We start from the raw sequence: 45530 nt of genomic DNA, 5'->3' as shown, positions 1-45530 counted from the left end.
CTCGTCGAAGCCATGAAGGTCGACAAGAAGTCCCGCGGCGACCTGCTCCGCTTCATCGTCCTGGACGGCCTCGCCCGGCCCACCGTCCTGGAGGGTCCGGACCCCGCCGTCCTCCTCGCCGCCTACGGCGAAGTGGGCCAGTAGATCCCGACACCACCCGCTCTGCCCGATTCCCTTGACGGGCTGGGCACTTGCTCCCGCCCCCGGCCGTTTCACCAAACGACGGCCGGGGGCGGTACGGTTCGCTACAGTGCGGGCTTCGTACCCGCCTTCCGGCGCTGAACGCGTGTACGAGATGGAGTGGCAACGGATGCAACACGCAGTGGGATCTCCGCTGCCGCCGCCCCACCCAGCGGGGCAGGGACCACAGACCAACTGGGCACCGGCCGCGCACCATCCGGGTCCGCCCCCGGCGGCACCCCAGGGTCCCCCGCCCGGTTATCCCACGGCGGGCGCCCCCATGCCACCGGGCGCCATGCCGCCCGTACCCCCGGCGCCGCCGGCCGCGCCACCCGTCACCGGTACGTACGGACCGCACGGCTCCGAGGTCACCGGCCATGTGCCGCTGCCGCCCGGCGCCCCCGTCGGCGCGCCGCCCGCCGCCGCGCCCGACCCCTCCGCCACCACCCTCGCCGTGCTGCTCATCGGCCCGGCGGGCGCGGGCAAGACCAGCGTGGCCAAGTACTGGGCGGACCACCGCCGGGTGCCCACCGCCCACATCAGCCTCGACGACGTGCGCGAGTGGGTGCGCTCGGGCTTCGCCGACCCGCAGACCGGGTGGAACGACAACTCCGAGGCGCAGTACCGCCTGGCCCGCCGCACCTGCGGCTTCGCCGCGCGCAACTTCCTCGCCAACGGGATCTCCTGCATCCTCGACGACGCGGTCTTCCCGGACCGGCCGGTGGTCGGTCTCGGCGGCTGGAAGCGCCACGTCGGGCCCGGGCTGCTCCCCGTCGTCCTGCTCCCGGGGCTGGACATCGTCCTGGAGCGCAACGCCGAGCGCAGCGGCAACCGCCGCCTCAGCGACGAGGAGGTCGCCCGCATCCACGGCCGCATGGCCGGCTGGTACGGCTCCGGCCTGCCGATCATCGACAACTCCCAACTGGACGTCCCCGGCACCGCCCGCGTCCTGGACGAGGTCCTCACCCGAGCGATCGCGAGCCCGCCGAGCTGGTAACGGGGGGCTGCGCCGCTCGACGGGTGGGCGGAGACAGTTCGGCAGCCCCGGCCATCACCCCCCGGTCGCGAGGGCGGCCCCTGCCACGCCAGGCTGCCCCCCGACCATCGGTCCGGTCGGCACAGGCGGCTCCCGCACCCCGTCCGGACGTCCGCCGGAGGCGCTCCGCACCCCTGCCTGCGGGGCCGGGCGCTCACCGGGGAGCCGCCGGAGGTTCCCCGCACCCTGGCCGGACGTCCGCCGGAGGCGCTCCGCACCCCTGCCTGCGGGGCTGGACGCTCACCGGGGAGCCGCGCCGGAGGCTCCCCGAATCCTGGCCGCGCCTCTGCTGGAGGCTCCTGCCCCTGCGGCGGCCGGGGACGCCCACCGCGACCGCCGAGGCTCCCCGCACCCTGTCCTGGCGGCTGGGCGGCTGGGCGGCTGGATGGCTGGACGGCTGGGCGGCCGGGCAGCCGGGTGTCCGCCGCGGGCGCTCCGCACCCGGGGCCGGAGGCCGGTATCCACCGCAGATCCGCCGGAGACGCTTCGCACCCCTGACTGGGGGCGGGTGTTGGCCACGGGACGGTCGGAGGCTCCCCGCACTGCTGGCTGGAGGGGGGCGGTGTTCGCCACGGGACCGTCGTGGACTCCCCGCACCTCTGGCTGGAGGGGGCCGGGCGCTCGTCTCGGGACCGCCGGAGGTTCCCCGCGCCCCTGGCCGAGAGGCTGGGTGTCGCCCGCGTGTTCGCCGGAGGTCCCTGCCCCTGCGGCGGCCCGGGGCGCCCGTCGCAACCGCAGAGGCTCCCCACTCCGCCCGGCCGACCGGCCGTTCGCCACCGCAGCCCTCGGAGGGGGGAGAGGTCGCATCCGACGGAGGCGTTCCGCACGACTGGCTGCGAGGCCCGCGTGTCTGCCGCCCGGACGTCGGGGCGCCCTGGTGCCGAAGCCGGGGCGCGGCCGTCCCGACCGCCGGAGGCGTGCCGTACCCCGGCCGGGCGGCCAGGCGACAGCCGCCGTGGCCGCCGAAGGCCCTCGCACCGGCCGGGCACCGGGTGACGTCCGTCGAACTGCCGGGGGCGTACCCGCACCGGGTGTTCTCCGTCGAACCGCTGGGGGCGTACCCGCACCGGGTGTTCTCCGTCGAACCGCTGGGGGCGTACCCGCACCGGGTGTTCTCCGCCGAACCGCTGGGGGCGTACCCGCACCGGGTGTTCTCCGCCGAACCGCTGGGGGCGTACCCGCACCGGGTGTTCCCCGTAGAACCGCTGGGGGCGCACCCGCACAGGGTGTTCCCCGCAGAACCGCCGGAGGCACACCCCACTCGGACCCCGCCGAACGGCGAGAGGCGGGGAGAACTCCTACGCTCGTCTCATGTCAGAGGTGTACGCGACCCGCCGATCCCGGCTGAGGGATCGCTGCAACGCGGCCGGTACCGCGGCAGCGCTCATCTCCCGCCCCGCCAACGTGCGCTACCTGGCGGGAACCGCGCCCCAGGGGGCGGTCCTGCTGCTCGGCAGGCGCGAGGACCAGCTCGTCTGTCCCGTCCCGCCGGAGGACCGGCCGGGGGAGGGGCGCCCCGACGACTCCCTGTCCCTGCACGTGCTGCCCTCGGCCGGGGGCGACCCCGCCGTGGCCGCCGCCGGGCTCGCGGGCGGCGAGGGCACCGACGCCCTGGCCGTGGAGGAGCACCACCTCACCGTCGCCCGGTACCGCGCCCTCGGCTCCGTCGCGCCCGGACTGCGCCTCGCGGACCTCGGCACCGCCGTCGAACAGCTCAGGGTCGTCAAGGACGAGGAGGAGATCTCCTGTCTGCGCATCGGCGCGGAGATCGCCGACCAGGCACTGGGCGAGCTGCTCGAATCCATCCTGGTCGGACGCACCGAACGGCATCTCGCCCTGGAGCTGGAGCGGCGCCTGGTCGACCACGGCGCCGAGGGTCCCGCCTTCCCGACCTCCGTGGCGACCGGTCCCAACTCCGGCCGCTGCGGCCACCGGCCCACCGACCGGCGGGTGGAGGAGGGCGACTTCCTCTCCGTCTGCCTCGGCGCGACCTACCGCGGCTACCGCTGCGAGATCGGCCGTACCTTCGTCATCGGCACCTCGCCCGCCGACTGGCAGGTCGAGCTGTACGACCTCGTGTTCGCCGCCCAACGGGCCGGGCGCGAGGCACTGGTGCCCGGCGCCGCCTACCGCGATGTGGACCGCGCGGCGCGTCAGGTGCTGGACTCCGCGGGGTACGCGGACGCCCTTCCGCCGGTCACCGGGCACGGGGTCGGACTCGAAATCGACGAGGACCCGCAGCTCGCCCCTTCAGCCATGGGTAAACTGGACGCTTGCGTGCCGGTCACCGTCGAACCCGGGGTTCACCTCCCGGGCCGGGGCGGCGTCCGGATCGATGACACGCTCGTCGTGCGCCCAGAGGCGGACGGCGGACCCGAGCTACTCACCATCACGACCAAGGAGCTGCTCGCGCTTTAACGGTGCGTGCCCCGGGGTCGTCCACGTCAGTCCAGGAGATTCCGCAACCGTGGCTTCCACGAACGACCTCAAGAACGGCATGGTGCTCAAGCTCGATGGCGGCCAGCTTTGGTCCGTCGTCGAGTTCCAGCACGTCAAGCCCGGCAAGGGCCCGGCCTTCGTGCGCACCAAGCTGAAGAACGTGCTCTCCGGCAAGGTGGTCGACAAGACCTTCAACGCCGGCGTCAAGGTCGAGACCGCCACTGTCGACAAGAGCGACATGCAGTTCTCGTACATGGACGGCGACTACTTCGTCTTCATGGACATGGAGACCTACGACCAGCTCCACATCGACCGGAAGACCGTCGGCGACGCCGCCAACTTCCTGATCGAGGGCTTCGAGGCCACCGTGGCCCGCCACGAGGGCGAGGTGCTCTTCGTCGAGCTGCCGGCCGCCGTCGAGCTGGTCATCAAGGAGACCGAGCCCGGCGTCCAGGGCGACCGCTCCACCGGCGGCACCAAGCCCGCCATCCTGGAGACCGGCCACCAGATCCAGGTCCCGCTGTTCATCACGACCGGCGAGAAGATCAAGGTCGACACCCGCACGAGCGACTACCTCGGCCGGGTGAACAGCTAACCGTGGCTGCCCGCAACACGGCCCGCAAGCGCGCGTTCCAGATCCTCTTCGAGGGCGACCAGCGCGGCGCCGACGTCCTCACGGTCCTCGCGGACTGGGTCAGGCTCTCCCGGTCCGACACCCGGCAGCCTCCGGTCAGCGAGTACACGATGCAGCTCGTCGAGGGCTACGCGGACCACGCGTCGCGCATCGACGAGCTGATCTCCCAGTACGCGGTGGGCTGGACGCTGGACCGGATGCCGGTCGTCGACCGCAACCTGCTCCGGCTCGGCGCGTACGAGCTGATCTGGGTGGACGAGACGCCCGACGCGGTGGTCCTGGACGAGATGGTGCAGCTTGCCAAGGAGTTCTCGACGGACGAGTCGCCGGCGTTCGTGAACGGTCTGCTGGGCCGCTTCAAGGAGCTGAAGTCGAGCCTGCGGCGCGATTAGTTTTTTACGAGCGAGCGCCGTCGGGGCGCGGGTGGTCTGTTGTGTGCCGGTCCGTTTCGGCCCGGTCGCGCGGTTCCCCGCGCCCCTTCGGGTTTCTCCGCTCGCGCACGTCACAAAGCCGCCGGGGTGGCAGGGAAAACTCTCCCTGCCACCCCGGCGGCACGTTTCTGCGCAATGCGCGTAAAGCGGTCAGCTCTCCTCGTGGGCGACCGCGCGGCGCGCGTCCGCGTCCAGGACGCCCCAACTGATGAGCTGCTCGGTGAGGACCGAGGGGGACTGGTCGTAGATGACGGCGAGGGTGCGCAGGTCGTCCTGGCGGATCGAGAGCACCTTGCCGTTGTAGTCGCCGCGCTGGGACTGGATCGTCGCCGCGTAGCGCTGGAGGGGTCCCGCCTTCTCGGCCGGCACCGTGGCCAGCCGCTCCAGGTCCAGGACGAGCTTCGGCGGCGGCTCGGCGGCCCCGCCCGGAGTGGTGCCCGGCAGCAGCTCCTGCACCGGAACGCCATAGAAATCGGCCAGCTCGGCAAGGCGCTGCACGGTCACGGCACGGTCGCCGCGCTCGTACGAACCGACCACCACGGCCTTCCAGCGCCCCTGGGACTTCTCCTCGACACCGTGGAGGGAAAGGCCCTGCTGGGTGCGGATGGCCCGGAGCTTGGCCCCGAGCTGTTTGGCGTATTCGCTGGACATATAGCTCCCCGGACACTGTGTCGACGCGGCCGGCGGGGTGCCCGCCGCGCGGCTGGTAACTCACTGTGAGGTTACGCAGCGTGATTCTTCTGCGTCAAGCCGAATGGTCCACACCGACTCTTCCGTGGTAGTGACCGCCCGCTGCTCCGAACGGGTGAAACAGGTGCTCCTGGCGACCTGCTAGGGTGGATGGCGCAAATCCGACGTCCTTTAAAGTCCGTCCTGTGAGGCGGAGAAGGGGGTCCGTTTCGTATGGACACGCACGCGCACCACCCCGCGTCCGATGCCCGGCCCGTTCTCGAGGGTCCCGACATCGCACGCGTCCTGACCCGCATCGCCCACGAGATCGTCGAACGCGCCAAGGGCGCCGACGACGTGGTGCTCCTCGGCATCCCGACCCGGGGCGTCTTCCTCGCCCAGCGGCTCGCCGTCAAGCTGGAGCAGATCACCGACCGCAAGGTCCCGGTCGGCTCGCTCGACATCACCATGTACCGCGACGACCTGCGCATGCACCCGCCGCGCGCCCTCGCCCGCACCGAGATCCCCGGTGACGGTGTCGACGGCCGCCTGGTCGTGCTCGTGGACGACGTGCTCTTCTCCGGCCGCACCATCCGCGCCGCCCTCGACGCCCTGAACGACATCGGGCGCCCCCGCGCGGTCCAGCTCGCGGTCCTCGTCGACCGCGGTCACCGCGAACTGCCCATCCGCGCCGACTATGTCGGCAAGAACCTCCCCACGTCGTTGCGGGAGACGGTCAAGGTCCAGCTCGCCGAGGAGGACGGTCGCGACACCGTGCTGCTCGGTGCCAAGCCCGGCCAGTAGCGAACCGCGGCGCACGGGCTGCTTCGGCATGCCCTCGACGCGCCCGGCTCCGCCCGAATCCTCCCGTTTGAACTGCCTTACGGAGCCTGACAGATGCAGCGTCATCTCATCTCGGCCGCCGACCTCACCCGCGACGACGCCGTCCTGATCCTCGACACCGCCGAGGAGATGGCCCGGGTCGCGGACCGGCCGATCAAGAAACTGCCGACCCTGCGCGGCCGTACGATCTGCAACCTCTTCTTCGAGGACTCGACCCGGACCCGGATCTCCTTCGAGGCCGCCGAGAAGCGCCTCTCCGCCGACGTCATCAACTTCGCGGCCAAGGGTTCCAGCGTCTCCAAGGGCGAGTCCCTCAAGGACACCGCCCAGACGCTGGAGGCGATGGGCGTGGACGCCGTCGTCATCCGGCACAGCGCCTCCGGCGCCCCCTACCGCCTGGCCAACTCCGGCTGGATCGACGCCCCCGTCATCAACGCGGGCGACGGCACCCACCAGCACCCCACCCAGGCGCTCCTCGACGCCTTCACCATGCGCCGCCGCCTGATCGGTCCCGACGCCGGGCTCGGCCAGGACCTCTCCGGCAAGCGCGTCACCCTCGTCGGCGACGTCCTGCACAGCCGGGTCGCCCGCTCCAACGTGGACCTGCTGCACACCCTCGGCGCCGACGTCACCCTCGTCGCCCCGCCCACCCTGCTCCCCGTGGGCGTGGAGACCTGGCCCTGCGAGGTGTCGTACGACCTCGACTCCACACTGCCCAAGTCCGACGCGGTGATGATGCTCCGCGTCCAGCGCGAGCGCATGAACGCCGCCTTCTTCCCCACCGAGCGCGAGTACTCCCGCCGCTACGGGCTCGACGGCGACCGCATGGCGCGGATGCCCGAGCACGCCATCGTGATGCACCCCGGTCCGATGGTCCGGGGCATGGAGATCACCGCCGAGGTCGCCGACTCCGACCGCTGCACGGTCGTCGAGCAGGTCGCCAACGGTGTCTCCATCCGCATGGCCGTCCTCTACCTGCTGCTCGGCGGCAACGAGCCCGCCACCACCCAGAGCGCCACCACCCAGCTTCGTACCGAGGAGAAGTAAGAACCATGAGCAAGATCCTGATCCGTGGTGCGAAGGTGCTCGGGGGCGAGCCGCAGGACGTGCTGATCGACGGCGAGACCGTCGAGGCGGTCGGCACCGGTCTGTCCGCCGAGGGCGCCGAGGTCGTCGAGGCAGAGGGCAAGGTGCTGCTGCCGGGCCTGGTCGACCTGCACACGCATCTGCGCGAGCCGGGCCGCGAGGACTCCGAGACCGTGCTGACCGGCACCCGCGCCGCCGCCTCCGGCGGCTTCACCGCCGTGTTCGCCATGGCCAACACCTTCCCCGTCGCCGACACCGCCGGTGTGGTCGAGCAGGTCTGGCGGCTCGGCCGGGAGTACGGCTACTGCGACGTGCAGCCCATCGGCGCCGTCACCGTCGGTCTGGAGGGCAGGAAGCTCGCCGAGCTGGGCGCCATGCACGACTCCGCCGCCGGGGTCACCGTCTTCTCCGACGACGGCAAGTGCGTGGACGACGCGGTGATCATGCGCCGCGCCCTGGAGTACGTGAAGGCGTTCGGCGGCGTCGTCGCCCAGCACGCCCAGGAGCCCCGGCTCACCGAGGGCGCCCAGATGAACGAGGGCGTCGTCTCCGCCGAACTGGGTCTCGGGGGCTGGCCCGCGGTCGCCGAGGAGTCGATCATCGCGCGGGACGTGCTGCTCGCCGAGCACGTCGGCTCCCGGCTGCACATCTGCCACGTCTCCACCGCCGGCTCGGTCGAGATCATCCGCTGGGCCAAGTCCCGCGGCATCCAGGTCACCGCCGAGGTCTGCCCCCACCACCTCCTCCTCACGGAGGAGATGGTGCGCACCTACAACCCCGCCTACAAGGTCAACCCGCCGCTGCGCACCGAGCGCGACGTACGCGCCCTGCGCGAGGGTCTCGCCGACGGCACGATCGACATCGTCGCCACCGACCACGCCCCGCACCCGCACGAGGACAAGGACTGCGAGTGGGGCGCCGCCGCCATGGGCATGGTCGGTCTGGAGACCGCCCTGTCCGTGGTGCAGGAGACCATGGTCGAGACCGGTCTGCTCGACTGGGCCCAGGTCGCGGACCGCATGTCCGCCGCGCCCGCCCGCATCGGCCGCGCCACCGGTCACGGCCGCCCGGTCGCCCCGGGCGAGCCCGCCAACCTCACCCTCGTGGACACCGCCTACCGTGGACAGGTGGACCCCGCGGGCTTCGCCTCGCGCAGCCGCAACACCCCCTACGAGGGTCGCGAGCTGCCGGGCCGTGTCACCCACACCTGGCTGCGGGGCAAGGCCACGCTCATGGACGGGAAGCTCACGTGACATCTGCACCCCTGCTCGCCGCCACGCTCGCCACGGGGCTCGCGGACGAGAAGAAATCCGCCGCGGTGACCGACTGGGGCGCCCGCGTCGGCTGGCTCGTCGGACTCGCCCTCTTCATCGCGCTCGTCTACTGGCTGATGCGCGAGGGCTGGAAGTGGCGCGGCACCCTCCAGAGCGATGTGCCCGAGCTGCCCGGCGTGCCGGAGGACCCCGGTCCGGCGAGACTGAGCATGAGCGGCCGCTACCACGGCTCCACCACCGCCGGTCAGTGGCTGGACCGCATCGTGGCGCACGGCCTGGGCACCCGCAGCCGGGTGGAGCTGACCCTCACCGACGCGGGCCTGGTGGTCGAGCGCCCCGGCGCGACCGACTTCTTCGTGCCCGTGAGCGCCCTGCGCGGCGCCCGGCTCGACAAGGGCATCGCGGGCAAGGTCCTCACCGAGGGCGGACTGCTGATCGTCACCTGGGCCCACGGCGACAAGCTGATCGACTCCGGCTTCCGCTCCGACCGCGCGGCCGAGCACACCGAGTGGGTCGACACCCTGAACCACCTGATCAACGACACGGAAGGCGCACGATGACGACCTCCACCAGGGGAGCCGCCAAGACTCCCGCCGTACTCGTCCTGGAGGACGGCCGCATCTTCCGCGGCCGCGCCTACGGGGCCGTGGGGGAGACCTTCGGCGAAGCCGTGTTCTCCACCGGCATGACCGGCTACCAGGAGACCCTGACCGACCCCTCGTACGACCGCCAGATCGTCGTCGCGACCGCTCCCCAGATCGGCAACACCGGCTGGAACGACGAGGACGACGAGTCGAGGCGCATCTGGGTCTCCGGCTATGTGGTCCGCGACCCCGCGCGCGTGCCGTCCAACTGGCGCTCCCGGCGCTCCCTGGACGACGAGCTGACCGCGCAGGGCATCGTCGGCATCAGCGGTATCGACACCCGCGCCCTCACCCGCCACCTGCGCGAGCGCGGCTCGATGCGCGCCGGGGTCTTCTCCGGCGAGGCGCTCGCCCCCGACGCCGAGCTGATCGAGCGCGTCCAGGCGCAGCCGCACATGAAGGGCGCGAGCCTCTACGAGGAGGTCGCCACCAAGGAGGCGTACGTCGTCCCCGCGGTCGGCGAGAAGAAGTTCACCGTCGCCGCGATCGACCTCGGCATCAAGGGCATGACCCCGCAGCGCATGGCCGAGCGCGGCATAGAGGTGCACGTGCTGCCCGCGACCGCCACCGCCGAGGACGTCTACGCCGTGAACCCCGACGGCGTGTTCTTCTCCAACGGACCCGGCGACCCCGCCACCGCCGACGGTCCCGTCGCCCTCATGACCGCCGTCCTGGAGCGCAGGACCCCGCTGTTCGGCATCTGCTTCGGCAACCAGATCCTCGGCCGCGCGCTCGGCTTCGGCACCTACAAGCTGAAGTACGGCCACCGGGGCATCAACCAGCCCGTCCAGGACCGCACCACCGGCAAGGTCGAGGTCACCGCGCACAACCACGGCTTCGCCGTCGACGCGCCGCTCGACAAGGTGAGCGACACCAAGTTCGGCCGCGCCGAGGTCTCCCACGTGTGCCTCAACGACAACGTCGTGGAGGGGCTGCAGTTGCTCGACCAGCCCGCCTTCTCCGTCCAGTACCACCCCGAAGCGGCAGCGGGACCGCACGACGCCGCCTACCTGTTCGACCGCTTCACGACTTTGATGAGCACCGCTTTGATGGAGGGCCAGCGTGCCTAAGCGCACCGATATCCAGTCCGTCCTGGTCATCGGCTCCGGCCCGATCGTCATCGGCCAGGCCGCCGAGTTCGACTACTCCGGCACCCAGGCGTGCCGCGTGCTCAAGGCCGAGGGCCTGCGCGTCGTCCTGGTGAACTCCAACCCGGCCACGATCATGACCGACCCGGAGATCGCCGACGCCACCTACGTCGAGCCGATCACCCCCGAGTTCGTCGAGAAGATCATCGCCAAGGAGCGCCCCGACGCCCTCCTGCCCACCCTCGGTGGCCAGACCGCCCTGAACACCGCCATCTCCCTGCACGACAGCGGTGTCCTGGAGAAGTACGGCGTCGAGCTGATCGGCGCCAAGCCCGAGGCGATCCACAAGGGCGAGGACCGCGACCTCTTCAAGGACGTCGTCGAGGAGGTCCGCAAGAAGACCGGCCACGGCGAGTCCGCCCGCTCGGTCATCTGCCACACCATGGACGACGTCCTGAAGGGCGTCGAGACGCTCGGCGGCTACCCCGTCGTCGTGCGCCCCTCCTTCACCATGGGCGGCGCCGGCTCCGGCTTCGCCCACGACGAGGAGGAGCTGCGCCGCATCGCAGGGCAGGGACTCACGCTCTCCCCGACCACCGAGGTGCTCCTGGAGGAGTCCATCCTCGGCTGGAAGGAGTACGAGCTGGAGCTGATGCGCGACAAGAACGACAACGTCGTGGTCGTCTGCTCCATCGAGAACTTCGATCCCATGGGCGTGCACACCGGCGACTCGATCACCGTCGCGCCGTCCATGACGCTGACCGACCGCGAGTACCAGCTCCTGCGCGACGTCGGCATCGCGATCATCCGCGAGGTCGGCGTGGACACCGGCGGCTGCAACATCCAGTTCGCGGTGAACCCCGAGGACGGCCGGGTCATCGTCATCGAGATGAACCCGCGCGTCTCGCGGTCCTCGGCGCTCGCCTCCAAGGCGACCGGCTTCCCGATCGCCAAGATCGCCGCCAAGCTGGCCGTCGGCTACACCCTGGACGAGATCCCCAACGACATCACCCAGGAGACCCCGGCGTCCTTCGAGCCCACGCTCGACTACGTCGTCGTCAAGGCGCCCCGGTTCGCCTTCGAGAAGTTCCCGCAGGCCGACTCCACGCTGACCACCACCATGAAGTCGGTCGGCGAGGCCATGGCCATCGGCCGCAACTTCACCGAGGCGTTCCAGAAGGCGCTGCGCTCGCTGGAGAAGAAGGGCAGCCAGTTCACCTTCGTCGGCGAACCCGGCGACAAGACCGCCCTGCTCGAAGAGGCGGTACGCCCCACCGACGGCCGCATCAACACCGTCATGCAGGCGATCCGCGCGGGCGCCACCCCGGAGGAGATCTTCGCGTACACGAAGATCGACCCCTGGTTCGTCGACCAGCTCTTCCTGATCAAGGAGGTCGCGGACGAACTGGCCGACGCCCCCGAGCTGACCCGCGAACTGCTCGCCGAGGCCAAGCGGCACGGCTTCTCCGACCTCCAGATCGGTGAGATCCGGGGCTTGCGCGAGGACGTCGTCCGCGAGGTCCGGCACGCGCTCGGCATCCGCCCGGTCTACAAGACGGTCGACACCTGCGCCGCCGAGTTCGCCGCGAAGACGCCGTACTTCTACTCCTCCTACGACGAGGAGAGCGAGGTCGCGCCCCGCGAGAAGCCCGCGGTCATCATCCTGGGCTCCGGACCCAACCGCATCGGCCAGGGCATCGAGTTCGACTACTCCTGCGTCCACGCCTCCTTCGCGCTGTCCGACGCCGGGTACGAGACCGTGATGGTCAACTGCAACCCGGAGACCGTCTCCACCGACTACGACACCTCCGACCGGCTCTACTTCGAGCCGCTCACCCTGGAGGACGTGCTGGAGATCGTGCACGCCGAGTCCCTCGCGGGCCCGATCGCCGGTGTGGTCGTCCAGCTCGGCGGGCAGACCCCGCTGGGTCTCGCGCAGGCGCTCAAGGACAACGGCGTCCCGGTCGTCGGCACCCCGCCCGAGGCCATCCACGCCGCCGAGGACCGGGGCGCCTTCGGCCGCGTCCTCGCCGAGGCAGGACTGCCCGCGCCCAAGCACGGCACCGCCACCACCTTCGCCGAGGCCAAGGCCATCGCGGACGAGATCGGCTACCCGGTCCTGGTCCGCCCCTCCTACGTCCTCGGCGGACGCGGCATGGAGATCGTCTACGAGGAGGAGCGCCTCGCCTCCTACATCGCGGAGTCCACCGAGATCAGCCCCTCCCGGCCGGTCCTGGTCGACCGCTTCCTGGACGACGCCATCGAGATCGACGTCGACGCCCTCTACGACGGCGAGGAGCTGTACCTCGGCGGCGTCATGGAGCACATCGAGGAAGCCGGCATCCACTCCGGCGACTCGGCGTGCGCCCTGCCCCCGATCACCCTCGGCGGCTTCGACATCAAGCGGCTGCGCGCCTCCACCGAAGCCATCGCGCGCGGTGTCGGCGTACGCGGTCTGATCAACATCCAGTTCGCCATGGCGGGCGACATCCTCTACGTCCTGGAGGCCAACCCGCGCGCCTCCCGCACGGTCCCCTTCACCTCCAAGGCGACCGCCGTACCGCTGGCCAAGGCCGCCGCGCGCATCTCGCTCGGCGCGACCATCGCCGAGCTGCGTGCCGAGGGACTGCTCCCGGCGACCGGTGACGGCGGCGAACTCCCGCTGGACGCGCCGATCTCCGTCAAGGAGGCCGTGATGCCCTGGTCCCGCTTCCGGGACATCCAGGGCCGCGGCGTGGACACTGTCCTCGGCCCGGAGATGCGCTCCACCGGCGAGGTCATGGGCATCGACACCGTCTTCGGCACGGCGTACGCCAAGTCGCAGGCGGGCGCCTACGGACCGCTGCCCACCAAGGGACGGGCGTTCATCTCCGTCGCCAACCGCGACAAGCGCTCGATGATCTTCCCGGCGCGCGAGCTGGTCGCCCACGGCTTCGAGCTCCTTGCCACCTCCGGCACCGCCGAGGTCCTCAAGCGCAATGGCATCAACGCCACCGTCGTGCGCAAGCAGTCCGAGGGCGCCGGCCCGAACGGCGAGCGGACCATCGTCCAGCTCATCCACGACGGCGAGGTCGACCTCATCGTCAACACCCCGTACGGCACCGGCGGCCGCCTCGACGGCTACGACATCCGCACGGCGGCCGTGGCCCGCTCGGTCCCGTGCCTGACCACCGTCCAGGCGCTCGCCGCCGCCGTCCAGGGCATCGACGCCCTCAACCGCGGCGACGTGGGCGTCCGCTCGCTCCAGGAACACGCCGAACACCTGAACGCGGCCCGCGACTAGCAGCCCCGAGGGGGACACCGGAAACGGTGTCCCCCTCTTCGTGAGGACAGCCGTGTCCTCGTGAGGACAGCCATGTACAAGTATTTCTTCCACCTCGTCTTCAAGCGCATGGACCCCGAGGAGGCCCACCACCTCGCCTTCCGCTGGATCCGCCTCGCCGCCGCCCTCCCGGTGCTGCGCGTCTTCCTCGCCGCCGTGCTCGCGCCCCGCCACAAGGCGCTGCGCACCGAGGCCCTCGGGCTGCGCATGCACGGACCCTTCGGGCTCGCCGCGGGCTTCGACAAGAACGCCGTCGCGATCGACGGCATGTCGATGCTCGGCTTCGACCACGTGGAGATCGGCACCGTCACCGGCGAGCCCCAGCCCGGCAACCCGAAGCAGCGGCTCTTCCGGCTGGTCGCGGACCGCGCGCTGATCAACCGCATGGGCTTCAACAACGAGGGCTCCGCCGCCGTCGCCGCCCGCCTCGCCGCCCGCAGGCCCGCCTTCCGGACCGTCGTCGGCGTCAACATCGGCAAGACGAAGGTCGTCCCCGAGGAGGAGGCCGTCGCGGACTATGTGAAGTCCGCCGAGCGGCTCGCCCCGCACGCCGACTACCTGGTCGTCAACGTCTCCTCCCCGAACACCCCGGGGCTGCGCGACCTCCAGGCCACCGAGGCGCTGCGCCCGCTGCTCACCGCCGTGCGCGAGGCAGCCGACCGCGTGGTCGCGGGGCGCCGCGTCCCGCTCCTGGTGAAGATCGCCCCCGACCTCGCGGACGAGGACGTGGACGCCGTGGCCGACCTCGCCGTGGAACTCGGCCTGGACGGCATCATCGCCACCAACACCACCATCGCCCGCGAGGGACTCGGGCTGCGCTCCGCGCCCGCGCTGGTGAAGGAGACCGGCGGTCTGTCCGGCGCGCCCCTCAAGGCACGCTCCCTGGAGGTGCTGCGCCGCCTCTACGCGCGCGTGGGCGACCGCGTCACCCTGGTCGGCGTCGGCGGCATCGAGAACGCCGAGGACGCCTGGCAGCGCATCCTCGCCGGAGCCACCCTGATCCAGGGCTACAGCGCCTTCATCTACGAGGGTCCGTTCTGGTCCCGCGCGATCCACAAGGGTCTCGCCGCCCGCCTGAAGGCCAGCCCGTACGCCACCCTCGCCGACGCGGTCGGCGCCGACGTGAGGAAGCCCGTATGAGTGCCCTGGAGCCCTTCGGCGCCCGGCTGCGCCGCGCCATGGACGAGCGCGGTCCGCTCTGCGTCGGCATCGACCCGCACGCCTCGCTGCTCGCGGAGTGGGGTCTGAACGACGACGTGACCGGTCTGGAGCGATTCAGCCGTACGGTCGTCGAGGCGGTCGCGGACCGGGTCGCGGTGATCAAGCCGCAGATGGCGTTCTTCGAGCGCTTCGGCTCGCGCGGTGTCGCCGTCCTGGAGCGCGTCGTCCAGGAGACGCGCGCGGCCGGTGCCCTGGTCGTCATGGACGCCAAGCGCGGCGACATCGGCTCGACCATGGCCGGATACGCCGAGGCGTTCCTGCACAAGGACGCCCCGCTGTTCTCCGACGCGCTCACCGTCTCGCCGTACCTCGGCTACGGCTCGCTCGCCCCGGCGGTCGCGCTGGCCCGGGAGACCGGCCACGGGCTGTTCGTGCTCGCCCTGACCTCCAACCCGGAGGGTCCCGAGGTGCAGCACGCCGTCCGCGCCGACGGGCGGACCGTCGCCGCGACCGTGCTCGCGCACCTCGCCGCCGACAACGCGGGCGAGGCACCGCTCGGCTCCTTCGGCGCGGTCGTCGGCGCCACCGTGGGCGACCTGTCCTCGTACGACCTCGCCATCAACGGTCCGCTGCTGGCTCCCGGCGTCGGCGCGCAGGGGGCGACCCCGGCGGATCTGCCCCGGGTCTTCGGCTCCGCCGTGCGCAACGTGGTGCCGAACGTCAGCCGGGGTGTTCTGCGTCACGGTCCCGAGGTCGCGGGGCTGCGGGCGGCCACGGAGCGGTTCGCGGACGAGATCAGGGCCGCCGTCGGCGCCTGATGAGGGCCGTCGCGGACCGGTGCGGAGGCGGTGACGGGCGCCCGAATGCCCGTCACCGGACCCGTGCGGTGTGAATAGATCAGCGAATCCCGGGCAATATGCCCGAAAAGTCCGGCCTCACGGAGGCTGACCAGGACTTTTCCGCTGTTCTCGCTGACTCTGGCGGAGTTGGCCGCTAGTCTCCGAGCAGAGAACGGGCAAGCGTGTTGCTCGTGCCTCCCCAGGTGTGGGGCGACTAGGTTCCTCACCGGTCCGTATCCGACAGTTCGACATCCGAGGTGACGTAGGCGTGGCTCTTCCGCCCCTTACCCCTGAACAGCGCGCAGCCGCGCTCGAAAAGGCCGCCGCGGCTCGCCGGGAGCGGGCCGAGGTCAAGAATCGACTCAAGCACTCCGGCGCCTCCCTGCACGAGGTCATCAAGCAGGGCCAGGAGAACGACGTCATCGGCAAGATGAAGGTCTCCGCCCTGCTCGAATCCCTGCCCGGCGTCGGCAAGGTCCGTGCCAAGCAGATCATGGAGCGTCTGGGCATCTCCGAGAGCCGCCGCGTGCGTGGCCTCGGTTCCAACCAGATCGCGTCCCTGGAGCGTGAGTTCGGCAGCACCGGGTCCTGAGTCCGGGCGCTGCCGGACCGGGAGTCCCGGGCACCCCGGGATTGCTGGAATAATCGCTGCATGGCTGTAACACCCCGGGGGACGACCCCCGCGCCCCCGGACGCACGTCCGCGGCTGACCGTGCTCTCCGGCCCCTCCGGGGTCGGCAAGAGCACGGTCGTCGCCCATATGCGCAAGGAACACCCCGACGTCTGGCTCTCGGTGTCGGCGACGACCCGCAAGCCGCGCCCCGGCGAGCAGCACGGCGTCCACTACTTCTTCGTCACCGACGACGAGATGGACAAGCTCATCGCCAACGGCGAGCTGCTGGAGTGGGCCGAGTTCGCCGGCAACCGCTACGGCACGCCGCGCACGGCCGTCCTGGAGCGCCTGGAGAAGGGCGAGCCCGTCCTCCTGGAGATCGACCTCCAGGGCGCCCGCCAGGTCCGCGAGTCCATGCCGGACGCGCAGCTCGTCTTCCTGGCTCCCCCCTCCTGGGAGGAGCTGGTGCGCAGGCTCACCGGCCGCGGCACCGAATCCCCCGAGGTCATCGAGCGCCGCCTGGAGGCGGCCCGGACCGAGCTGGCGGCCGAGCCCGAGTTCGACGAGACCCTTGTCAACACCTCCGTCAAGGACGTGGCCCGTGAGCTGCTAGCCTTGATGGACGTTGTGTGATCGTGACCGCCGTCCTGTGAACGGCACCGACGGTCGCACCGACTGAATCTTTCCCACCCATCGGAAGGCAGAGCGTGTCCTCTTCCATCACCGCGCCCGAGGGCATCATCAACCCTCCGATCGACGAGCTCCTCGAGGCCACCGACTCGAAGTACAGCCTCGTGATCTACGCGGCCAAGCGTGCCCGTCAGATCAACGCGTACTACTCGCAGCTCGGTGAGGGCCTCCTCGAGTACGTCGGTCCGCTCGTCGACACCCACGTCCACGAGAAGCCGCTGTCGATCGCGCTGCGCGAGATCAACGCCGGTCTGCTGACGTCCGAGGCCATCGAGGGCCCCGCGCAGTAAGCAGGCAGTAAGTAGTACGGTCGGATCGCGACCGACTTATCCACAGGCCCGGCAAGCAGATTGCCGGGCCTGTGGTGTGTGATGGTCCCGTACGTTGCCGAGCCGGGGAGAGACGGTGGACAAGCCGAAGGTCGTTCTGGGGGTCAGCGGTGGCATCGCCGCCTACAAGGCATGTGAGCTGCTGAGAAGGTTCACGGAGTCGGGCCACGACGTGCGGGTGGTGCCGACCGCCTCCGCGCTCAACTTCGTCGGCGCCCCCACCTGGTCCGCCCTCTCGGGCAACCCGGTCTCCACCGAGGTCTGGGACGCCGTCCACGAGGTGCCCCACGTCCGCATCGGCCAGCACGCCGACCTGGTGATCGTCGCGCCCGCCACCGCCGACATGCTCGCCAAGGCCGCCCACGGTCTCGCGGACGACCTGCTCACCAACACGCTGCTCACCGCCCGCTGCCCGGTCGTCTTCGCCCCCGCGATGCACACCGAGATGTGGGAACACCCCGCCACCCAGGAGAACGTGGCCACGCTGCGCCGCCGGGGCGCCGTCGTCATCGAGCCCGCCGTCGGGCGCCTCACCGGCGTCGACACCGGCAAGGGGCGGCTGCCCGACCCCGGCGAGATCTTCGAGGTCTGCCGCCGGGTGCTCGCCCGGGGCGCCACCGAGCCCGACCTCAAGGGCCGCCACATCGTCGTCTCGGCGGGCGGCACCCGTGAGCCGCTCGACCCGGTGCGTTTCCTCGGCAACCGCTCCTCCGGCAAGCAGGGCTACGCCCTCGCCCGCACCGCCGCCGCGCGCGGCGCCCGTGTGACACTCGTCTCGGCCAACGCCGCGCTGCCCGACCCCGCCGGGGTGGACGTCATACCGGTCGGCACCGCCGTGCAGTTGCGCGAGGCCGTGCTGAAGGCCGCCGCCGACGCCGACGCGGTGGTCATGGCCGCCGCCGTCGCCGACTTCCGCCCCGCCGTCTACGCCAGCGGCAAGATCAAGAAGAAGGACAACCAGGAGCCGGAACCGGTCGCCCTGGTGCGCAACCCCGACGTGCTCGCGGAGCTGTCCGCCGAGCGCGCCCGCCCCGGGCAGGTCGTGGTCGGCTTCGCCGCCGAGACCGACGACGTGGTGGTCAACGGCCGCGCCAAGCTGGCCCGCAAGGGCTGCGATCTGCTCGTGGTGAACGAGGTGGGGGAGCGCAAGACCTTCGGCTCCGAGGAGAACGAGGCGCTGATCCTCGGCGCCGACGGCAGCGAGACGCTCGTCCCGCACGGTCCGAAGGAGGCGCTGGCCGACCTCGTCTGGGACCTCGTGGCGGCCCGACTGGGCTGACCCGTTGGGCCGTTGGGGACGGTGTTCTTTCGGCCACACGGAGTCATTCGTTCCCCTTCGGAGCCGCCGGGATCTCGCGTGGCGGGCCTGGTCAATGCCGCTCGGCATTGGGCAGAATGCCCGTGCCGCAGGTCACAGCACCCTCCACCCGGAGAGTGCGGGTGGGCTCGCGGTCGCGAGCGACCGATAAACTGTCCACGGACGACGCCGGGCGCAGCTCCCGCGTTGTCCGCCAATGATCAGCCAGCAGCCGCTGCAACCCCAGGGAGCGTTGTGTCCCGTCGCCTGTTCACCTCGGAGTCCGTGACCGAAGGTCACCCCGACAAGATCGCTGACCAGATCAGCGACACGATTCTCGACGCGCTGCTGCGCGAGGACCCCTCCTCGCGCGTCGCCGTCGAGACGCTGATCACCACCGGCCTGGTGCACGTGGCCGGAGAGGTCACGACCAAGGCGTACGCGCCGATCGCGCAGCTCGTGCGGGACAAGATCCTCGAGATCGGTTACGACTCCTCCAAGAAGGGCTTCGACGGCGCCTCCTGCGGTGTCTCGGTGTCCATCGGCGCGCAGTCCCCGGACATCGCGCAGGGCGTCGACACGGCGTACGAGTCCCGTGTCGAGGGCGACGAGGACGAGCTGGACAAGCAGGGCGCGGGCGACCAGGGCCTGATGTTCGGCTACGCCTCGGACGAGACGCCGACGCTGATGCCGCTGCCGATCTTCCTGGCGCACCGCCTGTCCAAGCGCCTCTCCGAGGTCCGCAAGAACGGCACCATCCCCTACCTGCGCCCCGACGGCAAGACCCAGGTCACCATCGAGTACGACGGCGACAAGGCCGTCCGCCTCGACACGGTCGTGGTCTCCTCCCAGCACGCCTCCGACATCGACCTGGAGTCGCTGCTCGCGCCCGACATCCGCGAGTTCGTGGTCGAGCCGGAGCTGCGCGCGCTGCTCGACGAGGGCATCAAGCTGGAGACCGAGAACTACCGCCTGCTGGTCAACCCGACCGGCCGCTTCGAGATCGGCGGCCCGATGGGCGACGCCGGTCTGACCGGCCGCAAGATCATCATCGACACCTACGGCGGCATGGCCCGCCACGGTGGCGGCGCCTTCTCGGGCAAGGACCCGTCCAAGGTCGACCGCTCCGCCGCGTACGCGATGCGCTGGGTCGCCAAGAACGTCGTGGCGGCGGGTCTCGCCTCCCGCTGCGAGGTCCAGGTCGCCTACGCGATCGGCAAGGCCGAGCCGGTCGGTCTCTTCGTGGAGACCTTCGGTACCCACAAGATCGAGCCCGAGAAGATCGAGAAGGCGATCGACGAGGTCTTCGACCTCCGCCCGGCCGCCATCATCCGCGACCTCGACCTCCTGCGCCCGATCTACGCCCAGACGGCGGCCTACGGCCACTTCGGCCGCGAGATCCCCGACTTCACCTGGGAGCGCACGGACCGCGTGGAAGCCCTCCGCAAGGCCGCGGGCATCTGACCCACTGAGCACGCCGAGGCCCGGCTTCCCTTCGGGGGAGCCGGGTTTCGGCGCGTCCGGAGCTGCCCGGCCCGGACGCGTTGTCAGTGGGGTTTGGTAAGAATGCAAGCGTGAGCAGGGAGAACGGGTTGGGGGACGGCGGGGCTGAAGGGGCGTCGCCGGAGCAGCTTGCGCTGATCAGGGAGAGCGTGCGGGCCGCCGAGGTGCCGCGGGCGAAGCCGCGGACCTGGCGGGGGGCGGCGCTGGCCAAGGACCGGCCCGTGGCGCGGGTGCTGGTCGACAAGGGCGTGCTGCATCTCGACCGGTACTTCGACTACGCCGTGCCCGAGGAGCTGGACGCCGAGGCGCAGCCCGGGGTGCGGGTCCGGGTGCGGTTCGGGGCCGGAAGGGGGCGCGTGCGGGGCGGTCGCCGTGAGGGCGGCGGGCTCATCGACGGCTTTCTCATCGAGCGGCGCGCCGAGTCCGACTACGCCGGACCACTGGCCGCGCTGGCCCAGGTCGTCTCCCCGGAACCCGTGCTCAGCGAGGAACTGCTGACCCTCGCCCGCGCCGTCGCCGACCGGTACGCCGGGAGCCTCGCCGACGTGCTGCAGCTCGCCGTACCCCCGCGCAGCGCCCGCGCCGAGCGCCGTCCCTCTCCCGAGCCGCTGCCTCCGCCTCCGGCCCCTGACCCCGGTTCCTGGGCGCGGTACGAGCACGGTCCCGGTTTCCTCGCCTCCCTCGCCTCCGGGGGCGCCCCCAGGGCCGTCTGGACCGCCCTGCCGGGACCCGAGTGGGCCGGTGAGCTGGCCCGCGCCGTCGCCGCCACGCTCGCCTCGGGACGCGGCGCGCTCGTCGTCGTCCCCGACGGCCGCACCGCCGCCCGCGTCGACGCCGCGCTCACCGACCTGCTCGGCGAGGGACGGCACGCGCTGCTCACCGCCGACGCCGGGCCCGAGAAGCGGTACGCGCAGTGGCTCGCGGTGCGGCGCGGCGCGGTCCGGGCGGTCGTCGGGACACGCGCGGCCATGTTCGCCCCCGTCCAGGACCTCGGGCTCGTCGTCATCTGGGACGACGGCGACGACAGCCACGCCGAGCAGCACGCCCCCCAGCCCCACGCCCGGGACGTGCTCCTGCTGCGTGCCTCCCTCGACCGGTGCGCCTTCCTGCTGGGGAGCCGGAGCTGCACCGTGGAGGCGGCGCAGCTCGTGGAGAGCGGCTGGGCCCGGCCAGTGGCCGCCGGACGGGACCAGGTGCGCCGTGCCGCCCCGCTGGTGCGGACCGTCGGCGACGCCGACCTCGCGCGCGACGAGGCCGCCCGCGCCGCCCGTCTGCCCACCCTCGCCTGGCGGGCGGTACGGGAAGGGCTCAAGCACGGTCCGGTACTGGTGCAGGTACCCCGGCGCGGATACGTCCCCCGCCTTGCCTGTGCGCAGTGCCGGGCGCCCGCGCGGTGCCGGCACTGTTCGGGTCCACTCCAGGCGCAGGACGCGGGGGAGCTGCGCTGCGAGTGGTGCGGGCACCAGGAGACCTCCTGGCACTGCGCGGAGTGCGGCGGCTTCCGGCTCCGCGCGCAGATCGTCGGCGCGCGGCGGACCGCCGAGGAGCTGGGGCGCGCGTTTCCCGCCGTACCGGTGCGGACCTCGGGGCGCGAACACGTGCTGGACACCGTGCCGGGCGCGCCCGCGCTGGTGGTGAGCACCCCGGGCGCCGAACCCGTCGCCGAGGGCGGCTACGCGGCCGCCCTGCTCCTCGACGGCTGGGCCATGCTCGGCCGCCCCGACCTGCGCTCCGACGAGGACGCGCTGCGGCGGTGGATGTCGGCGGCCGCGCTGGTGCGTCCGCAGGGGGAGCACGGGACCGTGGTCGTCATGGCCGAGCCGACGCTCCGGCCCGTCCAGGCGCTGGTGCGGTGGGACCCGGTCGGCTTCGCGCTGCGCGAGCTGGCCGAACGGGCCGAGCTGGGCTTCCCGCCGGTGTCGCGGATGGCTGCCGTGTCCGGTACGACGGAGGCGGTCGCGGAGTTCCTCACCGCCGCCGAGCTGCCCCCGGACGCGGAGGTACTGGGCCCGGTCCCGCTGCCCCCGACCCTCCCCGGCCGCCCCCGCCGCCCCGGCGCGCCGCCGCCCGGCGAGGAGTGGGAGCGCGCCCTGATCCGGGTACCGCCGGGCAGCGGGGCGATGCTGGCGGGCGCCCTGAAGACGGCTCAGGCGGCGCGGATGGCGCGGGGCGGGGAAGCGCCGGTGCGGGTGCGGATCGATCCGCCGGACATCGGGTGAGGGGGCGCGCTGCTGGGTTTGGCGGTCTGGGGTGGGTGCGTTGCCGTCGCCTTGCTGGGTGGGGCTGACGGTCTGGCGGGGCGTACCGGTGGGGTGGCTGGTGGGCGCCCGGTCCGGCTGGCGTCGGTGGGGTGGCGGCTCGGCTTCGGGGGGTCCGCCGGGGTCTGTCGGCGGGCGGGGTCGGGTTCGCCCCGTTGGGCACCGGGCGGCGGCGAGGGTGCTCGGACGGTCGCCTACCTGGTTGCCGAATAGCCCCTCCCGGGGGTGGCCCAGAGGGCGGGGCAGGCGTTGTGGAGGCCCGGGAAGGCGGTCGGCTCGGTCTGCCTGGGTGTGGTGCGGCCGGTTGGTGGTGAACCGCACTGGCGGAGGCGTCGACGGTCGTGTCGGCGCCCCGCCCGGGGTGGTCGGTGCTCGGTGTCGCGCCTGTGGGGGTGCGTTGTGTGAGTGTCCTCCCGGGCAGGGCGAGGGGTCAGCCGTTGCGCGGGCCCGGGAAGGCGGTCGGGCGGGGGTCCTCGCGGAGGGTGGGGCTGCCCGCCGTGGGCTGGGTCGGCATCGAGCGGGCGGCGGGGACCGTGGGCACGTTGAGCGTGCGGGTGCCCGACGGCTCGCCCGCGCGCTCGGCGTCGGCGGCCGCCTGGGCGGCGGCGCGGCGGGCCCCGTAACGGCGGTGCACCGCCTGCTTGGTGACGCCGAGCGCGGAGCCCACCGCGTCCCACGAGAAGCCGAGCGAGCGGTCGAAGTCCACGGCGGCGGTGACCAGGGTCTCGACGCTGTCCCGGAGTTCCTGGGCGAGGCGGACCGTGGGGGCGGGGGCGCGTCCGTAGACGACGAAGCCGGTGGACGGGCCGGAGCGGCGCGGGCGGTAGACGTTGCCCAACTGGGCGGTGAGCGTGCGCAGTGCGTCCACCTGGCGGCGGACCCGCTCGATGTCCCGCACCAGGAGGTGCAGGCTGGCCCGGGCCTGGGCGTCGTGGGTTGCGTGGTCGGCCATGAACAAGCCTCTCGAACCGGCGTTGAAAGGAACCGGGCCGCTTCAGCCGCCCGGTGTTGGTCAACTCTGTCTTGACCAACGCGTGGGGGCTCCGCTGGTCACGCGGTGGGGGCGTGCGGTGTGTTTTGTACGCCGGTTCTCCCACCCGCGCACCACCCGTTTCCAGTTGGCCGAGAAGCTGGACAACCGGTGGGGGCCGAGCGCCGTCGGCGGCTGACCGTGGTGTTTCCGGTGGGCGGGGAGGCGGGGCGACCGCCGGGTCCGGCGGCGTTGCTCTCGGCGGCGTCGGCAGGGTCCCGCTTCCGGACATCGGACCAGTGCCGTCTGCCGGGTATGGGCGGCGGCATAGACTGGTGCGCTGCCCGTCCGTAGCCGTTTGAGAGGCTCGATCCTGGTTATGAAGCTTGTCTTCGCCGGAACTCCCGAGGTTGCCGTTCCCGCTCTGGACGCGCTGATCGCGTCCGGGCGGCATGAGGTGGCCGCCGTGGTCACGCGGCCCGACGCGCCGGCCGGGCGGGGGCGCAGGCTCGTCGCGTCGCCCGTGGCCGAGCGGGCGGTGGAGGCGGGGATCGAGGTGCTGAAGCCGGCCAGTCCGCGCGACCCCGCGTTCCTGGAGCGGCTGAAGGAGATCGGTCCGGACTGCTGCCCGGTCGTCGCCTACGGCGCCCTGCTGCCCCGCGTCGCGCTCGACATCCCCGCCCAGGGCTGGGTCAACCTGCACTTCTCCCTGCTGCCCGCCTGGCGCGGCGCCGCCCCCGTGCAGCACTCGATCATGGCGGGTGACGAGATCACCGGCGCGTCCACCTTCCTCATCGAGGAGGGTCTGGACTCCGGCCCGGTCTACGGCACCGTCACCGAGGCGATCCGCCCCACCGACACCAGCGGCGACCTGCTCACCCGGCTCGCCCTCGCCGGTGCCGGGCTGCTGGAGGCGACCATGGACGGCATCGCGGACGGCACCCTGAAGGCCGTACCGCAGCCCGCCGACGGCATCACCCTCGCGCCGAAGATCACGGTCGAGGACGCGCGCGTCGACTGGGCGGCGCCCGCGCTGCGCGTCGACCGCGTGGTGCGCGGCTGCACCCCGGCGCCGGGCGCCTGGACCGTCTTCCGGGGCGAGCGGCTCAAGCTCGTCCAGGTCGTGCCGGTGCCCGAGCGGACCGACCTCGCGCCCGGGCAGCTCGCCGTCGGCAAGAACAGCGTGCACGTGGGGACGGGTTCGTACGCCGTCGAACTGCTGTGGGTGCAGGCGCAGGGCAAGAAGCCGATGCGCGCCGCCGACTGGGCGCGCGGGGTCCGTATCGCGGAGGGCGAGACGCTCGGCGTCTGAGCGCCCTGAAGAGGAGGGGTGAGGTCCTGCCGACGTAGGGTGGGACCGCACCCCTTTCTTCGTATCCGGAGCACCTTTCTCGTGAGCGAGCAGTCCCGTCGGCCGAACCGGCCCGCCAAGCCCTACCGGCGCCCCCAGAAGGACCCCGTCCGCATCCTCGCCTTCGACGCGCTGCGCGCGGTGGACGAGCGGGACGCGTACGCCAACCTCGTGCTGCCCCCGCTGCTGCGCAAGGCGCGCGAGAACGGCGACTTCGACGCCCGGGACGCCGCCCTCGCCACCGAGCTGGTCTACGGCACGCTGCGCCGCCAGGGCACCTACGACGCGATCATCGCCGCCTGCGTGGACCGTCCGCTGCGCGAGGTGGACCCGCCGGTCCTCGACGTGCTCAGCCTCGGCACGCACCAACTGCTCGGCACCCGTATCCCGACGCACGCCGCCGTCTCCGCCTCCGTCGAGCTGGCCCGCGTGGTGCTCGGCGACGGACGCGCCAAGTTCGTCAACGCCGTGCTGCGCAAGGTGGCCCGGGACGATCTGGACGGCTGGCTGGAGAAGGTCGCGCCGCCGTACGACGAGGACCCCGAGGACCACCTGGCTGTCGTCCACTCCCACCCCCGCTGGGTCGTCTCCGCGCTGTGGGACTCCCTCGGTGGTGGCCGTGCGGGCATCGAGGAGCTGCTCGCTGCGGACAACGAGCGTCCGGAGGTCACGCTGGTGGCGCGTCCTGGCCGGTCGACCGCCGAGGAGCTGCTGAACGAGGAGGCGGCCGTTCCCGGGCGCTGGTCGCCGTACGCCGTGCGGCTCGCGGAGGGCGGTGAGCCCGGCGCGGTCGAGGCGGTACGGGAGGGGCGGGCGGGTGTGCAGGACGAGGGCAGCCAGTTGGTCGCGCTCGCGCTCGCCAACGCGCCCGTCGAGGGGTCGGACGAGACGTGGCTCGACGCCTGTGCGGGACCTGGTGGCAAGGCCGCGCTGCTCGCGGCGCTCGCCGCTGAGCGGGGGGCGTTCCTGCTTGCCTCCGAGAAGCAGCCGCATCGGGCGGGGCTGGTGGCGCGGGCGCTGGACGGGAACCCGGGTCCGTACCAGGTCATCGCCGCCGACGGGACTCGGCCGCCGTGGAAGTCCGGCAGCTTCGACCGGGTTCTGGTGGACGTTCCCTGCACCGGGCTCGGTGCCCTGCGGCGTCGGCCCGAGGCTCGCTGGCGCCGTCGTCCCGACGACCTCGACAGTTTCGCGCCCATCCAGCGGTCGCTTCTTCGCACCGCGTTGGACTCCGTCCGTGTGGGGGGTGTCGTCGGGTACGCCACCTGTTCGCCTCATCTCGCCGAGACCCGGGCGGTTGTCGCCGACGTGCTGAAGCAGCATCCCGACGCCGAGCTGATCGACGCCCGCCCGCTCCTCCCCGACGTCCCCCACCTCGGCGAGGGCCCCGACGTCCAGCTCTGGCCCCACGTCCACGGCACGGACGCGATGTACCTCGCCCTGATCCGCCGCACCGCCTGACCGGATCGACCGCCCCGCGGGTGGCGGCGGTCGCTCTTCACCTGCGGGCACGTGGTCGCCTTTCGCGCAGTTCCCCGCGCCCCTGGAGTGCCGACCGTCGTCTTTCGGGTGCGGGTGCGTGGTCGCCTTTCGCGCAGTTCCCCGCGCCCCTGGAGTGCCGACCGTCGTCTTTCGGGTGCGGGTGCGTGGTGGCTTCTCGCGCAGTTCCCCGCGCCCCTGGGGTGGTGACCGTCATACTTCGCCTGCGGGCGCGTGGTGGCCATTCGCGCAGTTCCCCGCGCCCCTAGGGGGTGGGGACTGTTCGCTCATCCGGTGCGGGTGCATGGGGGGCTTGTCGCGGAGTTCCCCGCGCCCCTGGAGCCCGACCGTCGTTCTTTGGGTGCGGGTGCGTGGTGGTTGCTCGCGCAGTTCCCCGCGCCCCCTGGGGGGTGGTGGCCGTTGGCGATTCGGCGCACGGCCCCGATGAACCCGCCACCCGACATACGACCGTCACCCCCCTCAGGGGCGCGAGGAACTGCGCGACCAGCCCCCACCCACCCGCACCAGAAGAGCGACGGGTCACCACTCCAGGGGCGCGGGGAACTGCGCGAAAGGGCCCCACGCGCCCGCACACAAAAGACGACGGTCACCACCCCAGGGGCGCGGGGAACGGCGCGAGCAACCACCACTCACCCGCACCAGAACAGCGAACAGTCACCACCCCCCAGGGGCGCGGGGAACTGCGCGACCAGCCCCCACCCACCCGCGCCCGAAGAAGCCACGACCACCACCCCAGGCCCGCCCCCCAAACCCCCGGAGGGACATGGCAGGCTTGAGACCATGGCCGCTCAGATCAACCCCAGCATCCTGTCCGCAGACTTCGCCCGCCTCGCCGACGAGGCGAAGGCGGTGGAGGGCGCCGATTATCTGCATGTCGACGTCATGGACAACCATTTCGTCCCGAATCTCACGCTCGGCACCCCGGTTGTGGAGTCCCTGGCCCGCGCCACGGACATCCCGCTGGACTGCCATCTGATGATCGAGGACCCCGACCGCTGGGCTCCGCAGTACGTGGAGGCGGGTGCCTCCTCGGTCACCTTCCACGTGGAGGCGGCCCGCGCCCCGATCCGGCTCGCGCGCGAGATCCGCGCCAAGGGCGCCCGCGCCTCCATGGCGCTCAAGCCCGCGACGCCCATCGAGTCGTACGAGGACATCCTCCCGGAACTCGACATGCTGCTGATCATGACGGTCGAGCCCGGTTTCGGCGGGCAGGCGTTCCTGGACATCACGCTGCCGAAGATCCGCCGTACCCGTGAGCTGATCGCCAAGCACGGGCTGCAGATGTGGCTGCAGGTGGACGGCGGTGTCTCGGCCGAGACGATCGAGCGGTGCGCCGAGGCGGGAGCCGATGTGTTCGTCGCCGGGTCGGCCGTCTACGGCGCCGCCGACCCCGCCGAGGCCGTGCGCGCGCTGCGCGCGCAGGCGGACCGGGCCATCGCGGATTCGACCTGGGCGCACGGCCACTGAGCCACGGTTGCGTGAACGGTTGAGGGAAGGCGCCCATCAGGGCGGATGAGCCGCGCCGAATCTGCGAGGATGAACGGCGAATCAGAGTGTGTGCACAGCAGTGAGGAGATCGCCGTGTCGGGTATGTCGGCGGGCCGGACAGCCATGCGGATGGGGCCCGCTGAGCTGGTGCAGGCGGCGGCCATGGCCCGTCGCTTCTACCTGGAGGGCAAATCCAAGATCCAGATCGCCGAGGAGTTCGGCGTGAGCCGCTTCAAGGTGGCCCGGGTCCTGGAGACCGCCCTGGAGAGGGATCTCGTACGGATCGAGATCCGTGTGCCGGCCGAACTGGACGCCGAGCGCTCCGACGCGCTCCGCGCCCGCTACGGGCTGCGGCACGCCGTGGTCGTGGAGTCCCCGGCAGAGGCCGAGGAGACCCCGGACCCGGAGAACCTCGGCGAGGTGGCGGCGGACCTGCTCGGCGAGCTGGTGGACGAGGGGGACGTGCTCGGGCTCGCCTGGGGCCGCTCCACCATCCACATGGCCGCGGCTCTCGACCGGCTGCCGCCGTGCACGGTGGTGCAGCTCACGGGCGTGTACGACGCCGGGACCGCCGAGCGCGGCTCCGTCGAGGCCGTCCGCCGGGCCGCGCAGGTCTCGGGCGGCGACGCGCACCCCATCTACGCGCCGATGCTGCTGCCGGACGAGGCCACCGCGGCGGCGCTGCGCAACCAGACCGGGATCGCCCGCGCCTTCGAGTACTTCGACAAGGTCACGGTCGCCTGCGTCTCCATCGGCTCCTGGGAGCCGGGCATCTCGACCGTGCACGACATGCTCAGCGACGAGGAGCGGGCGCACTACGCCTCGCTCGGGGTCGCCGCCGAGATGTCCGCGCACCTCTTCGACGCCGAGGGCCGCCGGATCGGGCGGGACCTGGGGGAGCGGTGCATCACGGTCAAGACCGACCAGTTGCGCCGTATCCCCGAGGTCGTGGCCATCGCGGGCGGTCAGCGCAAGGCTCCGGCGATCGACGCGGTGCTGCGCTCCGGTCTGGTCACCAGCCTGGTCACGGACACCTCGGCCGCGGACTACCTGCTGACCGCGGGTCCCACGCCGAAGGCCGCGCTCAGTCGCGCGGACCCCGACGGCTCCTGACGCGGGACCTCGACGGCTCCTGACGAAACGGACGGTCCGCCCCCGCGCGGGGGCGGACCGTGGGAGCATCGTCGGCATGTTGTCGCGGTTCGTCCCCCGGCGGCCCGCCCGGCGCGCATCCCGCGCGCCGCGTGCGCCGCTGCCTCTCGTCCCCCGTCTGTTCGCGGGGCTGCTCGCCGTCCTCGCCGTCCTGCTCGCCGGGTGCGCGGACCCCGGCACGGCCACCGCTCCGCCCACCGTCTCCCGCCCGGCCACGCCGTCGGCTTCCGCGCCGGGCACCACGGCCGCCGCCACGCCGTCGTGGGCCAAGGGCATGGCCACCGTCCCGGAGTCCCGGCTGCCCGCCGAGGCCCGGCGCACCCTGGCGCTGATCGACAAGGGCGGTCCCTATCCGTACGCACGGGACGGCATCGTCTTCGGCAACTACGAGGGGCTGCTGCCCCGGCACCAGCGGGGCTACTACCACGAGTACACCGTGCCCACCCCCAACTCCCGCACCCGGGGCGCCCGGCGCCTCATCACCGGGCAGGGCACCGAGTTCTACTACACCGACGATCACTACAACTCGTTCCGGGCGGTGCTGAGATGAGCGAAGACCTGGCGGACCGGTACGCGGTCACCCTCGATCTGAGGGGCGTCACCGACAAGACCGGTCTGATGGAGCAGGCGGCGCATGTGCTCGACCTCCCCGAGTGGTTCGGGCGCAACTGGGACGCGCTGCTCGACTCCCTGTGCGACACGACGGTCTGGCCGACCCCCGCCGTCGAGCGCGGGCTGCTGGTCGTCGTACGCGGCTGGCACACGTTCGCCGAGAAGAACCCGCGCGAGTGGCGCATCGCGAGCGACATCCTCTCCGAGGCGGTCGACCGCACCTTCCTGCTCGACGTGATGCTGGCGCTTGGAGGAAACGCCCACCCCTGACCGGTGACCCTGGAGGTTCCGTGGGGGTATGGCCGGGGACCTCCCATGGGAGAATGAAGTACGTGCTCTTTTCCCTCCGGCGCACCCGTCGGGGGGTCACCTCTGATCGACTGGGATGTGCGGCACGTGCGTTTCCTCAATGACAACCGGCCCGCGTACGACCTCACGTACGACGACGTGTTCATGGTTCCGAGCCGCTCCGCGGTGGGCTCGCGGCAGGGAGTGGACCTCGCCTCGCCGGACGGGACGGGTACGACCATCCCGCTGGTCGTCGCCAACATGACCGCCATCGCGGGGCGCCGCATGGCCGAGACGGTCGCCCGGCGCGGTGGCCTGGTGGTCATCCCGCAGGACATCCCGATCGACGTGGTCACCGACGTCGTCTCCTGGGTCAAGAGCCGCCATCTGGTGCTGGACACCCCGATCGTGCTCTCCCCGCAGCAGACCGTCGCCGACGCGCTGGCCCTGCTGTCCAAGCGCGCGCACAACGCCGGTGTCGTCGTGGACGAAAACTACCGCCCCGTCGGTGTCGTCACCGACCAGGACCTGACCGGCGTCGACCGGTTCACCCAGCTCGAAGTCGTCATGGCCAAGGACCTGTTGCTGCTGGACGCGGACATCGACCCGCGCGAGGCGTTCAACACCCTGGACGGGGCGAACCGGCGCTACGCCCCGGCGGTCGACGGCGAGGGGCGGCTCGCGGGCATCCTCACCCGCAAGGGCGCGCTGCGCGCCACCCTGTACACCCCGGCCGTGGACGACAGCGGCCGGCTGCGCATCGCGGCGGCCGTCGGCATCAACGGCGACGTGGCGGGCAAGGCCAAGCAACTGCTCGACGCGGGCGTGGACACGCTCGTCATCGACACCGCGCACGGCCACCAGGAGTCGATGATCAACGCGGTGCGCACGGTGCGCGGGCTCGACCCGCATGTGCCGATCGTCGCGGGCAACATCGTCTCCGCCGAGGGCGTCCGGGACCTGATCGAGGCGGGCGCGGACATCATCAAGGTCGGGGTCGGACCCGGCGCCATGTGCACCACCCGCATGATGACCGGCGTGGGCCGCCCGCAGTTCTCCGCGGTGCTCGAATGCGCCGCCGAGGCGCGGAAGTTCGGCAAGCACGTGTGGGCCGACGGCGGGGTCCGTCACCCGCGCGACGTGGCCATGGCTCTTGCCGCCGGTGCCTCCAACGTGATGGTCGGCTCCTGGTTCGCGGGCACCTACGAGTCCCCGGGCGACCTCCAGCAGGACGCGAAGGGCCTCTTCTACAAGGAGTCCTTCGGCATGGCATCCGCGCGCGCCGTGCGCAACCGCACCTCGGACGAGTCGGCGTACGACCGCGCCCGCAAGGCGCTCTTCGAGGAGGGCATCTCCACCTCCCGCATGTACCTCGACCCGGCCCGCCCGGGCGTCGAGGACCTGATCGACTCGATCATCGCGGGCGTCCGCTCCTCCTGCACCTACGCCGGTGCCGCCTCCCTGGAGGAGTTCGCCGACAAGGCCATCGTCGGCATCCAGAGCGCGGCGGGCTACGCCGAGGGCAAGCCCCTGCACGCGAGCTGGAACTGACGTAACCGCCGTGCGGACGGCCCCCGGCGAAAACCGGGGGCCGTTCCGCCCGCCCGGCGCCTACTGTCGGCCCATGGACATCGCCGTGTGCCGTGCCGCCGACGTACCCCTCCTCGACCGCGCCCTCCCCGGTCCCGGACGCACCTCCTTCCACGCCCGGCGCTTCGCGCGCCAGCGGGCGGGGGAGTGCACCTATCTCGTGGCGTGGCTCGGCGGGCGACCGGTCGGGTCCGCCGAGATGCGCTGGATCGGCTGCGCCGCCCCGGAGGTCGCCCTCGACTGCCCGGAGATCGGCGGGGTCGCCGTCCGGTCCGAGGAGCGGTCCCGGGGGATCGGGACCGCCCTGATCCGCGCGTGCGAGGAACTGGCGCGGGAGCGCGGGCTCGAGGTCGTCGGGATCGGGGTCGCCGAGGACAATCCGCGGGCGGCCGCGCTGTACGCCCGGCTCGGGTACCGCCCGCTGGTGAGGTACGCGGACCGGTACGGGTACGTCGGGGCGGACGGGCGTGACCACGAGTGTGTGGACATGTGCACGTTTCTCACCCGGCGGGTCGGTGGCTGACGCCGGGCTCACGGGGTCGTGTTCTACTTCGTATGACGGCTGACGCCGTTCCCGTGACGTGGCCTTTTGAGGAGGTCGCGGACAGGGCGCAGAAGTGACCGACACGAAGAAGTGAACCACCCCCTGTGCTGAACGATCTCGACGAACGCATCGTGCACGCCCTCGCCGAGGACGCCCGCCGCTCCTACGCGGACATCGGGCAGTCGGTCGGGCTGTCCGCCCCCGCCGTCAAGCGGCGGGTGGACCGGCTGCGGGCCACCGGAGCCATCACCGGGTTCACCGTGCGGGTGGACCCGGCGGCGCTCGGCTGGGAGACCGAGGGGTACATCGAGATCTACTGCCGCAGCAACACCTCGCCGGAGACGATCCAGCGGGGTCTGGAGCGGTACCAGGAGGTCGTCGCCGCGTCGACCGTCACCGGGGACGCCGACGCCATCGCGCAGGTCTTCGCCTCCGACATGCGGCACTTCGAGCGGGTCCTGGAGCGGATCGCGGGGGAGCCCTTCGTGGAGCGCACCAAATCGGTGCTCGTGCTCTCGCCGCTGCTGCGGAGGTTCTCCTCGGGGGCGCCTGCCTGACGGGCTCCCGGCACGTGTTACCCGAGGTAACCATTGCGGTCCGCTGGGTGATCGCGTAGGTTGTCCCGCGCTTTGTACCGAGTGGTAACCCCATAGGTGACCAAGCAGGTGACGCATGCGCCGGTTACGCCGTCCCACCACCGTCCGCGCGCGGATCGTGGCGCTCGCCCTGGCCCCGGCCGTCGCGCTGATGGCGCTGTGGGGCTTCGCCATGGTGTCCGTCACCGGCGAGTTACGCGCCCTGATCCGCCTCCAGGGCGTCTACGTGGACTACGGCAGCCCCGTGGACACCGCCATCGGGCAGATCCAGATCGAGCGCCGCGTGTCCGCCGCCTACCTCGGCACCCCGCGCGAGCGCGCCGACCCCGGCGACCTGCTCGCCCAGCAGCGCCGCACCGACCGCGCCGTCGCCCACATGCGCCACGCCCTCGCGAGCGGCGACCTCGACCGGCTCACCGCCCGCCAGCGCAGGACCCTCGACACCATGACCGCCGCCACCGGCGAACTGGACGGACTGCGCCGCCAGGTCCTTCAGCGCCGCCTCACCTGGGACCGCGCCGTCACCGCGTACAGCGCGCTCGTCGAACCCGGCTTCGCCGTCGAGTCCGCGCTCACCGCCCTCCAGGCGGGACAGCTCGCGCGCGAGTCCCAGACGGTCATCGAACTCGTCCGGGTACGGGAGTTCGTCTCCCGCGAGGACGCCCTCGTCGCCGGGGCGCGCGCGGAGGGCGGGCTGACCGAGCGGCAGTACGACACCCTCACCGCGACCATCGAGGACCGGCGCGTCTTCGAGCGGACCTATGTGCCCGACCTGCCCGCCCCGGCGCGGGACCGGTTCCGGCGGTTCCAGCAGGGGGACCTGCACCGCTCGCTGGTGAGCGGCGAGGACGCGCTGCTGCGCGCCGGGGCGGCGGGTTCCGGTGCCGCCGTCGCGGCCGACACCTGGCGGTCGGTCACTGACCGGGCCGTGATCCGCTACCGCGAGCTGTGCGTCGCCGCCGCCAAGGACTCCGCCGCGCGCGGCCGGACCTTCGCCTACGCCGAGCTGACCAAGGCGTCCGTCGTGGGCGTGGCCGGACTGGCCGCCGTCGCGCTGTCGCTGTGGCTGGCCGTGCGCGGCGCCCGGCGCGTCTCCCGCCGCCTGGAGCGGCTGCGGGACGCCGCCGACCTGCTCAGCACCCGTCAACTCCCGGACGTCATGCGGCGCCTGAGCGCCGGGGAACAGGTCGACGCCGCCGCCGAGGCACCCCCGCTCGCCGCCGACGACATACGTGACGACGAGATCGGCCAGGTCGGCCGGTCCTTCAACGCCGCCCGGCTCGCCGCCGTGGAAGCCGCCGTCACCCAAGCCACCCTGCGCCGCGGGCTGTTCGCGGTGCTGCTCAACATCGCCCGCCGCAACCAGGCGCTCGTGCACCGGCAGTTGAAGCTCGTCGACACCCTGGAGCGCAGCACCGAGGACCCCGAACTGCTGCGCCGTCTCTTCCTCATCGACCACCTCACCACCCGGATGCGGCGGCACGCGGAGAGCCTGATCATCCTCTCCGGCGCGACGCCGGGCCGCCGTTGGCGCGGTCCGGTGCCGCTCGCGGACGTCGTCGCCTCGGCGGTGAGCGAGATCGAGGCGTACGAGCGGGTGGTGGTGCCGCCCCTGCCGGACCTCGGCATCGCGGCGGACTCCGTGGCCGACGTGGTCCACCTCGTCGCCGAACTCCTGGAGAACGCCACCGCGTTCTCGCCCCCGCACACCGAAGTCACCCTCCGCACCGCACGCGTGGGCGACGGCTTCGCCCTGGAGATCGACGACCGGGGACTCGGTCTCGACGCCGTCCACCGCGAGGAGGCGCACCGCACCCTCACCGCCCCCGACGCCTTCGACCCCACCCGCCACGACCGCCTCGGTCTCTACGTCGTCGGCCGCCTCGCCGCCCGCCACGGCATCGAGGTGAGCCTCCGGGACTCCCCGTACGGAGGGACGACGGCGTCGGTGCGGCTGCCTCCGGCGGTGCTGGCGGAGGGGGAGCTGGTGGGTAAGGCGGGTGTGGCGGGAACACGGGGAACACGGGACGACGGTGGGGGAGGTGGTGACGGGGGCGGAAGCCGGGGAAGCGCGGGCAGCGGTGGCTCGGGCGGACGCGGCTCCGGTGGAGGCTGGGCGGGCGCGGACAGCGGTCGCGTGGGCGCGGGCTGGGCGAACGTCGGCGCGGGCGATGGAGGCGCGGGCAGTGGAGACGTGGGCCGAGCGGGAAGTGGTGACATGGACACAGTGGCCGACGGTGACCTGAGCGGGACCGGTGCCGCGGGCGGAGCCCCGCCGCGGCCGACCGGACCCCGGGACTCGCCCCCGCGGACCTGCGCCGCGCCCCGGACGCCGCCCGCCGTGCCGGGCCGCCCCGGCGCCCCCGCGCTCCCCACCCGCGTCCGCCAGGCGTCGCTCGCCCGCGAGCTGCGCGAGGAGCCGCCGCCGGAGACGCCGGACACCGCCGCCGACCCCGAGGAGATGCGCGCGATCTTCGGCGCCTTCCAGCGCGGCCGGGACCTGGGTCGCCAGGACTCCGAGACACCCACGGAGCCCGGCGCCCCGGCACCGGCACCCCGCCCCGCACCCCGTGACCACCCGAGCACCCACGTCGACGAAGGGATGGACACCGACGATGTACGGTGACGACCGCAACGCCCAGAGCCCCGTGGTGCCCGAGGGAGTGCCCGGCACGGACCTCGGCTGGCTGCTCGACGACCTCGTGGCGCGCACCGACCATGTGCGGCAGGCCGTACTGCTCACCGCCGACGGACTCGCGCTGAGCTGCTCGGAGGGCATGCGGCGGCGCGACATCGAGCACCTCGCCGCCGTCTGCTCCGGATTGCACGGGCTGGCCCGCTCGGCGGGGGAGCGGTTCGGCACCGGGCGGATACGGCAGACCATGGTCATGCTGGAGGACGCCTACCTCTTCATCACCCCCGCGGGACACGGCAGCCGCCTCGCCGTCCTCAGCGAGGCGCGCAGCGACGTCGGACAGCTCGGCCACGAGATGGCCCTGCTGGTGCGCAGACTCGGCCGCCACCTGGACGCCGCGACCCGCTCGGCCTCCTGACCCTGCGGTGAACGACGGTCACCTGCGCGGAGAGGGGCACCCGCACGACCCGTACGACCACGACCCGTACGTGGGATACGGGTACGAGAGACACGCGCATCTGGGGCAGGAGGCGTACGAAGAGCAGGCGCACGCGGATCACGAGCCCGACGAGAACGGGCTCGACGAGAAGGGACCCGACGGAAGCGGGCCCGGCGAGGACGGTCCCGACGCGCGCTGGTACGAGGACGAGACCGGCGCGATGGTGCGCCCGTACACCGTGACCCGGGGCCGCACCCGCCCCTCGGGGCGGCAGGCCGTCGACCTGATGTCCCGGGTCACCGCGCTGGCCCCGGAGGCGGCGCCGCTGCCCGGCGTCGAGCACGCGGGGGCGGCCCTGCTCGATCTGATCCGGCGCGGGCCGCGTCCGCTGGTCGAGCTGGCCGTCGACGCCGACCTGCCCCTGACCGTCGTCCGCGTGCTGCTCGGCGACCTCGCCGAGGCGGGGCTGATCCGCATCGACGCGCCCCGCCGCCTGCCGGTCACCGGACCCGCCGCCGACCCCGAGCTGCTGCGGGAGATCGTGCACCGGCTGCGGCGGATCTGAGGCCACGGCGCCGGGGCGCGCAACGAATCGCCGTATCGTCCGCCGCGCACGCAACGAACCGCGCACGGGCGCGCAACGGCTGCTTCTTGTGAGGCCGAGCGCGCCGACCGTACCGTCTATCTGACTTCCCACCCCCCTTTTTTTCACGTCAGGTGAGGACCACCCATGCGCACCGCCCTGCTCCAGAGCTCCGGCCGCCCCGGCTCCGTCGCCGAGAACCTCAAGGTCCTCGACGAGGCGGCGGGCCGTGCCGCGGCGGCGGGGGCCGGGCTGCTGGCCGCGCCGGAGATGTTCCTCACCGGGTACGCGATCGGGGACGACATCGCCCGCCTCGCGGAGCCCGCCGACGGCGCCTCGGCGCGGGCGGTCGCGGAGATCGCCGCCCACCACGGCGTCGCCGTCGCCTACGGCTACCCCGAGCGGGACGGCGAGGCGGTCTACAACTCCGCCCGGCTCGTCTCCGCCGACGGCCGCTCGCTGGCCAACTACCGCAAGACCCACCTCTTCGGCTGCTTCGAGCGCGACCACTTCACCCCGGGCGAGCAGGCGGTCGTCCAGGCCGAGCTGAACGGTCTCACCGTCGGGCTGATGATCTGCTACGACGTGGAGTTCCCGGAGAACACCCGCGCCCACGCCCTCGCCGGGACCGACCTCCTCGTGGTGCCGACCGCGCAGATGCACCCGTACCAGTTCGTGCCCGAGTCGATGATCCCGGTGCGCGCCTTCGAGAGCCAGATGTACGTGGCGTACGTCAACCGGGTCGGCCGGGAAGGGGAGTTCGAGTTCGTCGGGCTCTCCACGCTGGCCGGACCCGATGGTGTCGCCCGGGCGCGTGCCGGACGCGGCGCCGACCAGTTGGTGTTCGCCGACGCCGACCCCGCCTTCCTGGCCGCCTCCCGCGAGGCGAACCCGTACCTGAAGGACCGCCGCCCCGGTCTGTACGAGCCGCTGGTCCGCCCGTCCTGAACCGGTCCCGGCCCTCCCCCCAGTTCTTCCGCGTCACCAGTTCTTCCGTGCAAGGAGTCCGTACCCCATGACGTCCACGGTGCCCAACGCCGTCGAACACGCCGGTGAGCAGCAGCCGCCGATCACCATGTTCGGCCCGGACTTCCCCTACGCCTACGACGACTTCCTCGCCCACCCGGCGGGACTCGGCCAGATACCGGCCACCGAGCACGGCACCGAGGTAGCCGTCATCGGCGGCGGCCTTTCCGGGATCATCGCCGCGTACGAGCTGATGAAGATGGGTCTCAAGCCCGTCGTCTACGAAGCCGACCAGCTCGGCGGCCGGCTGCGCACGGTGGGCTTCGAGGGCTGCGACGCGTCGCTGACCGCCGAGATGGGCGCGATGCGCTTCCCGCCCTCCTCCACCGCCCTCCAGCACTACATCGACCTGGTCGGTCTGGAGACCAGGCCCTTCCCCAACCCGCTCGCCGAGGCGACGCCTTCGACCGTCGTCGACCTCAAGGGCGAGTCGCACTACGCCGAGACCGCCGCCGACCTGCCCCAGGTCTACCGCGACGTCGCCGAGGCGTGGAACAAGTGCCTCGAAGAGGGCGCCGACTTCTCCGACATGAACCGCGCCCTGCGCGAGCGGGACGTGCCGCGCATCCGCGAGATCTGGTCCCGCCTGGTCGAGAAGCTCGACAACCAGACCTTCTACGGCTTCCTCTGCGAGTCCGAGGCGTTCAAGTCCTTCCGGCACCGCGAGATCTTCGGCCAGGTCGGCTTCGGCACCGGCGGCTGGGACACCGACTTCCCCAACTCCATCCTGGAGATCCTGCGCGTCGTCTACACCGAGGCGGACGACCACCACCGGGGCATCGTCGGCGGCTCCCAGCAGTTGCCGCTGCGTCTGTGGGAGCGCGAGCCGGAGAAGATCGTCCACTGGCCGTACGGCACCTCGCTGGCGTCCCTGCACGTCGGCGGCGAGCCCCGCCCGGCCGTGACCCGGCTGCACCGCACCTCGGGCAACCGGATCACCGTCACCGACGCGAACGGCGACATCCGCACCTACCCGGCGGCGATCTTCACCGCCCAGTCCTGGATGCTGCTGTCCAAGATCTCCTGCGACGACTCGCTCTTCCCGATCGACCACTGGACCGCGATCGAGCGCACCCACTACATGGAGTCCTCCAAGCTCTTCGTGCCCGTGGACCGGCCGTTCTGGCTGGACAAGGACGAGGAGACCGGCCGGGACGTCATGTCGATGACGCTCACCGACCGCATGACGCGCGGCACCTATCTGCTGGACGAAGGACCGGACAAGCCCGCCGTCATCTGTCTGTCGTACACCTGGTGCGACGACAGCCTGAAGTGGCTGCCGCTGTCCGCGAGCGAGCGGATGGAGGTCATGCTGAAGTCGCTCGGCGAGATCTACCCGAAGGTCGACATCAGGAAGCACATCATCGGCAACCCGGTGACCGTCTCCTGGGAGAACGAGCCCTACTTCATGGGCGCGTTCAAGGCCAACCTGCCCGGGCACTACCGCTACCAGCGCCGCCTGTTCACCCACTTCATGCAGGACCGGCTGCCCGAGGACAAGCGCGGCATCTTCCTCGCCGGTGACGACATCTCCTGGACCGCCGGGTGGGCCGAGGGCGCCGTCCAGACCGCGCTGAACGCGGTCTGGGGCGTCATGCACCACTTCGGCGGCGAGACCGACCGGACCAACCCGGGTCCGGGCGACCTCTACGACGAGATCGCGCCCGTCGAGCTGCCCGAGGACTGAGCGGGCGGCCCGGGCGGGCGGGGTTCATATCCCGGCGGCCCGGACCTTCTCGTACAACTGGACCGCCAGGTCCGTCAGCTCCGCCGCGTCCCGGGCATTGCTCTGGAGGTCGAGCAGGAACTCGGCGTCCGGGACGATGCCGACGTGGGCGGCGACATCGGTCACGATCTGGTCGGCGTCCCCCTCGAACGGCGGGCGGTCCGGGCCGGGGTGCGGCTTGTCGGCCACCCGCGCGTTCACCCTGACGACCGTGCGGATCGGCTCCGTGCGGCCGCGCTCCTCGGCCAGCTCGCGCAGGTCGCGCCACTGGGCGGCGAGCTGCTCCGGACCGTAGGCGCCCGGCAGCCAGCCGTCGGCCCGCTCCACCAGTCGCCGCATCGCCCGCCGGTTGCTCGCCGCCAGCAGGACCGGGACCGGGCGCACCGGCTTGGGTCCGACGATCGCGGAGGCGATGTCGGCGCTCTTCCCGTGGTGGACGACCGGATCGGGACCCCACACCGCCCGGCACACCGCGATCACCTCGTCCAGCGCGGCGCCGCGCTCCTCGAAGGGGCGCACACCGGAAGCCGCGTACTCGTCCAGCGACCAGCCCGTGCCGAAGCCCGCGAGGACCCGGCCGCCGCTCACCACGTCCAGTGTCGCCAGGGACTTGGCGAGCTGGAACGGCAGGTGCAGCGGGGCGACCAGCACACTGGAGCCCAGCTCGGCGCGCGTGGTGGCGGTCGCGGCCAGGGTCAGGGTGATCAGCGGGTCCGCCACGCCGCGGTACCCCTCCGGCCAGGGCAGACCCGGTATGCCGTACAGCCCCTGGGTGGCGGGGTCCGGGACCAGGGCCCGCTCGAAGACCCACAGGCTGTCGTAGCCCGTCTCCTCGGCGGCGCGGGCCACCCGGGGCACGTCTTCGGCGAGGTCGTACTGGCGCATCTGGGGAAGGGCGAGGCCGAGCCTGGTCGTCATACCGGTGCTCCTTCGCGTCGGGTCTGCCTCTTCAACGCGCGGCCCTCGCCCGGCTGTTCCGTAAGTCACCCGAAGGGGTGAGTTCCGGCCGGGCTCAGTCCCCGAGCGGGGTCAGCAGCATCCGCCCCGCGAAGCCGACCGCCGCGTCCAGGCGCCCGGTGAACTCCTCGGCCACCTCGCCGCACCGGCGCAGCGCCCACAGGATCCGCGCCGCCGACCAGGTGGCGTCCCGGGCGCGCTCCAGGCTCCAGGAACCCAGCAGATGCGTGAGCGGGTCCGCGATCTGGAGGAGGTCGGGACCCGGCATCAGATCCTCGCGGATGCGCTCCTCCAGCGCGGTCAGCAGCTCGCCCACCCGGTCGAACTCGTCCTCCAGATCGGCCGGTTCACAGCCCAGCGCGTGACAGGCGTCCACCACGGCGAGCGCCAGGTCGTGCCCGATGTGGGCGTTGATGCCCGCCAGCGCGAACTGCAGCGGGCGTACGCCGGGATGGCGGCGGAGCTGGAACAGCGGGCGCCAGCAGGCGGGGGGTCTGCGGCCGGTGTCGTCCGCGTCCACCGCCGAGAGGTACCGCTCCGCGAACCGCACGTCCAGCGTCGCCGCCGCCCGCCGGTCCGGGAACTCCCCGGAGCCCAGGCGCCGGTCCACCTCCTCGGTGACGGCGAGATAGACCCGGTTGAAGACGGCGACACCGTCCCGCGCGGGCAGCTCCGCCGCGAGGGCGCGCATCCGGGACAGGACGGTGTCGACGGTGGAGACGGGGTATCGCGGCTGCGCCATGGGGGAAGGGTGGCAGCACCGGCCCGGGCGGGGTGCCGTACGGACCGGTGCTTCGCCGGAACGGGCGAACGGCGCGCGCCGCAGCGTCAGGACTTGCCGGGCTCCGGCGTCTCGTCGTCGTACGACGAGGTGCCCTCGTCAAGGAGCGGCTCCTGCACCTTGAGGTGCGCCGGGGCGAAGGCGCGCAGCGCGTGGTAGCCGGTGATGACCACCAGGGTGCCCAGCGCGATGCCGCTCAGCGAGAAGGTGTCGGAGAACTTCATGGTGACGTTGCCGACGCCGATGATGATGCCCGCGGCGGCCGGGACCAGGTTCAGCGGGTTGCGCAGGTCCACCTTGCCGTGCAGCCAGATCTGCGCGCCGAGCAGGCCGATCATGCCGTACAGGATGACGGTGATGCCGCCGAGGACACCGCCCGGGATCGCGGCGACGATCGCGCCGAACTTCGGGCACACGCCGAAGAGCAGGGCGAAGCAGGCGGCGGCCCAGTAGGCGGCGGTGGAGTAGACGCGGGTCGCCGCCATGACGCCGATGTTCTCGGAGTAGGTGGTGTTCGGCGGTCCGCCCACGGCGGTGGAGAGCACGGAGGCGATGCCGTCCGCCGAGATCGCGGTGCCCAGCTTGTCGTCCAGGGAGTCGCCGGTCATCTCGCCGACCGCCTTGACGTGACCGGCGTTCTCGGCGACCAGGGCGATGACGACGGGCAGCGCGACCAGGATCGCGGACCAGTGGAAGCTCGGGCCGTGGAAGTGGGGCAGCCCGATCCAGTCCGCCTTGGCGACACCGGAGAGGTCCAGGCGCCAGTGGTCGGTGATCTTGCCGCTCGCGTCCGCCGAGTGGATCTTGCCGAAGACCAGGTCGAAGACCCAGGAGATGAGATAGCCGAAGACCAGCCCGAGGAAGATCGCGATACGCGACCAGAAACCGCGCAGACAGACGACCGCCAGACCGGTGAACAGCATGACCAGCAGCGCCGTCCACTGGTCCTGCGGCCAGTAGGTGGTCGCGGTGACCGGGGCGAGGTTGAAGCCGATCAGCATGACCACGGCACCGGTGACGATCGGCGGCATCGCGGCGTGGATGATCCGCGCGCCGAAGCGCTGCACCGCGAGTCCCACCAGGAACAGCACCACGCCGACGACCAGGATCGCGCCGGTCACGGTCGCGCTGGTGCCGCCGTCCGCCCGGATCACGGCGGCGACGCCCACGAACGACAGGGAGCAGCCCAGATAGCTCGGCACCCGTCCGCGCGTGGCGAGCAGGAAGATCACCGTCGCCACACCCGACATCATGATCGCCAGGTTGGGGTCCAGGCCCATGAGTACGGGGGCGACGAAGGAGGCGCCGAACATCGCCACGACGTGCTGGGCGCCGAGGCCCACCGTGCGGGGCCAGGTGAGCCGTTCGTCGGGGCGTACCACCGCTCCGGGTACGGGTGATTTCCCATCCCCGTGCAGTTTCCAGCGCACGCCGAGGTCCATGGTGGGGTTTCGCTTTCTCTGTACCGATGTGGGTCTGCACCATTGTCGGGGGTCAGAGGCGGTGCCCCGGCCCTCAGGTCCCCCGCGCGGCCCGGACGCGGCGCTCGCGGGGGAGGTGGTGCCCGACCCTTCCGACCAGGGGGGTTTCCCCCGGAGCGGTCGGTCGCGGAGATCGGTACGTCAGGCCGGCGGTCCCGGAACCGCCGCGGCCTGTCGGGCCGACTCGGTCGTGCCGCCGCGCCCGGCGGTGCGCAACACGCCCGCGAACAGGGCGAGTCCGAGGGCCAGCACGGTCACCAGGGCGAACGACACGGTCAGGCTGGTCGCCTGGGCCACCCCGCCGATCAGGCTCGGCGCGACAAGCCCCGAGGTGTAGGTGATGGTGGCGACGCCCGCGATGGCCTGGCTCGGGTTCGGGCCCGCGTGTCCGGCCGCCGCGAAGCACAGCGGGACGACCACGGCGATGCCGAGACCCATCAGCGCGAAGCCGGTCATGGCCACCGCGGGCCGGTCCGCGACGACGACCAGCAGCCCGCCGAGCCCCGCGAGGAGACCGCCCGTCCGCACGGTGCGCACCGGGCCGAAGCGGTTGACCACCGCGTCCCCGGCGATCCGGGCCACCGCCATGGTCAGCATGAACCCGGTCGTCGTGGCCGCCGCGAGCCCGGGGGAGCCGCCGAGCCGGTCCCGCAGGAACACCGCCGACCAGTCCAGGTTCGCCCCCTCCGCGAACACCGCGCAGAAGCCGACCGCGCCGATCAGCAGCGCCGAGCGGGGCGGCAGCGCGAACCTCGGCGGCGCCTCCTCCTCTTCCGTGGGGCGCAGGTCCAGCACCCAGCCGCAGACGACCAGACCGAGCAGGGTCAGTACGGCGGAGGCCAGCGCGTGATGCAGCCGGGCGTCCGAGCCGAGGTGTGCCGCGAGGGTGCCGGCCGCCGAGCCGACCAGCGCGCCCGCGCTCCACATGCCGTGCAGACCGGACATGATCGACCGTCCGAGCCGCTGCTCCACCTCCACGCCGAGGGTGTTCATCACCACGTCGGCCATGCCCGAGGCGGCGCCGTAGGCGAACATCGCCAGGCACAGCGTGAGCAGGTTCGGGGCGAGCGAGGGCAGCACCAGGGAGAGCGTCCACAGGGCGAGCAGTCCGCGCAGTGCCGTGCGGGTGCCGTAGCGGTGCGCGATCCGGCCCGCCAGCGGCATCGCGCACGAGGCGCCGAGCGCGGTGAAGGCGAGGGAGAAGCCGAGCTGTCCCGCGCTCAGGTCCGCGTGGTCCTGGATCCAGGGCACCCGGGTGGCGAACGAGCCGGTCACCGCGCCGTGCACGGCGAACACCGCCGCGACGGCGTAGCGGGCGCGCCTCAGCGTCGCGGCCGGGAACTCCTTCTCGTCGCCCATGTCAGGTCCCCTCCCCAGGAGTCGCCGGTGATACGCCGCGAAAACTATCAGGGAGCCTGCCTGATAGATAGTGGGAGAACGGCCAGGCGCCGACGCACCCCTCTGGGAGGATTCCGGTCATGCCCGCATCACCGAGCACCGCCCGGCTCATCAACGACCGGCTCGCCCTCCGCCTCCTCCAGCAGGAGGGTCCTCTTACGGCGGGCCGTCTCAAGCAACTGACCGGTCTCTCCCGCCCGACGGTCGCCGACCTGCTCGAACGCCTCGCCGTCTCCGGTCTCATCACGGTCGTCGGCGAGTCGGGCGCCCAGCGCCGCGGCCCCAACGCCCGTCTCTACGGCATCGTCGCCGACCGCGCGCATCTCGCCGCGCTGGACGTGCGCACGGGCGGTGTCCTCGTGCTGGTCTCCGACCTGGTCGGGCGGGTGCTGGCGGAGGTCTCCGTGCCGATCGACGGCGAGGCGGGGACGGGGGCGGCCGTGGAGCGTGCGGTGGGGGCGGTGGAGCGGGCGGCACGGCTTGCCTCCGGTGGTTCGGGGGAGGGGCGGGGTGCTTCTGGCGGGGTGCGGGAGGACGACCGGGGTTCATCCGGCGGCACGGCGGGGAACGAGCGCGGCCGGAGCTCCTTCGGCGAGGCGCTGGGCGGCGAAGGCGCCCGGGCTCTCTCCGGCGATTCGGGGGAGGCGGAGCGAGGTGCCGCTGAGGGCGCGGCAGCGGGCGAGGGGGGTCCGGATCTCACCGGCTCGGTGTCGTCGAGGGAGGGGGACCGGGACTTCTCCGGCGGGGCGTCGAGGAGTCGAGGCGGTCCTGCCTGGGGGCGGTTGCACACCGTCGGGATCGGGGCGCCGGGGCTCGTGGACCCCGCCACCGGCGAGCTGCGCGACTCCAGCGGGCTGCCCGCGTGGCACCGGAGTCTGGTCGCCGCGCTCCAGGAGCGGTTGCCCGGGGCGCGGGTGACCGTCGAGAACGAGACCAACCTGGCCGCCGTGGCCGAGCAGCGCGAAGGCGCCGCCCGCGACCGGGACACCTTCGTCCTGCTCTGGCTCGGGCACGGAGTCGGCGCCGCCGTCGTCCTGGACGGCACCCTGCGCCGGGGCGCCTCGGGCGGCACGGGCGAGATCGGCTTCCTGCCGGTGCCGGGGACGGGCGGACTGCCCTCCGCCACGGACTGCGAGGGCGGCTTCCACGCCCTGGTGGGCGCGGCGGCGATCGGCGCCCTGGCGGCACGGTCGGGGCTGCCCGTGCCGGGGGTCATGGACGGACCGGGAGCGGCTCGGGTGGTGGCGGAGGCGGTGGCGGCGCTGGCGGAACCGGGCGCGGGGGCGGGGCGGGGCGCGTCTGCGGACACCGGGGGTACGGGGAGTTCCCCGGACGCGCCTGCCGAGGTCAACGGGGGTGCCGTAGACGACTCCCGCGTTCCCGCAGCGGGTTCGCGCATCGCCGCTGACGGTTCCCGCATCGCCGCTGACGGTTCCCGCGCCCCCGCAGGCGGCTCCCGCGCCCCCGCCGTCGACCCCGGAAACGCCGCCCGCTTCCTGGACGCTCTCGCCGACCGTGTCGCCATAGGCGCCGCCTCCGTGGCCGCGCTGCTCGACCCCGGGTGTGTCGTGCTCGGGGGTGAGGTCGGGCAGGCGGGGGGAGCGGAGCTGGCCGGGCGGGTGGCGGAGCGGCTGCGGAGGATGTCTCCGCTGGTCACCGAGGTGCGGGCGAGCGAACTCGGCGGGGGTGCCGTCCTGCGCGGGGCTCTGCTGACCGCCCGCGACCGCGCGCAGGACGAGCTGTTCACCCCGCCGGGTCACCGGGACACGCCCTAGCGGCCTTACCTCCGGCGGCTCCTCGCCTCCGCTCTAGCTACCGGCTCCCGCCCGTCCCTCGGCCCTCGCCCTGGCAGTTACCCGCCCTGCCCCGGCTCCCGGCCATATGCCCGGCCGCTAACGCTCCGCCCCAGCTCCCGCTCATATCCCCGCCGATTCGCCCCCGCCGCCGCGGCCGGCCGGGGGGGGGGGGGGCGGGGGGGGGGGGGGGGGGGGGGGGGGGGCGGGGGGGGGGGGGGGGGGGGGGGGGGGGGGGGCGGGGGGGGGGGGGGGGGGGGGGGGGGGGGGGGGGGGGGGGGGGG

General features: G+C 72.5%; 39 protein-coding genes and 1 pseudogene. 34 read left to right on the top strand and 6 right to left on the bottom strand.

From position 1 onward, the window contains the following. The 5 genes and pseudogenes from IF655_RS30275 to nusB all read left to right on the top strand — a co-directional run. Window positions 1-144 (top strand): annotated as a pseudogene (locus IF655_RS30275) (3-dehydroquinate synthase); the annotation flags it as partial. Window positions 145-310: 166 nt separating this feature from the next. Continuing rightward, window positions 311-1177 (top strand): Pro-rich N-terminal domain-containing protein, encoded by an 867-nt coding sequence (locus IF655_RS30270; protein ID WP_199588357.1) that lies wholly within the window; start codon window positions 311-313, stop codon window positions 1175-1177. A 1350-nt stretch (window positions 1178-2527) separates the two neighbouring features. Then, the gene (locus IF655_RS30265; RefSeq protein WP_199588356.1) at window positions 2528-3634 is read left to right on the top strand and encodes an aminopeptidase P family protein; all 1107 of its coding nucleotides are present in this window, start codon (window positions 2528-2530) and stop codon (window positions 3632-3634) included. A gap of 49 nt (window positions 3635-3683) precedes the next feature. Beyond that, window positions 3684-4250 (top strand): elongation factor P, encoded by a 567-nt coding sequence (gene efp, locus IF655_RS30260; protein WP_199588355.1) that lies wholly within the window; start codon window positions 3684-3686, stop codon window positions 4248-4250. 2 nt (window positions 4251-4252) lie between these two features. Further along, a complete protein-coding gene (gene nusB, locus IF655_RS30255; protein WP_199588354.1) occupies window positions 4253-4681 on the top strand; it encodes a transcription antitermination factor NusB in 429 nt (142 codons plus the stop codon). A 189-nt stretch (window positions 4682-4870) separates the two neighbouring features. On the opposite strand, the gene bldD is transcribed toward nusB, so the two are convergent. Continuing rightward, window positions 4871-5371 carry a transcriptional regulator BldD gene (gene bldD, locus IF655_RS30250; protein WP_142150451.1) on the bottom strand — a complete coding sequence of 167 codons (501 nt, stop codon included), beginning with the start codon at window positions 5369-5371 and terminating at the stop codon, window positions 4871-4873. Between the two features lie 252 nt (window positions 5372-5623). Between bldD and pyrR the strand changes: the two genes are divergently transcribed. The 14 genes from pyrR (at window position 5624) to IF655_RS30180 (ending at window position 22297) form a co-directional block, all read left to right on the top strand. Beyond that, window positions 5624-6193, top strand: a complete 570-nt coding sequence (gene pyrR / locus IF655_RS30245) for a bifunctional pyr operon transcriptional regulator/uracil phosphoribosyltransferase PyrR (RefSeq protein ID WP_199588353.1) — start codon at window positions 5624-5626, stop codon at window positions 6191-6193. Between the two features lie 93 nt (window positions 6194-6286). After that, complete coding sequence (locus IF655_RS30240; RefSeq protein ID WP_199588352.1) at window positions 6287-7279, top strand: aspartate carbamoyltransferase catalytic subunit; 993 nt, start codon at window positions 6287-6289, stop codon at window positions 7277-7279. Window positions 7280-7284: 5 nt separating this feature from the next. Beyond that, window positions 7285-8571, top strand: a complete 1287-nt coding sequence (locus IF655_RS30235) for a dihydroorotase (protein ID WP_199588351.1) — start codon at window positions 7285-7287, stop codon at window positions 8569-8571. Continuing rightward, the gene (locus tag IF655_RS30230; protein WP_199588350.1) at window positions 8568-9152 is read left to right on the top strand and encodes a hypothetical protein; all 585 of its coding nucleotides are present in this window, start codon (window positions 8568-8570) and stop codon (window positions 9150-9152) included. Before IF655_RS30235 ends, IF655_RS30230 begins: the two co-directional genes overlap by 4 nt. Further along, window positions 9149-10306: a glutamine-hydrolyzing carbamoyl-phosphate synthase small subunit gene (carA, locus tag IF655_RS30225; RefSeq protein ID WP_199588349.1), complete on the top strand. Its 1158-nt coding sequence runs from the start codon at window positions 9149-9151 to the stop codon at window positions 10304-10306. Before IF655_RS30230 ends, carA begins: the two co-directional genes overlap by 4 nt. Beyond that, window positions 10299-13607, top strand: coding sequence for a carbamoyl-phosphate synthase large subunit (gene carB / locus IF655_RS30220; protein ID WP_199588348.1), 3309 nt, complete (start codon window positions 10299-10301; stop codon window positions 13605-13607). The genes carA and carB overlap by 8 nt, the downstream gene beginning before the upstream one ends. Before the next feature lie 72 nt (window positions 13608-13679). After that, window positions 13680-14786: a quinone-dependent dihydroorotate dehydrogenase gene (locus IF655_RS30215; protein ID WP_199588347.1), complete on the top strand. Its 1107-nt coding sequence runs from the start codon at window positions 13680-13682 to the stop codon at window positions 14784-14786. Continuing rightward, on the top strand, window positions 14783-15625 hold the full coding sequence (pyrF, locus tag IF655_RS30210; RefSeq protein ID WP_199588346.1) for an orotidine-5'-phosphate decarboxylase: 843 nt from the start codon (window positions 14783-14785) through the stop codon (window positions 15623-15625). The genes IF655_RS30215 and pyrF overlap by 4 nt, the downstream gene beginning before the upstream one ends. 289 nt (window positions 15626-15914) lie before the next feature. Next, window positions 15915-16238 (top strand): integration host factor, encoded by a 324-nt coding sequence (locus IF655_RS30205; protein WP_003977346.1) that lies wholly within the window; start codon window positions 15915-15917, stop codon window positions 16236-16238. 60 nt (window positions 16239-16298) lie between these two features. Continuing rightward, window positions 16299-16892, top strand: a complete 594-nt coding sequence (gmk, locus tag IF655_RS30200; protein ID WP_199588345.1) for a guanylate kinase — start codon at window positions 16299-16301, stop codon at window positions 16890-16892. Window positions 16893-16966: 74 nt separating this feature from the next. Continuing rightward, window positions 16967-17239, top strand: a complete 273-nt coding sequence (gene rpoZ, locus IF655_RS30195) for a DNA-directed RNA polymerase subunit omega (RefSeq protein WP_005319902.1) — start codon at window positions 16967-16969, stop codon at window positions 17237-17239. A 115-nt stretch (window positions 17240-17354) separates the two neighbouring features. After that, window positions 17355-18557: a bifunctional phosphopantothenoylcysteine decarboxylase/phosphopantothenate--cysteine ligase CoaBC gene (coaBC, locus tag IF655_RS30190; RefSeq protein ID WP_199588344.1), complete on the top strand. Its 1203-nt coding sequence runs from the start codon at window positions 17355-17357 to the stop codon at window positions 18555-18557. A gap of 273 nt (window positions 18558-18830) precedes the next feature. Then, window positions 18831-20039 (top strand): methionine adenosyltransferase, encoded by a 1209-nt coding sequence (gene metK, locus IF655_RS30185; RefSeq protein ID WP_199588343.1) that lies wholly within the window; start codon window positions 18831-18833, stop codon window positions 20037-20039. A 110-nt stretch (window positions 20040-20149) separates the two neighbouring features. Then, window positions 20150-22297 (top strand): primosomal protein N', encoded by a 2148-nt coding sequence (locus tag IF655_RS30180; protein ID WP_199588342.1) that lies wholly within the window; start codon window positions 20150-20152, stop codon window positions 22295-22297. A gap of 469 nt (window positions 22298-22766) precedes the next feature. Here the strand turns inward: IF655_RS30180 and IF655_RS30175 are convergent, their stop codons facing one another. After that, window positions 22767-23288: a hypothetical protein gene (locus IF655_RS30175; RefSeq protein ID WP_199588341.1), complete on the bottom strand. Its 522-nt coding sequence runs from the start codon at window positions 23286-23288 to the stop codon at window positions 22767-22769. 397 nt (window positions 23289-23685) lie between these two features. Between IF655_RS30175 and fmt the strand changes: the two genes are divergently transcribed. The 14 genes from fmt to IF655_RS30105 all read left to right on the top strand — a co-directional run bounded on the left by fmt (window position 23686) and on the right by IF655_RS30105 (window position 38797). Continuing rightward, the gene (gene fmt, locus IF655_RS30170) at window positions 23686-24618 is read left to right on the top strand and encodes a methionyl-tRNA formyltransferase (protein WP_199588340.1); all 933 of its coding nucleotides are present in this window, start codon (window positions 23686-23688) and stop codon (window positions 24616-24618) included. 81 nt (window positions 24619-24699) lie between these two features. Next, on the top strand, window positions 24700-26118 hold the full coding sequence (locus tag IF655_RS30165; protein WP_199588339.1) for an RsmB/NOP family class I SAM-dependent RNA methyltransferase: 1419 nt from the start codon (window positions 24700-24702) through the stop codon (window positions 26116-26118). Window positions 26119-26937: 819 nt separating this feature from the next. Next, on the top strand, window positions 26938-27624 hold the full coding sequence (rpe, locus tag IF655_RS30160; RefSeq protein WP_199588338.1) for a ribulose-phosphate 3-epimerase: 687 nt from the start codon (window positions 26938-26940) through the stop codon (window positions 27622-27624). Between the two features lie 90 nt (window positions 27625-27714). Beyond that, window positions 27715-28758, top strand: coding sequence for a sugar-binding transcriptional regulator (locus IF655_RS30155; RefSeq protein WP_161181958.1), 1044 nt, complete (start codon window positions 27715-27717; stop codon window positions 28756-28758). A gap of 76 nt (window positions 28759-28834) precedes the next feature. Further along, window positions 28835-29347 carry a ribonuclease domain-containing protein gene (locus tag IF655_RS30150; protein WP_199588337.1) on the top strand — a complete coding sequence of 171 codons (513 nt, stop codon included), beginning with the start codon at window positions 28835-28837 and terminating at the stop codon, window positions 29345-29347. After that, the gene (locus IF655_RS30145; protein WP_199588336.1) at window positions 29344-29679 is read left to right on the top strand and encodes a barstar family protein; all 336 of its coding nucleotides are present in this window, start codon (window positions 29344-29346) and stop codon (window positions 29677-29679) included. Before IF655_RS30150 ends, IF655_RS30145 begins: the two co-directional genes overlap by 4 nt. 126 nt (window positions 29680-29805) lie before the next feature. Further along, window positions 29806-31248 (top strand): GuaB1 family IMP dehydrogenase-related protein, encoded by a 1443-nt coding sequence (locus IF655_RS30140; protein ID WP_199588335.1) that lies wholly within the window; start codon window positions 29806-29808, stop codon window positions 31246-31248. A 73-nt stretch (window positions 31249-31321) separates the two neighbouring features. Then, a complete protein-coding gene (locus tag IF655_RS30135; RefSeq protein WP_199588334.1) occupies window positions 31322-31810 on the top strand; it encodes a GNAT family N-acetyltransferase in 489 nt (162 codons plus the stop codon). A gap of 125 nt (window positions 31811-31935) precedes the next feature. Beyond that, the gene (locus tag IF655_RS30130; protein WP_018548984.1) at window positions 31936-32388 is read left to right on the top strand and encodes an Lrp/AsnC family transcriptional regulator; all 453 of its coding nucleotides are present in this window, start codon (window positions 31936-31938) and stop codon (window positions 32386-32388) included. 115 nt (window positions 32389-32503) lie between these two features. Next, window positions 32504-35053, top strand: coding sequence for an ATP-binding protein (locus IF655_RS30125; RefSeq protein ID WP_199588333.1), 2550 nt, complete (start codon window positions 32504-32506; stop codon window positions 35051-35053). Continuing rightward, window positions 35043-35480, top strand: coding sequence for a roadblock/LC7 domain-containing protein (locus IF655_RS30120; protein WP_242489002.1), 438 nt, complete (start codon window positions 35043-35045; stop codon window positions 35478-35480). The genes IF655_RS30125 and IF655_RS30120 overlap by 11 nt, the downstream gene beginning before the upstream one ends. A gap of 7 nt (window positions 35481-35487) precedes the next feature. Further along, complete coding sequence (locus IF655_RS31715; protein ID WP_307815105.1) at window positions 35488-36066, top strand: DUF742 domain-containing protein; 579 nt, start codon at window positions 35488-35490, stop codon at window positions 36064-36066. A gap of 165 nt (window positions 36067-36231) precedes the next feature. Continuing rightward, window positions 36232-37032, top strand: a complete 801-nt coding sequence (locus tag IF655_RS30110) for a carbon-nitrogen hydrolase family protein (RefSeq protein ID WP_199588332.1) — start codon at window positions 36232-36234, stop codon at window positions 37030-37032. A gap of 67 nt (window positions 37033-37099) precedes the next feature. Continuing rightward, on the top strand, window positions 37100-38797 hold the full coding sequence (locus tag IF655_RS30105; RefSeq protein ID WP_199588331.1) for an NAD(P)/FAD-dependent oxidoreductase: 1698 nt from the start codon (window positions 37100-37102) through the stop codon (window positions 38795-38797). A 24-nt stretch (window positions 38798-38821) separates the two neighbouring features. On the opposite strand, the gene IF655_RS30100 is transcribed toward IF655_RS30105, so the two are convergent. From IF655_RS30100 to IF655_RS30085, 4 genes are all read right to left on the bottom strand, one after another. After that, window positions 38822-39754 carry a TIGR03619 family F420-dependent LLM class oxidoreductase gene (locus IF655_RS30100; RefSeq protein WP_199588330.1) on the bottom strand — a complete coding sequence of 311 codons (933 nt, stop codon included), beginning with the start codon at window positions 39752-39754 and terminating at the stop codon, window positions 38822-38824. 94 nt (window positions 39755-39848) lie between these two features. Further along, window positions 39849-40535: a DUF5995 family protein gene (locus tag IF655_RS30095; protein WP_199588329.1), complete on the bottom strand. Its 687-nt coding sequence runs from the start codon at window positions 40533-40535 to the stop codon at window positions 39849-39851. An 86-nt stretch (window positions 40536-40621) separates the two neighbouring features. Next, the gene (locus tag IF655_RS30090; RefSeq protein WP_199588328.1) at window positions 40622-42016 is read right to left on the bottom strand and encodes a uracil-xanthine permease family protein; all 1395 of its coding nucleotides are present in this window, start codon (window positions 42014-42016) and stop codon (window positions 40622-40624) included. A 180-nt stretch (window positions 42017-42196) separates the two neighbouring features. Next, complete coding sequence (locus IF655_RS30085) at window positions 42197-43414, bottom strand: MFS transporter (RefSeq protein ID WP_199588327.1); 1218 nt, start codon at window positions 43412-43414, stop codon at window positions 42197-42199. Between the two features lie 119 nt (window positions 43415-43533). Between IF655_RS30085 and IF655_RS31380 the strand changes: the two genes are divergently transcribed. Beyond that, window positions 43534-45228: an ROK family transcriptional regulator gene (locus tag IF655_RS31380; RefSeq protein ID WP_242489001.1), complete on the top strand. Its 1695-nt coding sequence runs from the start codon at window positions 43534-43536 to the stop codon at window positions 45226-45228. Window positions 45229-45530: the final 302 nt, after the last annotated feature.

It is taken from the genome of Streptomyces sp. DSM 110735 (genome assembly GCF_016482685.1).
In the GTDB taxonomy this organism is placed as follows: domain Bacteria; phylum Actinomycetota; class Actinomycetes; order Streptomycetales; family Streptomycetaceae; genus Streptomyces.
The sequence above is the reverse complement of the archived record's forward strand: the minus strand, read 5'-3'. Positions and strand labels throughout refer to the sequence as shown.

What these genes read in the sequence shown, in the direction of transcription:
- IF655_RS30270 (WP_199588357.1), top strand. Translation starts at nt 311, where the DNA reads ATGCAACACGCAGTGGGATCTCCGCTGCCGCCGCCCCACCCAGCGGGG.
- IF655_RS30265 (WP_199588356.1), top strand. Translation starts at nt 2,528, where the DNA reads ATGTCAGAGGTGTACGCGACCCGCCGATCCCGGCTGAGGGATCGCTGC.
- bldD (WP_142150451.1), bottom strand. Translation starts at nt 5,371, where the DNA reads ATGTCCAGCGAATACGCCAAACAGCTCGGGGCCAAGCTCCGGGCCATC.
- pyrR (WP_199588353.1), top strand. Translation starts at nt 5,624, where the DNA reads ATGGACACGCACGCGCACCACCCCGCGTCCGATGCCCGGCCCGTTCTC.
- IF655_RS30240 (WP_199588352.1), top strand. Translation starts at nt 6,287, where the DNA reads ATGCAGCGTCATCTCATCTCGGCCGCCGACCTCACCCGCGACGACGCC.
- IF655_RS30235 (WP_199588351.1), top strand. Translation starts at nt 7,285, where the DNA reads ATGAGCAAGATCCTGATCCGTGGTGCGAAGGTGCTCGGGGGCGAGCCG.
- carA (WP_199588349.1), top strand. Translation starts at nt 9,149, where the DNA reads ATGACGACCTCCACCAGGGGAGCCGCCAAGACTCCCGCCGTACTCGTC.
- IF655_RS30215 (WP_199588347.1), top strand. Translation starts at nt 13,680, where the DNA reads ATGTACAAGTATTTCTTCCACCTCGTCTTCAAGCGCATGGACCCCGAG.
- pyrF (WP_199588346.1), top strand. Translation starts at nt 14,783, where the DNA reads ATGAGTGCCCTGGAGCCCTTCGGCGCCCGGCTGCGCCGCGCCATGGAC.
- gmk (WP_199588345.1), top strand. Translation starts at nt 16,299, where the DNA reads ATGGCTGTAACACCCCGGGGGACGACCCCCGCGCCCCCGGACGCACGT.
- IF655_RS30175 (WP_199588341.1), bottom strand. Translation starts at nt 23,288, where the DNA reads ATGGCCGACCACGCAACCCACGACGCCCAGGCCCGGGCCAGCCTGCAC.
- fmt (WP_199588340.1), top strand. Translation starts at nt 23,686, where the DNA reads ATGAAGCTTGTCTTCGCCGGAACTCCCGAGGTTGCCGTTCCCGCTCTG.
- rpe (WP_199588338.1), top strand. Translation starts at nt 26,938, where the DNA reads ATGGCCGCTCAGATCAACCCCAGCATCCTGTCCGCAGACTTCGCCCGC.
- IF655_RS30150 (WP_199588337.1), top strand. Translation starts at nt 28,835, where the DNA reads ATGTTGTCGCGGTTCGTCCCCCGGCGGCCCGCCCGGCGCGCATCCCGC.
- IF655_RS30145 (WP_199588336.1), top strand. Translation starts at nt 29,344, where the DNA reads ATGAGCGAAGACCTGGCGGACCGGTACGCGGTCACCCTCGATCTGAGG.
- IF655_RS30135 (WP_199588334.1), top strand. Translation starts at nt 31,322, where the DNA reads ATGGACATCGCCGTGTGCCGTGCCGCCGACGTACCCCTCCTCGACCGC.
- IF655_RS30125 (WP_199588333.1), top strand. Translation starts at nt 32,504, where the DNA reads ATGCGCCGGTTACGCCGTCCCACCACCGTCCGCGCGCGGATCGTGGCG.
- IF655_RS30120 (WP_242489002.1), top strand. Translation starts at nt 35,043, where the DNA reads ATGTACGGTGACGACCGCAACGCCCAGAGCCCCGTGGTGCCCGAGGGA.
- IF655_RS30110 (WP_199588332.1), top strand. Translation starts at nt 36,232, where the DNA reads ATGCGCACCGCCCTGCTCCAGAGCTCCGGCCGCCCCGGCTCCGTCGCC.
- IF655_RS30105 (WP_199588331.1), top strand. Translation starts at nt 37,100, where the DNA reads ATGACGTCCACGGTGCCCAACGCCGTCGAACACGCCGGTGAGCAGCAG.
- IF655_RS30100 (WP_199588330.1), bottom strand. Translation starts at nt 39,754, where the DNA reads ATGACGACCAGGCTCGGCCTCGCCCTTCCCCAGATGCGCCAGTACGAC.
- IF655_RS30095 (WP_199588329.1), bottom strand. Translation starts at nt 40,535, where the DNA reads ATGGCGCAGCCGCGATACCCCGTCTCCACCGTCGACACCGTCCTGTCC.
- IF655_RS30090 (WP_199588328.1), bottom strand. Translation starts at nt 42,016, where the DNA reads ATGGACCTCGGCGTGCGCTGGAAACTGCACGGGGATGGGAAATCACCC.
- IF655_RS30085 (WP_199588327.1), bottom strand. Translation starts at nt 43,414, where the DNA reads ATGGGCGACGAGAAGGAGTTCCCGGCCGCGACGCTGAGGCGCGCCCGC.
- IF655_RS31380 (WP_242489001.1), top strand. Translation starts at nt 43,534, where the DNA reads ATGCCCGCATCACCGAGCACCGCCCGGCTCATCAACGACCGGCTCGCC.